Origin of the sequence: Shewanella sp. CAL98-MNA-CIBAN-0140, assembly GCF_040309905.1 — a bacterium.
GTDB classification, from domain to species: Bacteria; Pseudomonadota; Gammaproteobacteria; order Enterobacterales; family Shewanellaceae; genus Shewanella; species Shewanella psychromarinicola.
In genome coordinates this window covers 1-44917 of record NZ_JBEOPI010000037.1, presented here as the reverse complement: position 1 = coordinate 44917, position 44917 = coordinate 1, and the positions used below count along the sequence as shown (strand labels likewise).

Genomic DNA, 44917 nt, shown 5'->3' with positions numbered 1-44917 from the left:
TAAGTGATTTATTACCTTGGCATGCCGATCTAAAAGCTTGATGATATCGGGCTCCACCGCTTAATTGACCGCTTACGTTTTAATAAACCTTGACGGATCCCCTAACCTTAACGTGAATGAAGCCTTGTTAACATTTTTAAATAAAGATGCTCAATTCTGGAATATGGTTTATCACTCATCTCGCTCTATATTCAACCATATGATTGCCGTTAGCGTAATCAAATCTCAACTTAACTTTGCCAGCACCTTAGCTAAGACACTCGATACCGCGGTTTCAAACAAAGTCACAACTTGGCAAACGCCATTCGAATTAACTAATAGCGATTTTGAGAGAGTATTTTCTGGTGAATGGCAGTTTGCTCAAAATGTCAGACAACAAATGTTAATTGAAGTGCAGTCTGATAAGGTAGCTTTTTATGAAAAATGGTTAGCAGATGCTTTGTATAAGCCCACAGACAGTGACAACCTCATGGCTGAGTATATTGTTAGCTTAGTTAAGGAACCGGTTTCAACAACCTCTGAACACACGGTCATAAAACCGGATTACTGCTCTTTCGACAATTATATAAAGCAATTATGGATATCACGTTACAATCCGATTGGTAAACTATTTAACTGCACCGTTTATGAAACAGATTATAAGCAACGTTTAACTAATATAAATAAAGATTTAGAGCAATTGCGAACTAATCTACTTACCGAAAAATCATCTTAATAACATCACATCGACTGATTTTATTTAATACCGTTAGCGACAAAAGAGCACAAATATGCTTTTTTTTGGTTTATAAATCTTTATATAAAGTACTTAATCTGAAATAGAGATAAAAGATGAGAAGGTAATAAAATGAACACGCTTAGCCATATATCGATCTAAACTTGTTGTTTGTTAATAAGACGCAGCCTCTTGTTACTGGTTGCGTTAATAGTAAGTCTTTCAACTCAGTTAGGAAAGGACTGTTTGATAGTCGTTTGTTATCCAAAATTCAGGTTACTTATAGATAATACACTGCAAGCTGCACACCGATTAACGAAAACACACCCGCCAATACATCATCAATCATAATCCCAAAACCACCATGCACTTTGGCATCAAGCCAACGTATAGGCCATGGCTTTATAATGTCAAAAAAGCGAAATAATACAAAACCGAGAGCTAACCATATAAAACCTAAAGGCGCGGCAATCATGGTGATCATCAACCCAACCACTTCATCCCACACAATAGCGCCATGGTCGTGTACACCCATATCTCTAGCCGCTTTCCCACAAATATAGAATCCGGCAAGCATACTAATACAGGTGATGATGAGGTAATTCGTTAAGCTTAACTGCTGCATGAGCAACACTATGGGCACTGCGGCTAAGGTACCAAAGGTACCCGGCGCTTTTGCCGCTTTACCGCTGCCAAAGCCTAATGCCAAAAAATGAATTGGGTGGGCTAAAGACAGTTTTTTAACGAATTTATCTTGGGTTAATAGTCTCATAGTACTCAATTAAAAATGCACAAAGCCACGTGAAATAGGGGTGAATGCTTGCCCATTTTCTACTAGTTTTAATTTATCGCCGGCGCTGATCTGACCAATTTTAACAAACTTCACCCCAGCATGAATTAGCGCGGTATCAATTGCACCGCGTTGTGACTCTGGCACAGTAAATAAAAGTTCGTAGTCTTCACCGCCAGTTAATGCATAACTTAATGCATCTTCACGACTAAGATTGGCTTTAAGTGAGTTTGATAAAGGAATGAGATCCACATCAATGATGGCGCCGACTTTCGATGCCGATAACACATGTCCAATATCAGACATTAAGCCATCAGACAAATCAATAGCGCTTGTGGCTAGAGTGCGTAGTGCTTGACCTGCCAACACACGAGGCGTTGGGTAATAATGGCGGTTAATCAGATATTGTTTATCTTCAGCGTTAACGGTCTTAACACCTCTGATAATATCAAGGCCTAAGGCTGAATCACCTAGGGTTCCCGTCACATAGATCCAGTCTCCTCTTTTTGCACCTGCACGGGTTAATGCTGTACCTTTAGGGACTTGGCCATTAATCGTAATACTGATACTGCGCGGACCACGGGTGGTATCACCACCAATGAGTGCAATACCATAATATTCAGCAATATCAAAAAGGCCGGCACTGAACTGGGCTAACCAAGGTTCATCAACACAGGGTAACGTCAGTGCTAAAGTAAACCAAGCGGGCTCGGCCCCCATTGCGGCAAGATCAGAAAGGTTAACCGCTAGCGATTTATAACCTAAAGCATGAGCTGGAATGTCTGCTAAAAAATGGATATTTTCAACAAGGGTATCACAAGAAATTGCTAAAGATTTCTTGTCCGCAGGATTCACTAACGCACAGTCATCGCCGATGCTTAACTCAACATCGCGCCTTTTTTGACCTTTATTGCGGAAGTAATGTTCGATGAGTTGAAATTCTTTCACATTCAGTCTGGTACGGTAAACCGTCCACCTTAATTTTGAAACAATTAATAACAAATGAAAACGGTATCCGAAGATACCGTTCTGGTGTTACTTATGCTTCACTAACTTATCAAGCAAGCCGTTGACAAATTTGTGACTATCTTCAGCACCAAACGCTTTCGCTAACTCGATACCTTCGTTAATAGCCACTTTAAACGGCACATCTTTACGGAAGGTCAACTCGTAAGTTGCCAGACGCACAATGGCTTTTTCTACTGGTGACACTTCTTCAAAATTACGATCAAGATGTGGCTTTAACAGCTCATCAATTTGCGATATTTTTGATGCTACACCGGTTAATAGCTCACGAAAATAAGCGACATCAACACCGTCAGTGTTCTGTTCAGTTAAAAACTCATGTTCTACGTCAGCAACTTTGTTTTTACTTAACTGCCATGAATAAATGGCTTGAACGGCTAAACGGCGGGCCTTACGGCGCTCTGAAGGTTTCATACTTTTCCTACTATTACAGCTGTTGTTCTAGTTGTTGCAGTACATTAACCATTTCAAGCAAACTAAGGGCAGCTTCGCCACCTTTGTTACCTGCTTTAGTACCTGAACGCTCAATAGCTTGCTCAATGGTATCTGTAGTTAATACACCGAATGAAACAGGAAGATCGTACTCTAATGCAACTTGTGCAAGACCTTTGTTACATTCACCAGCAACAAATTCAAAATGAGGTGTACCGCCACGGATGACAGCACCTAATGCAATGATCCCGTCAAACTTTCCACTTGCAGCAACACGTTTTGCAGCAAGCGGTAATTCAACTGCACCAGGCACTCGAACAACAGTAATGTTGTCGTCACTGACCTGGCCGAAACGCTTTAATGTGTCTATTGCACCGTCAAGCAGACTTTCAACTAAAAAGCTATTGAATCGCGATATTACAATCGCCACTTTGGCATTTTTCGCTTCGATATTACCTTGAACTACGTTCATTCTATCTTACCTAAATTAGCTAAAGCACCCCGCTCGGGGCAAAAAAGAGGCGCTATGATATCACAGCCGAAAGCCCTGAGCGCTATGCAATTAATGAAATTATTAAATTTACCATAAGCCAAAATTATTCAGCTATATAATCCGTTACTTCTAAACCAAAACCTGACAAGGAATGGTAACGCTTTGGCGAACTTAATAAGCGCATTGTACTGACACCTAGACTCGACAGAATTTGCGAGCCGACGCCAACACGACGTGATGTTCCTTGCCACATGGCTCCTGCTGGTGATTGGCCATTATCTTCGGCCTCAAACGCTTTCACTTTTGCCAGAATCTGACTTGAATGCTCAACGTTACCCAGTAACACCAATACGCCACCTTCTAAAGCAATGCGTTGCATGGCTTTTTCTAATGGCCAGCTACGCGTTTGATCTCGCTCAGAATGCAGTAAATCGTTAAAGGTATTTTGCAAATGCACACGCACTAAACAATTAGGCTTCACTTCATCTTTAACCAATGCGTAGTGTAATTGATTATCAATAGTGTCTCTAAATGTCACCATAGTAAAATCACCAAAACGAGTCGGTAGTTTACATTGAGCTTCGCGTACAACCGTGGTTTCGTTGGTGTTACGGTATTCAATTAGGTCTGCAATGGTACCGATTTTAATCCCATGCTTTTGACTGAATATTTCTAAATCAGGACAGCGCGCCATGGTGCCGTCTTCATTTAAAATTTCAACAATCACAGCTGAAGGTTCACAGCCAGCTAAGCGCGCTAAATCGCAACCGGCTTCAGTATGGCCAGCACGCGTCAATACCCCGCCTTCTTGTGCCATTAACGGAAAAATATGCCCAGGTTGTACTAAATCAGAGGCTTTGGCATCTTTGGCAACAGCGACTTGAACGGTCACGGCTCGGTCATGAGCTGAGATCCCGGTTGTGACCCCGGTCGCCGCTTCAATTGATACGGTAAAGTTAGTCGAGAACTGCGCATTGTTGTTGGTGACCATTAAAGGCAAGTTAAGCTGCTGACAACGCTCTTTGGTCATGGTTTGGCAAATTAATCCGCGGCCATAGGTTGCCATGAAATTGATTGCAGCAGGCGTCACTTTATCAGCGGCCATGATCAAATCACCTTCATTCTCTCTGTCTTCATCATCCATCAAGATAACCATCTTACCTTGACGAATATCTTCAATGATTTCTTCTATGTTATGTAGCGCCATTGTCAGACCTTTCTCTATTAAGTTTTTGATTTTAAATAATTAAATCAATTTGCATTTTGTATTTGTTATTTTGAATCATGTATTGTGCATAATCTTTGAGTACAATTTTTTATGCTTGGAGCGATTAGCGCAAAAATCCAGACTTAGCTAATAATTCCATCGTCACACCCGATGACGGCTGTGCTTGGCTAGCATCAGGTTGCATTAAACGCTCTAAATAGCGGGCAATTAAATCCACTTCGATGTTCACGCTGTCACCAACTTTGAGATCCACCAGCGTGGTTTCACCCGCAGTATGAGGCACGATGGTTAATCTAAAACGAGTTCCATCAACTTCATTGACGGTCAAACTAACGCCATCAATGGTGACCGATCCTTTGTGAGCAATGTAGCGACTTAATTGAACCGGTACCGATAACCAAAACTCAAGTGCCTTGCCTCGGTAAGCACATTGCTCAATTTTTGCAATGCCATCAACGTGGCCGCTGACCATGTGTCCACCCAACCTCGTGGTCGCCGTAACGGCTTTTTCAAGATTAACCTTTTGGCCAACTTGATAACGACTAAAACCAGTTAATTCAACTGTTTCAGCCGATATATCCGCAACGTAGCTATCGCCTAAACGCTCAACAACGGTCAAGCACACGCCATTTGTGGCAATGCTATCACCTAGGTTTACATCGGTTAAATCCAACTTGCCGCTGGCAACGGTTAAGCGGATATCGTTACCTTTGCGATCAATTTTACGTAATGTACCAAGGGCTTCGATTATCCCAGTAAACATAATGACTCACTTTTTGCTTTTAAACTTTGCAGTTGTTCAGGTTTTTCTTAAACAACTGCCACATTAATAGGGTTGATTATATCTGAGGATATAACGCTTATCTTGTCCAACGTTGCGCTCATCAATTAATTGCAATGCCGGCGTTTGCTCCATGGCACTGTAATCGGGTAACTGCAACATATTACGTCCATGGCTGCCTAACAGTTTAGGCGCTTGATAAAGCACAATGTCATCGGCGAGGCCTTGAGCGACAAACGCCCCAGCTAAGGTCGCACCCGCTTCGACTAAAACAGAATTAGTATGCTGGCCTAAATACGTTAGCAAAGCTAACAATGGGATCCTGCCCGACGAGTCACATTCTAATTGTAAAAAAGAAACGTGTTGTGGAAAAGCAGCTTTAGCACTTTGGGAATATTGACAGCCAGAAACCAGTAAAATAGGACTTTGAATTGAAAATAACCTTTGTGTTGCCGTCAGTCTCGCTCTGCTGTCTAGCACAACCCTTAAAGGTTGGAAAATTTCATCTTTTGTATGGCGAGTGGTTAACTCACCTAACGCCTCATAGCGCACATTAAGGCTAGGGTCATCGATAAGGATTGTTTCAACGCCTGTGATTAATGCACAGTGGCTGGCACGGTATTTTTGCACATCGGCTCGTGCAGCACTGCCGGTAATCCACTTTGACACCCCATTAGACAGGGCGGTTTTACCGTCTAAACTGGCGGCTATTTTAACCGTGACCCAAGGAAGCCTAGTTTTCATGCGCTTCATAAAGCCTAGATTGAGATCATAAGCTTGTTGGCTGAGTAGTCCTACATCGACCTTAATTCCAGCCTCACGTAACATGGTGATACCGCGGCCTGACACTTCTGGGTTCGCATCGGTCACAGCAACAACGACTCGCGCAACCTTGGCGTTAATTAACCCTGAAGCGCAAGGTGGCGTACGACCATAATGACTGCAAGGTTCTAAGGTTACATAGGCGGTGGCGCCTTGAGCGCTATGACCATTATCAAGCACCATTTTCAGCGCATTGACTTCAGCGTGGCCTTCGCCAGCACGCTGATGGAAACCCTCACCGATAATCTTATTCTGATAGACAATGACACAACCAACACAGGGGTTGGGCCTAGTGGTATAACGGCCTTTCTCGGCAAGCGCTATAGCACGGCTCATCATTTGGGTGTCAAAAGTAGGCCCGTTGGACATGATAGATAATCTCTTATTGCTTAGATGCCATGATAACCGTTAAAAACGGTCATTACACAGCATTACTTTTGCAACTTAGCAATGGCCTCGCCAAATTGTGACACATCTTCAAACGCACGATAAACAGAGGCGAAACGAATGTAAGCCACCTTATCAAGGTTCATCAACTGTTCCATCATAAGATTACCAATCATTTCCGAATCCACTTCGCGCTCACCAGTCGCGCGCAGCATTGATTTAATTTTTGTCAACGCTTGATCAATGTCATCAATAGAAACCGGACGTTTTTCAACGGCACGCAACATGCCGCCGCGCAGTTTCTCTTCATCAAATGGTTGTCGGGTGCCATCGCGTTTTATCACTCTAGGCATGACTAATTCAGCGCCTTCAAAGGTGGTAAAACGTTCATGACATTCGGTACATTCCCGGCGACGACGGACTTGGTGACCATCAGCCACTAATCGAGAATCTATCACTTTGGTATCGGTCGCGCTACAAAAAGGGCAATGCATTAGGACTCCTGCAGAAAAAATGGCCGCTAGCAATTAGCGGCCATTAAAGTTTATCCTATTTGGTGAACAAGGTTAACCTAAACCTGTATCAACAGACATCCAAATACGATTAACCGTATACAGGGAATCGAGCACACAAGGTCAATACTTGACCTTTTACGCGCTCAATAACCGCTGTATTAGATGCATCATCAAGAATGTCACAAATCCAACCGGTCAATTCTTTCGCTTCAGCTTCTTTAAAGCCGCGACGAGTAATGGCTGGTGTACCAATACGAACACCAGAGGTCACAAACGGTGAACGAGGGTCGTTAGGCACTGAATTTTTGTTAACGGTAATGTTGGCACTGCCTAAGGCTGCGTCGGCTTCTTTACCGGTTAAATCGCGGCCAATTAAGTCAACCAACATTAAATGGTTTTCAGTACCGCCAGAAACGATTTTGTAACCGCGGGCTAAAAACACTTCAACCATGGCTTTGGCATTTTTAACAACTTGCTGTTGGTATACTTTAAATTCTGGCTCTAGTGCTTCTTTAAATGCGACCGCTTTACCTGCGATAACATGCATTAAAGGACCCCCCTGACCACCAGGGAATACTGCTGAGTTTAGTTTTTTATATAAAACTTCATCATCGGCTGCAGAAATAATAATCCCGCCGCGTGGGCCGGCCAATGTTTTATGGGTTGTTGACGTTATTACATGAGCATAAGGCACTGGCGTTGGATAAACACCTGCGGCAATTAAGCCTGCCACGTGGGCCATATCAACAAACAAATAAGCACCAATTTTGTCGGCAATCTCGCGCATTCTAGCCCAGTCAACAATACCTGAAAAAGCCGAAAAACCGCCGATCATCATTTTAGGCTTATGTTCAATGGCTAAACGCTCCATTTCGTCATAATCAATTTTGCCAGACTCATCGATACCGTAGGGAATGATGTTGTAAAGCTTGCCAGAAAAATTAACCGGTGAACCGTGGGTCAAATGACCACCATGAGCAAGGTTCATCCCTAAAACGGTATCGCCTGGCTGCAATAACGCCATAAATACAGCACTGTTTGCTTGCGAACCGGAATGAGGCTGTACGTTCGCATATGTTGCACCAAATAATTCTTTTGCGCGTTCAATCGCTAATGTTTCAATCACATCAACGTATTCGCACCCACCATAGTAACGCTTACCTGGATAACCTTCAGCATACTTGTTGGTTAACTGAGAACCTTGGGCTTCCATCACACGAGGACTGGTATAGTTTTCAGATGCAATCAATTCAATGTGTTCTTCTTGACGACAAGTTTCATCTTCAATGGCTTTAAATAATTCTGGATCATAATCCGCAATATTCATCGCTTTCTTCAACATGCTAGCTCCAACATCATTATCTGTATAGTAGGGTTGCGCGTTATTCTACCCTGCAACGATGATGATTCACAGTAGAAACAACATGAAATTCACTGTGTTCTGAATACAAAACTATTCATGTTTATGGCACCAAGTGGCCAGATCCTTCATTCTTTTTGACCTAAAAAGCGCTGTGGATTAAATCACACAATTGCCTGTTGAGTTCAGCTCATAATACAGTAGAATTATCATCATCTTTGTTGACAATTAGACAGTATAATTATGGCTCAATTTGTATACAGCATGCTTCGTGTGGGTAAAATTGTCCCACCTAAAAAGCAAATTTTGAAAGACATTTCATTAAGCTTCTTTCCTGGCGCCAAAATTGGTGTACTCGGATTAAACGGTTCAGGTAAATCGACATTGCTGCGCATCATGGCCGGTATAGATACCGAAATTGAAGGTGAAGCGCGTCCAATGCCTGGACTAAAAATTGGTTATTTACCGCAAGAGCCGCGCTTAAACGAGCAACAAACGGTTCGCGAGGCCGTCGAAGAAGCCCTGAGTGAAGCCAAAAATGCATTGATCCGTTTAGATGCTGTTTACGCCGCTTATGCTGAACCCGATGCAGATTTTGATGCCCTAGCCAAAGAACAAGGTGAGTTAGAAGCCATCATCCAATCTCAAGATGCACACAATCTTGATCATATTCTAGACCGTGCAGCAAACGCGTTACGTCTGCCCGATTGGGATGAAAAAATTGCTGTACTGTCCGGTGGTGAACGTCGACGGGTAGCCCTTTGTCGCTTGCTACTTGAAAAGCCTGAAATGCTATTACTCGACGAACCGACAAACCACTTGGATGCTGAATCCGTCGCATGGTTAGAGCACTTTTTACAAGAGTATTCTGGCACCGTAGTCGCTATTACCCATGACCGCTATTTCTTAGACAATGCAGCAGGCTGGATTTTAGAACTCGACCGTGGTGAAGGGATCCCCTGGGAAGGTAACTACTCCTCATGGCTTGAGCAGAAAGATGCCCGTTTGCAACAAGAATCTTCAACACAAAGTGCTCGTCAAAAAACTATCGCAAAAGAATTAGAATGGATACGTCAAGGTGCGAAAGGCCGCCAATCTAAGGGCAAAGCCCGTATGGCGCGTTTTGAAGAACTCAACACTAACGATTACCAAAAACGTAACGAGACCAACGAATTGTTTATTCCACCAGGGCCACGCCTCGGTGATAAAGTGATTGAAGTGACTAACTTAACAAAATCCTATGGTGATCGCGTATTGATTGACGATCTTACCTTTACCGTTCCCAAGGGCGCCATTGTGGGGATTATCGGAGCTAACGGTGCGGGTAAGTCGACGTTATTCAAAATGATCTCAGGCGAAGAACAACCAGACAGTGGCTCAATTTCTGTGGGTGACTCAGTTCAAATTGCTTCTGTTGAGCAGTTCCGTGATTCAATGAATGATAAAAATACCGTGTGGCAAGAGATTTCTGGCGGCCACGATATTATGCGGATCAATAATACTGAAATTTCGAGCCGTGCTTATGTCGGACGTTTTAACTTCCGTGGTGGCGATCAGCAAAAAATTATCGGCACCTTATCGGGTGGCGAGCGCAACCGAGTCCACTTAGCCAAATTAATACAAGCCGGTGGCAACGTATTATTACTCGACGAACCTACCAACGACTTGGACGTAGAAACATTACGCGCCCTAGAAGAAGCGTTATTAGAGTTTCCCGGTTGTGCGATGGTTATTTCACATGACCGTTGGTTCCTTGACCGTATCGCTACCCATATTCTGGATTACCGAGACGAAGGTAAAGTGAGTTTCTATGAAGGTAACTATACTGAGTATTCAACTTGGTTAAAAGATAGCTTAGGCGCCGATGTAGTAGAACCGCATCGATTAAAATATAAGCGGTTAAATAAGTAATCTCAGCTAAGGATAGTAAAAGGCTATCAAACAGGCCTTTGCCCCGCTAACGATGTTACTCAATAAAGCAGAGCCTTAGCGCTCTGCTTTATTGTATTTGAGCGTATTGAATGATTATTCTCAGATTAAACGATAAAAATATCAACCTATACCAACATTTTGCCAATTCATTGTGGGCAATACACCATAATCTGTTTATAAAGCGAAAAATCACTTCCGCATTATAAATTACCAAGCTTTTTTTACTTTTTACTGATTAAATTCAGTTTATTACCTAGCTTTAACGATTCCAGCTTGTAAGCCAGTTTAACGGTGATATCAGTGAGATACGGTTCAATTTACCGTGTTTTATTGTACCAACTCATTTTCGGCAATCGAAGTCATTACCTCGGCAGAAAAGCAGAGCCTCAATAAAATTGAACATCAATACAATATCGATATCCTGCTCATCACGGTTAACGGCAAATTTTCACCATTTAATAGAAAAGCCGATGACATTGACGTGCGGAAAAAAGCAATTATTTTAGAACGACAACGATATAACGAATTCATTGCACTATTTACCTAAGGTTATTAGGGCTAATACGGCGATAGCCGAAACCGATAAAAAAATTGAAAAGTCTGTTTCTTTAATCGATGAATTAACTCAAAAACCACAACAAGACGGCAAACATCTTGAAACTGAAAAAGTAGTCATATTAACTGAATATGAGGCGATAAATAAAAAAACGTGCCACTAAAATTCAGCCATTAGTTACACTCAAAAAAGATATTACTAATCATTTAATTACCGATTTATCGAAATCAAGTCGCACACAGCCAGTCGTTTAAATAGTTCGATTCAGTGTTCAACATCCCCCTCTATCGCAGATTGATTGAAAGAGTCCAAAAGCAGCATTTTATCCAATACCGCTAATGGTCTTTACCGCATCTGGCAGTGAAAACCGTATTGCGGTAGCAACTGTGATATTCTTCAATATGGCATTGGCGACGTTGTCACTCTATTGGTGATCCCCGCAATGTACCGACTCATCTCTTCGTCAACTCACTCACTAGGGTTAGTTGAAGCACAACTTAATGACGCCATTGCCGCTCAAAAAGCGCAACAGCCTTAACCTTCACAGGTGTAATAATGACAACCCTTGCCGTATTCGTAGATGTGCAAAATATTTATTACACCTGTAAGCAAGGTTTTGGGCGTTCATTTAATTACCGCGCCTTGTATAAACGTTTATCCGCACAAGGCAATATTAGCCATGCTATCGCCTATGCGATTGCTCCGGCAGATGACGGACAGGTTAAATTTCAAGATGCACTAAAACATATTGGCTTTACGGTTAAAACTAAGCCTTATATTCAGCGTAGTGATGGCTCAGCCAAGGGAGATTGGGATGTCGGTATTACTATCGATATGCTTGAGATAGCCCCCATGGTAGATGAAGTTATTTTACTGTCTGGTGATGGTGATTTTGATTTGTTACTCAAAAAAATCAACCAAACGACCACATGCTACACCCATGTAGTAAGTGTTGAGCGCCTTACCGCAAAGTCGCTAACCGACCAATGTCAGCAATTTACCGCCATTGATAACACATTATTGATTTAGCCATTTACGCCATTACTTTATTTCGCATACGCTTTATCGACACTCTTTTACAATAGCTAATCCTGATGAGTGTCTATTAGCGGTTAAATCAATAATCGCTCTAGATAAGCGATTTAATGGTTTGTCTTTGCAAAAATGAAACCGCGACCGCATAGGGTTAGGGTTGTTATTGATGTCGCTTGTCAGTCAACAATTTCAAATCGATAAAGCTTTTCTCTACGCTATGCTAGCCAAAGAAATCAGTAACATTATGTAAAAAAAGAGCAACGGCTCGGCTTGTAACAAAAGTGATAGCGTCACGTTTTAATATAAAGGCATTACTCAAATGCTTAATGCTTAATGCTTAATGCTTAATGCTTAATGCTTAATGCTTGTCATTGTGTGCTTATAAGACACTTCGTGATGCAATACCAACTGTCGGATTAAGTAAATTATCCTGCCCAGGACAACGATAACAGACACGATCTAAAAATATGTTTTTTTGCTGTTAAGCTAAGTCGGCATCAATGCTGACATTATATCTTTGTGCTTAAAGCCCACCGGATCGTCAGTGGGTTTACTCAATAGACCACCTCTATTCATCACGGCATTCATCTGCACATTAAACTGAAATAACTTAATCCCATCTCCTGAGCCATCATTTTGGCTATGGCTGATATATCCCCAAACCACTTCAACATACTCGTTTCAGCGCTCCCGAAGAACAAGGCCTAAAGGCTAGGACGCTGCGTGGCTAGAACCTATAAAATCTTAGCAGCCAAGCGACACTTGAGCCTAACAAACCGAAGGTCGCTCTAGCAGCCATAGGGGCTCTTTAATTTGCACGGTGACTTTCCAGCTTTCGCCCGTGATGGTATTTATTTCAATCATTTACCAGCCAAAATCGACGCCTTAACAAACTAACTTGATGACTAACACTATGGCTAGCCTATTGATCTATTAGCAAAACAATCAATTAGTTAATATTAATATTACTCTTTTCCGTTACCCTTATTATGACCATTAATCTATCACTGAGTCAGTTTGTAGGCATTAGCAGTAATCATATTCTAGCGGCTATTGATTGGCGATATTCGCAACAGAGGAAATATCACTTTAATAGTAAAGGTGCTATTATCCGCTTGGCGCAACAGGAACATTTAATAAAGGATTATATGTCGTTAATAGGTTACCCAAACGTCCTGCTTGGTTACATTCTAACTGGCAAAGTGTGGCGTATATTTGCTCAGGTTACTTTACTTGCACTTGTAAGCGCTTGCGTTATCGTCACCCCTAAAATGGCAGTGGCAGAATCACTAAGAATCACGTTAGCAGCAGAAGATAGTTGGCCCCCGTTTGCTGATGAAGTCGGCAGAGGTATTTCCCACAACATTATCAACCATGCTTTTGAGCAAGTTGATGTTGAGGTTTCCACAATTGTCGTACCTTACTCTCGGGGTCTGATTATGACCGAACGCGGCACTGTTGATGGCGTCTTTAATGTCACCCGTGAGCAGAGCACTATTGATCGCTTTGTATTTGGTAATGAACCTCTTTTTACCGTAACGGCTTCTTTTTTCTTTGCCAAAGAATACCCTAACATTGTGAATAATAAATGGCAGATCCCAACACAGAGCACGATTGGTATTGTGGATGGTTATGAATACGGAGATGAATTTATGACACTTGTAGAGAAACTGAAACTACACGTTATTACCGTTAATAGTCAGCGCCAATTGATCAATTTGCTATTAGTGGGCAGAATTGATACTGCGATTATGTATGATCTTGTCGCTGATGTTTACATCAACCAGATGGGTGTTAGCCGTGATATAAAAGCAAAATTTAACAATCATACCAGTGAAATATTTGTCGCGTTTTCTAAACATAATCCACAAGCAAAGCACCTTAGCCAATTACTCGATAAAGGACTGCTCACGTTACAAAAACAAGGCAAGTATCATCAACTGCTTCTGCCCTCAAATAATTAACCACAATACAATGAATAACATAAGGTCATAGTGTAATGAGCCATGTCTCTGTAGAGCCCAAATACAGTCCAGTTCACTCTTTTGCGGTACAAATTTATTATGAAGACACCGACTTTTCTGGTGTGGTGTACCATCCTAATTTTTTAAAGTATTTCGAACGCGCACGTGAACATGTCATTGGTGCGGATGTGCTTAGTCAACTTTGGCAGCAACAACAATTAGGTTTTGCTGTTTATCGCAGCGATATGTTATGTCACGATGGGGTTGAATTTGCAGAAATTATTGATGTTCGTACTCAATTTTATTTTGAAAGTAAGTATCGTACAGTGTGGAAACAGCAAATATGGCGTCCCAATGCCAAAAAGCCTGCGGTAACGGCAACCGTTGAAATGGTCTGCATGAACCAGAAGCGTCAACTTGCGCCTATGCCTGCAGAATTAATCGCCCATTTATCGGTGGGATCTTAGTCTTAGCATGGTCACCTAAAACGTTTCAATGTCGCCTTAAAGACCATTATGTTATGGGTGTTTAATTTGCGGATGATTAAGTTGCGAATGATTAAGTTGCGAGTAATTAAGTTGCGGATAAATGTGTTCAAACTCACTGGCAGTGAAAGGTTTCGCAAAGTAATCACCTTGAATCGTATCCACCCCAAAAAGATGTAACGTCTCTAAGACTGACTTAGATTCCACCCCTTCAACCGTCACTTCAAAACCTAAATTTTTAGCGAGATCGATACTGGTCTTAACAATTTGTTTCGCGGCTTTGGACGTTTCAAATTCATCTAAAAAGGCTTTATCAATTTTCACTTCATCTACGGGTAAATGACGTAAATAAGCCAAAGAAGAATGGCCGGTACCAAAGTCATCAATGGCCAATTTAACCCCGATATCTCGCAATTGATTTAAGGTCATAATAGTTTGTTCTAGTGATATCATTAAGGCGCTTTCGGTGATTTCAATCGTAATGGATTCGGCAGGAACCAGATACTGGGATAGTTTTGTGCCGACATCGACTGCCAAATTGGGATTATCTAAATCAGTTGATGACAAATTAAGCGCAACATTAACGTAAATCCCCATATTTCGCCATTTGGCTTGTTGAGCTAACACGTTATCCAGCACCCAAGGACTCAGAATATCAATCATTCCGGTTTGTTCCGCTAATGGAATAAATTCACTCGGTGAAATTAGTCCTAAGCTTTCATGCTGCCAACGGATCAATGCTTCTACCTGCTTACATTGGCCACTTTTTATATCTAATTTTGGTTGAAAAACCATAAATAATTGATCTTGCTTTAATCCTTTAGGCAAGCCATTAATGATTAGCAATTCTCGGTATTGCGCTTTATCATCATCCTGATCATAAAAAGCAATCGGCTGCTTTAATGCTTTGGCTTTCTTCAGGGCTAAATCTAAGCGGCGAAGCATCAAACTCACATCCGCATGATGTTCACTTAATGACAACACCCCTAATTGCATTTTGATACTGATGGGCTGCTGTTCAATTTCAAATGGTCTTTGTAAGTCATTTTTTATGGTGAGCAACTGCTCGATAGTCAAGGGTTGGTGATAAAACAACAGAAACTCATTACCGTTCATCCGCGCAATAAACTGTGCTTTGCAATTAAGGCTATCGATCCGCTTTGCAAATGCTTTAAGCAGTTTGTCACCAAATAAAAAACCAAATAAATCATTCACAAAACGAAATTGGTGAATATCCACCAGCACCAGCATGCCTTCTGAAATCGGCATTCTAGCCAGCATTTTTCGTTTAAAACCGACACGATTGGCTAATCCGGTTAACTTATCCCGTTCGGTAATAAACAGGCTTGATTGATGTAAATCATGAAGAACGTTAATGAGCGGTTTTAACGATTTAGAAGAAGAGTCTATATTAAATGAATCTTGGTTAAGCAACCTGAGTTCAAGCGAGTGAGTTAATCGCTGAATAAATCGATGTTGGCGCCAATAAATAAATGCAACAATGCACAGCATAACTGCAATAATAAATAACATTGTTATCAGTAAATAATTCATCATGTTACAGTTTCAGTCTTGTGGTTTTTAGACATTAAACAGCATTGTATTTGGATAGTGTTCATTCTGGTATTGGCTCAAAGAGTAATATCCATAAAAAATATCCATTAATAATGGCTATTCGTAGCTTTGCTTAATTGAATGATACATCTCAATAAATTCATCACTGGCTAGATCTTCTGGTGTCACAGGTAACCCGCGCTCGGCAAACACCCCTAACCTTCCCTCTAAGTCTTCACCGGCACGAAGTTCACCCGTGTAGAATGCTGCGGATCGAATAAAATCAAGGTAAGTGACCGTGTTAGGCAGGTAGTGAAGATCAGACCAACGTTCAACCACTTCCATTACCTCTGGGGCAAAGTCCCATGTTTTTAATACAGCACGGCCAATCGGCCCCTGCATTTTACGCACTAAACTGCGTAAATCGTCAATTCGACTAAACAGTTCAGGTTGAGCTTCTGCTTCGGTTAATACCGGTAATGCACCAATATTATGCACTAAGCCCGCAAGGGTTAACGTATCACGATTTAATTTTTTAGTGGGATGACGCTTATTATACATTTCGAGCATGGCACAGGATGAAGCGGTGACCTCAATCGAGGTTTTCCATACTTCATCCATGACTTCCCACACCATTTCGTTAGTGGAGATAAATAACTGCTCCATGGCAACAGAAGTGGTAATAGATTTTATTTGCACTAAGCCAATACGGCTAACCGCAGCATTGATACTTTCCGCTTTGTTACCCCGTGAATACAAGGCACTGTTAGCCACTTTAATAATTCGAGCTGAGATAGCGGCATCTTGACCAATAATATCTGCGACTTGTTTAAGACTTGAATCTTGACGAGACACGACTTCTTGAACGCGCATGGCCACTTCTGGCAATGTCGGTAGCACTAAAGCATCATCTTTAAGCTTCTTTAATAGTCCAACCAAGAGTTGATGTTCCGTCGACATGGAGTCTCCATAAATATATAGTCAATAATGTTGTGATTATATACCCAAACCGATAACGTTTGCGATTACTCAACAAGCTAGAACTTAATTAATTGTCCACTGTTGTGCCAATTAATCGCTTAAATATTGCCTTTGTCATACTAAAAAGACAACCGACATCACAAATACCAAGGCTATATTTGTCCGCGCTAATATCCTTAAGTAAGCTTCCGACCTTGAGTTATGCAATATCCCATTAGGTCGAGAAAAACCATGTTTAAACCTGAATTATTATCTCCCGCTGGTACGCTTAAAAATATGCGTTACGCCTTTGCTTATGGTGCCGATGCCGTTTACGCAGGCCAACCTCGTTATAGCTTACGAGTCAGAAATAATGATTTCAAAATGGAAACGCTCGCCACCGGTATAGAAGAGGCTCATGCCCTTGGCAAAAAATTGTATGTTGTGAGTAATATTGCACCTCACAATGCCAAGCTAAAAACCTATATTAAAGACATGCAACCTGTCATTGCGATGAAGCCTGACGCCGTTATTATGTCAGACCCAGGGCTCATCATGATGGTCCGCGAGGCCTTTCCTGAGCAAGTGATTCACTTATCGGTTCAAGCTAACGCGATTAACTGGGCGTCAGTTAAATTCTGGCAACAGCAAGGCATTAAACGGGTCATTTTGTCTCGTGAATTGTCACTGGATGAAATTGAAGAAATTCGTCAACGTTGTCCCGATATTGAATTAGAAGTATTTGTTCACGGTGCACTTTGCATGGCGTATTCTGGCCGTTGTTTACTCTCTGGTTACATGAATAAACGCGACCCAAACCAAGGAACCTGTACTAATTCCTGTCGATGGAAATACGATGTGCACCAAGCACAGCAAACTGAGACCGGTGATATCATCCCTGTCGCCCCCACGGTACAGTTTGAATCGCCAACATTAGGTTCTGGCCAACCCAGTAGCGACATTGTCCTATTGCAAGAAGCCGGTCGACCTGGCGAGTATATGCCAGCGTTTGAAGATGAGCATGGCACCTACATCATGAACTCAAAAGATTTACGCGCTATTCAACATGTGGATCGCTTAACCCGAATGGGCGTGGATTCATTAAAAATTGAAGGCCGTACCAAATCTTTTTACTATGTCGCGCGCACGGCGCAATTATACCGCCAAGCCATTGAAGATGCGGCTGCTGGCAAAGATTTTGATCGAACCTTGATGAGCAACCTTGAAGGCTTAGCGCATCGCGGTTATACCGAAGGATTTTTACGTCGCCATGTCCATGACGAATATCAAAATTACCAATATGGTCACTCTGTCAGTGATAGCCAGCAATTTGTCGGTGAGTTTACCGGGCAACGAAATGCTCAAGGATTAGCTGAAATTGACGTTAAAAATAAATTTTCCGTCGGTGACAGTGTTGAAGTAATGACAACCGAAGGTAATTTTGTTATCACTATTGAATCGTTACTTAATCGCAAAGGCGAGTCAATCGATTCCGCGTTAGGCTCGGGGCACTTCGTGTTTCTAGCGCTGCCAGTGGATATTAATGTAAACAAAGCGATGTTAATGCGTAACCTACCTGAAGGGTTAGATACGCGAAACCCTCATCAACCCGGTTAACTTAAGGTTTTTATGGCATTAATCATTGACGATAGCTGCATCAATTGTGACATGTGCGAACCCGAATGCCCTAATGAGGCGATCACTATGGGTGAAGAGGTGTATGAAATTGATCCCGCATTGTGCACTGAATGCGTCGGGCATTACGACAAGCCGACTTGTGTATCGGTTTGTCCCATTGATTGTATTGATCCCGACCCAGAACATATAGAGTCACAAGATGCGCTATTAATAAAATACGCAGCAATCACGGGCAAACTGGCAGATTAACACCGGCAAGGACTATGTTGAACCTATGCCACCGACAGTCATTACCTTTAACGAAACGACTGTACATTCAACAATAGAGAGCGCTGCGCCATAAATAAAGACCTCTCTAACAGATAATGACCAATGCTATTGGATGATCTAGGCAACCCATGTCAAAGATTAGGAAACGAGATGAGGACATTAACCGTCAAGCAGACAACGCGGGCGACAAAACGTTAATCGCACCCTTTCTTAACACCTCCATATTAATTATGGCTTATCCACGATGGCGACATCAGTAATAGTGACAGAGGGTTTTATTCGCCAATCTGAGTTAACGACAAAACGTTAATCGCACGATTTCTTAACACCTCCATATTATGGCTTATCCGCGATGGCAACATCAGCAATGGTGACAGAGGGGTTTATTCGTCAACCTAAGCTGACGACAAAACGTTAATCGCACCCTTTCTTAACCCCTCAATATTATGGCTTATTAACAATAGTGGCAGAGGAATTTATTCGCCAATCTGAGTTAACGACAAAACGTTAACCCACGATTTCTTAATACCTCCATATTATGGCTTATCAGCAATAGTGACAGAGGGGGTTATTCGTCAATCTGAGTTAACGACAAAACGTTAACCGCACGATTTCTTAACACCTCCATATTATGGCTTATCCGCGATGGCAACATCAGCAATGGTGACAGAGGGGTTTATTCGTCAACCTAAGCTGACGACAAAACATTAATCGCACCCTTTCTTAACCCCTCAATATTATGGCTTATTAACAATAGTGGCAGAGGAATTTATTCGCCAATCTGAGTTAACGACAAAACGTTAACCCACGATTTCTTAATACCTCCATATTATGGCTTATCAGCAATAGTGACAGAGGGGGTTATTCGCCAACCTAAGCTGATGACAAAACGTTAACCGCACGATCTCTTAATATCTCCATATTAATTACTGCTTATCAGCGATGGCGACCTTGAGTATGCATTAACAAATTATCGCGCCGAGAGGATATTTCTGGGAATAGTGGCGCTTGGATGTATGCCTTTGAGGCAACAAAAAATCGACGTTCGCCAGATTGTCAAAGCCCTTGGCACCACCAACATAATCCCAATACATTGGATGACTTTGCCATTGACCTCACTGATGCGATCGATGAGCTTGGCCTTAGTTAAGCTTGAAAGTCTATGGCCTTCTTACTTCACCGATTCAGCGACAACCAGGGGCTTTCAATCGAACTTATCACCCGCTCAGACAACATAATCTGCCTTCAAACGACGGTGATTAGTTATTCGATAATGTATGTAAACCCTTAAATAGTTATACGGAAAACTATCAAATATGGTAGTTCAGGTAAATATGCTAGTTAGGTATTTGGTAGTTTAGCAGTTGATATTATTCAAGCATATAAAAATAGCATTTAATATCAATGAATTAGTTTAGTTTCGGTCCGATATTCATTCTGGCATACTCGTTGCAAATACCTCAATAGAACGGACAACCAGTCCGAAAGTAGTAACAATCTTGTTACTACTTAATTTAACATTCCTTATAAGGGAAATAATGATGATCATGCTTAAAAAAAATTTGAACAAATTACTGTTGCCATTAGTTATTGGTGGTTTATTTGCTGGAAATGCAATGGCTGCTGGCCCAACTGCAGTTAATCTTAAAAGCGCAGGTTCATTCACTATTTTGAGTCAAACAGGTATTACTGATGTTTATCGTTCTGCCATTGTTGGTGATGTCGGCACTAGCCCTATCACAGGTGCGGCGCTACTACTTAACTGTAATGAAGTGACCGGCGCTATTTACACGGTTGACACTGCGGGCCCAGCTCCTTGCGCGATAAATTCAGCAAGCTACCTAGAATTGGCTGTGGGTGACATGGGATTTGCCTATGATGACGCCGCAGGACGTGTTTCAGTGGATTTCAATGAACTTGGTGCCGGCGAAATCGGCGGCCTAACTATGGTTCCTGGTCTTTACAAATGGTCTTCAGACCTTAATATCAGTAAAGATGTCACCCTTTCTGGCGGCCCAAATGATGTCTGGATTATGCAGGTGGCAGGTAATCTTAATCAGGCTAATGCAATGAACGTGACATTAGCGGGTGGCGCACTAGCCAAAAACATTTTCTGGCAGGTCGCAGGCTCGGTAACGCTAGGAACGAACTCACATTTTGAAGGTATCGTGCTGAGTAAAACGATGATTGCCGTAAATACCGGCACCTCTATCAACGGTCGATTATTAGCTCAAACGGCAGTGACTTTACAACAAAATGCCATTACTCAGCCTGCTGAATAAGTAGCAAGTAAGAGGGGGGAGATGTTAGGTAAATATTTTCCCCTACTAGTCAATTTAACAGGATTACAAGCTCAGCTCTGTAATCCTGTTTTTTTTGGTTTATTCCATTGGTTTTTATAACTTTTATAATTATTTTGAAGCAAAAAAATGGTGGTATTTTTATTTGGTAGGTTACACGTTAAATACGCTAACGCTAAAGGCTTTCCCTGACCAGTCGGTGATGTATAAACATTAAAATATAACAGAAGGTAAGATGAATAATAAATTATTTTTTTGGATTAAAAGTATTTTAGCAAAATCATTCACAATGATTTTTTTAGGCTTAACTGTGGCTATTATGTTTTCATTAATGACGACCATTTTCAAAGGTATTTCAAATGGAACTGACATCATGCAGATTTTTTTGAGTAGCATCAATACTGGGATCATCGCGCTTGCAGTATTTGAGTTGGCTTTGGTGATAAATAAAGAGTATTCAGGCCATGAGGAAAGTGAGAGTGATGCTGTTGCCATCTTAAGGAGAACGATCCCTAGATTTATCGGAACGGTTTGTATTGCGCTATCGCTTGAGGGATTAATAATGGTGATTAAGTATAGTCAACTCGATCTCGCCGGTAATTTATATTATCCAGTCGCCATTATTTGCAGTACTGCATTACTTTTGATTGCCTTAGCTATTTTTCTGCACTTTACAAAAAACACCCAAATATCGGCTGATTAACCCCAAGTCGTAATATTGTTTTTACAGACTGTTTATTCATTATTCAGTGAGAGTAAAGTATTCAGCAATATCAACAGCGCTCAGTTTTATTGTCATCTTGAATAATGTTAGCTTAATTGACTGAGCAACTCGCGTTATCAGGCATTTTTTCTATGTCTTTTTGGCTGCTGCGAATATTGCTATCTTCGGGTTGAAGTCTACGCGCTTTTTCGATTATTTCCATCGCACGCGGTTTGCAACCAGACAAAGACAAACTATAGGCGAAGTTATTTAAATAGGCGGCCTGTTGCTCAGCCTGTTGCTCAATATAAGTCAATCCCTGTTGATACCAAAAAGCGGCCTTGGCGTTATCAATGGCTAAATAATAATTGCCGAGTAAAAAGTAACTTAGCCAGTAGTCAGGCCACTGTCTGGTGGCATTTTCAAGGGCACTGATCCCTTGAGTACTTTTACCACTACTGAGCAGATCCTGAGCGGCGCTGGCATAAATGAAAGGATCAAAATGTAAACTGGTTTTATCCGCTGGCACGGCAGCCAACAACCAATACTGACCACGCAGCCAGGTTCGTTCAAATACCTTCAGTTCGGCAATACGATTTTTATTGGTGCCTGAATGCAACCGCACATACTGCTTATCCAAGTCATAACCTGTCACCACTGCGTAATGCCACATTGGATACCATGAGGTCGATACATTTTGTAAAATAATGACCGGAATATTTTCACTCACCAAAGACAGTAGCTGGGTCAGATTGCCTGATTCTGCATAGGCCAGCAGCCCCTGTTGACGTGCAGCTGCAACCATTTCAATTTGTAAACTGCCTTGCAACTCTGGAATAAACAGTGCCGGCGCTATTTGTTGCGGCGTTTTGATTACCCCATAAAAATTGAATACTTCCGCGAGCGTGGTGGGGCCACAGAAATAATCCTCTTGAGGGTAAAAAGGCACCCCAGTAATTTGATGTTTATGCGCAATAGCGGGCGGGTTGGCTAGCAATATGGCGGTCTGGGGTGGTATCGACAGACAGCCGCTGAGAAATAAACAAAAGCCAGTAATACACATGGCTTTTGTGAACATGCTGATGGCATTCATGCTTGAAAATACGATTTAATTTATCGGCCGAATAAAGGAAAATACATCGGTAACACCCACCAAATCGAGCACCACCAACACAACTAATACTGTGACGACAACCCCTACTACGCCAGCAGCTGCAGGCATATCATTCATCTGGGTATTTAATTGATTTATTTCCTGATCGGTCATACTGGCAATGCGCATCTCTGCATCCTCGAGACTGACCCCAAGTGCCACCAGTTTGTCTTGAACCTCAGCGCTGTTGAACATTTCGATAACTTGCTGTTTATTATATATATTTTGCTGTTGGACGATAACCTGCTCCGAGGAAACTATGCCGGCGTAGGCACCCGAAATACAAGTCAAATAAGTTAACATAACTGCGGCGACTGCGAGAACTTTTTTCATTGGATTTCCTTTGGTTTAGCGAATGTAAATTTCTCATAGAGAGTAGAGTTAATTTTGAGCAATAACAAGCTATATCGGGATGATACCCGCTAGACAAGAAAGGTAAATAGTTGTTGCTTATTTGGGGACTGATTTGTGAATTGATTTGGGAACTGCGGCGACTCACATTACCAGTCCTAGATGCTAGGACGCTGCGCGGCGAGATCCTATAACATCTTAGCAGCGAAGCGACACTAGTAGGACGCCGCCCGTCCCAGCAGCGAGGCAACACTAGAACCTAGCAGACCAAAGGTCGCATTAGCAGCCGTAGTCGTCCTATTCCTAGAACCTTGAACGCTGTCACTTCTTGACATGATCAATAGTGCATTCCGAGGTTATTTGGGTATATTAAGCCACAATATCGCGCTTAAAAATCTAACATGTTTGCCCCTATTTTGCTTATTAATGTTAGTGCCGCAGTTAATGTTAATGGCGCACTATGCCATATTTGCGCATTCGGGCACGCAGGGTGCTGGGGTTGAGTCCGAGGATCACTGCCGCACCTTGCTGGCCTTCAATGCGCCAATTGGTCTGCTGCAACACGTTAATAATATGCTCATGCTCCAACTCAACCAGCGTTTTAACCGAAGGTTCCTCCCTAGGTACTCGTCTGTTAACGCCATCGAAGCGATCGTTGCTAGACACTCGTTTGTCAAAGCTATCAAAGCGATCTAAGATCTGCAGTGATGTTCCTGCGCTGAGGATCACAGCTCGTTCAATGGCACTTTCCAGCTCTCGTACATTGCCGGGCCAGTGATGCTGCTGCAGGGTGTTCTGCGCCGCGTTGCTGACGATATTAATCTGCTTGCCGATTTTCTTATTAAATTTAGCCACAAAATGGTTGACCAGCAACGGAATATCTTCCTTACGTTGCCTTAGTGGCGGCAAGGTGATCGGGAATACGTTCAGCCGATAATAGAGATCTTCACGGAACTTACCATTACGCACTTCATCAATCAGATTGCGATTGGTGGCGGCGATAATGCGCACGTCGACCTTAATTGTGTGCGGACTCCCCAGGCGTTCAAATTCGCCATCCTGAATCACTCGGAGCAGTTTGGCCTGCATCTCGAGTGGCATTTCGCCAATCTCATCAAGAAACAGAGTGCCGCCATCGGCCAGCTCAAAACGACCTATCTGTTTGCTATCGGAACCGGTGAAAGCGCCCCGCTCCCGGCCAAACAGCTCGCTCTCGATCAGCGTTGCTGGCAGGGTAGTACAGTCTACCGTGATCAACGGACTTTTTTTGCGTGCGTTGCGGCTGTGGATAGCGCGGGCGACTAAGCCTTTACCTGTGCCGGTCTCACCAAGCAACAGTACGGTCGCATTCATAGGCGCAACTTGCTCAACTTGATGAAACACCTGCGAGAGCAGTTGGCTGTTACCGATAATTTCGTCGAAATTAAACTGCCGCGCCACTTCTTGCTGCAGATAAACGTTCTCTGCCTGAAGTTTGTCCTTCAACTGTTTAATTTCTGTATACGTTCCTTGCAGTGACGCTTCGGCCTTTTTACGTTCCTCTATTTCCTCGGTGCATTGCAGATTAATGCGGAGCAGCTCTGCCGTACGTTTTTGCACTGTATCTTCCAGTGTGTCGTTACTGCTCTCCAGTTGCTTATAAAGCAAGCGCACTTCCAGCATGTTATGGATGCGCGTTTTGACTTCGACCAGATCAAAAGGTTTACTGATAAAATCCTTGGCACCAGATTGTAGTGCTTGCAGTTTATGGCCTGGTTGGGCGGTGAGAACGAGCACAGGTAAATAGTCGGCCGGATCGTCAGCCTTAAGCGCTGCCATCACCTCAAATCCATCCATCCTCGGCATCTGCAGATCAAGCAGAACAAGATCATAATGGTTTTCAGCATTTAGGTCACAAACAGCTTGAGGATCCATGGTTGTCGTCACCCTTGTATAGCCGCTTTCAAGCAGTAATTGCTCGAGCAGAGTCACATTAGGCTCTTGATCATCGACAATCAGAATCTTGGCATTGAGAATGTCCGTTGCAGTGATCGTCATCAGGTCACCTCATTATTGGGGATATCTGCTGACTGATTGGTATATTCAAGCGCGATGTCTAATGTCTTCAAAAATTCATTAATCCGCAGCGGTTTAGTCAAATAACGAAAGAAGCCGGCGTCCAGACCTTTCTCAATATCGCGAGGAATGGCATTCGCACTCAGTGCCATCACCGGGATAGCGGCTGTGGTCGGATCTTCCCTGAGAATATGCAATGCGGTCAAGCCGCTGATCCCCGGCAGGTTGATGTCCATCAAGATCACATCCGGCTGATAGGTATGCGCCATCTCGATACCGCTGACGGCGTCCGTAGCACTGAGAAAACGCAGATTAGGTCGACGGGCAATGATATCCTCAACGAGCATCAAATTAGCAGGATTATCCTCAACATAGAGCAAGCTTTTCAACCGTTCAGGGTCCTCACATTGAAGTGGTAGCAGGGGCATTGATGTGGCAGCATCAAGGTTAGATAAGGAGTCGACGGTACGCTTCAGTTCAAACCAGAACACACTGCCAACGCCGACATGGCTTTGTACGCCGATAATGCCGTCCATCGATTCGACCAAACGTTTACTGACCACCAGCCCGATCCCAGTTCCTTCTTGATTATTGGCTTCTTGCCCCAGACGGTTAAACGGTTGGAAAAGTTGCCCAAGTTGCTCCTCTGACAATCCTTCACCTGTATCGCGGACACTGATCCGGATCATATCTTCCGTGCTTTGGCTGCTTTCTAATATCACGCTGCCCCCCTCACGATTGTATTTAATCGCATTGGAAAGCAGATTAAGAATCACCTGCTTTAGCCTGGTCCGATCGACGTTGACAAAGTTTATCGAGTCCGAACGGTTAAAGATCATCTTGATACCATAGGTTTTCGCTTGCGGCTCGCTCATCAAGATGCATTCCTGCATCACTTCGTCCAGCGAAATCGTTTCGATTGACATGGGCAGCTTGCCAGATTCGATCAACGCCAGATCGAGGACTTCATTGATTAACTCCAACAAATACCACCCCGCCTTGAGGATCTGAGCAATGCTTTTTTGCTGCGTATGCTGCGGGGGTGGCGTGCTCGACTCTAGTAGTTGAGCAAAACCGAGGATCGCGCCAAGTGGCGTACGCAGTTCATGGCTCATACTAGACAAAAAATCGGATTTGGCGAGGTTGGCTTTCTCTGCTGCCATAGTGGCACTTTCCAACTCAACATTTTTGTCCTGTAATTTTTGATCCAAACGATTGCGCTCAGTCACATCGCGGGCACCGTAAAACACTCCCTGCAGATTATTGTCCCGGTCATAAAAAGTGGTCGCGTTAATGGAGACTACCGTCTCCTGGCCGTTTTGGGCGCGCGCGGTGAGCTCAAGGTCGGTGACCTTCTTTTCACATAGCACCTTTGTTATTCCAGCCACGGCAAGCTCCGGATTGGTAAAGTAGTCTTTAAATGGCGTACCGAGCATTTCATCACGGCTGCAGTCCGTGAGCAGCTCCATCTCCTTGTTAACATCGGTAATAATACCGGACGGATCGGTAGTCGTCAGTGCATCGATGTTGGATTCAATCAGGTTACGGGTATAAAAATGTTGATCTTGCAGGCGCTGACTGAGTTCTTTTTGCTCTTGCTCGATGCGTTTACGCGCGGTGTTGTCGGTGCCGATCAGTAGATAACCTATGATAGCGTCTTGCTCATCCCGGAGCGCGGTTACCGACACGACCGCCGGAAAGCGGCTACCGTCCTTGCGGATGTAGGTCAGCTCGTAGATATCCTCAATGCCGCGCCGGGCTTTGAACACCAAAGCATCGAACCCGGGCGTGATCGCAGTGTCAAGTTCAAGACTCAGAACTTTGGCGCGTTCGATAACTTCTTGTGGATCGGAAATGTCGGCGGGGGTGATCTTGTTCATCACCTCATCTGCTGTGTAGCCCAGCATTCGCTCGGCGCCCACATTGAAAATCTGGATCACGCCGAGTGCATCGGTGGCAATACTGGAAAAGTTGGCACTATTGAAAATGGCATTCTGCAATGCGCCCGCTTTGATAATTTCCTCTTCCGCTGCCTTGCCGACACTGTTATCGGTGCCGATCAACAGATAACCTATGATGCTCTCCTCGTCGTCGCGTAGTGCTGTGACCGACACTACCGCCGGAAAGCGGCTACCATCCTTACGGATGTAGGTTAATTCATAGATATCTTCAATCCCGCGTGTCGCCTTAAATACTAGCGCATCGAAGCCGGGGGTGATCGGGGTGTCAAGTTCAAGACTGAGTACTTTAGCGCGCTCAATAACCTCCAGGGGATCGGAAATGTCGGCTGGGGTGATCTTGTTCATCACCTCTTCCGCTGTGTAACCCAGCATACGCTCGGCGCCCACGTTAAATATCTGGATAACGCCTTCCGCATCCGTGGCAATACTGGAAAAGTTGGCACTGTTGAAAATGGCACTCTGCAGTTCGCCCGCTTTGAGCAGCGCTTCTTCTGCCTGTTTGCCAACACTATTATCGGTGCCGATCAACAGATAACCGATGATCGCCTCCTGCTCGTCGCGCAGTGCCGTGACCGATACCACGGCAGGAAGGCGGTTGCCATCCTTACGGATGTAAGTCAATTCGTAGATATCTTCAATCCCGCGTGTCGCCTTGAATACCAGCGCATCGAAGCCAGGCTCTATCAAGGTGCCAAGTTCATCTGAGAGCGCCTCGGCACGCGCAATCACTTCCTGGGGATCGGAAATATCGGCAGGCGTGATCTTGTCCACCACATCATCGGCCAAGTAACCCAGCATCCGTTCGGCGCCGACGTTGAAAATCTGGATGACGCCTTTAGCATCGGTAGCAATGCAGGAGAAATTAGCGCTATTGAAAATAGCCCGCTGCAGCGCCCCGGCATTGAGCAGTGCTTCTTCAGCCTGCCTGTGCTCGGTGATCTCTTCAATTGCCGCGTTAAACCGCTCTGCATCAGACTTGGCTAAGCTTGACGGAATTATTTTATTGTTACTTTTCATGACGAATCTCTATCACTATCCGTTGATCCTGGCCGAAACGACCTATCTGGCTTCACACAGGCAAAACAGATATGCGGGAGGAAACAAAGGAAGCAATTTCAATGCGGCCTTTGAGGCCTTTTAGGTATTTTTTCAGTGGCGTAAATATAACATTTTATGACGTAAAACGCTTAAATTTATTCTTCTGGAAAACCGTACTATTTACTGTTTTTACAACACAAACCCCTCCATATATTACGGTTCTGTCATATGCTGAGGCCTAGAATATTCCTGCCTCGTCGGTGTAATTAATGAATATATAGTATTAAACAATTGTTACTAAACAATTATTTAATTATATTTGACAACTTTAACTTATTGGCATGACTGTTGCTTTAACTATATTAACGTTACCACTATCTCACCCGGAAAATAGGTCTAGTTTTTTCAGTAAACAGATAAGATCACACAACAGAGAATCTAACTTGATTATCAGTCATTGTCGCCATCAACAATAAGCAGGAAGAAGACGGAAAAGTAAAGGGAATGTAAACGTAATTTCACAGAATTTCTAAGGAATAATGGTATGAATATATTTAACAAAAAGGCATCGCTTCTATTTACGATGCTGCTGGGAGTTTTCCTCTTAGCGGGTTGTAATAACGACGATAATAACGACACTAATAACGATAATGGGGCCGTACTATCATCCATAGCAATTACCCCTGCCAACTCAAGCTTGCCCGCCGGCTTGAAGCAACAGTTTACTGCTATAGGCACCTATTCGGACGGCACCTCGTCTGATATCTCCAGCTCGGCAACCTGGTCATCTGATGACTCGGCTATTGCCACAATCAATGGCAGCGGTCTCGCCACAGGGGTTATCCCAGGTTCAGCTGCGATTACAGCATCTATAAGCTCATCAGATGTGCAATCGGCAACAACCACGCTAACCGTCACCGATGCGACGCTCAATTATCTGGCCATCACACCAGCTAATCCGAGCATTGCCAATGGCTTGACCAAACAGTTCATGGTTACTGGTACTTATTCGAACGGCACGTCGCCAGATGTCACCGCATCAGTCACTTGGTCATCGGCCAATACGCAAGTTGCCACAGTGAATGAGAGTGGCCTTGCCAGCGGCGTTGCCATAGGCTCTGCGCTTATTACCGCTTCTTTAGGCTCTGAGGAAACAACGACTGAGCTCACCATCACAGATACTATTTTAAGCTCAATAGCGTTAACGCCCATTGACCCAAGCATTACCAAAGGCTTGACCCAGCAGTTGACCGCGACCGCGACTTATTCAGACGGTATCTCAGTTGACATTACGGCGTCAGCCACTTGGTTATCTGCAGAGACCGACGTTGCGACAGTAAATGATAGTGGTCTGGCGAGTGCCCTTGCCACGGGTACCTCAGTTGTTACCGCAACTTTTGGTGCTAAATCAGCGACTTCAACGTTAACTGTTACGGATGCGGTGTTGAATTCAATTGCGCTAACACCTGTTGACCCCAGCATTGCCAATGGCTTGACCGAGCAGTTTACTGCTACCGGTACGTATTCCGATGGTACATCTGTTGATATCACCACCTCAGTGACTTGGTCATCAGCTGATACCAGTGTTGCGACAGTGGTCTCTAGTGGTATTGCAAGAGGTATTGCCACTGGGTCGTCGGTTATTACCGCAACCTCAGGCGCGATATCAGCCACTTCAGTGTTAACGGTTACGGATGCGACGTTATCTTCAATTACGGTAACGCCAGGCAATCCAAGTATTCCCAAAGACCAAACGCAACAATTAAAAGCTACAGGGGTTTTCTCAGACGGAACATCGACTGACATCACGGCCTCAGCTGAGTGGTCTTCTGCAAATACCAGTGTTGCTACAGTAAACACTAATGGTCTTGCAAGTGGCGTGGCCTCTGGTACGTCAGATATTAGCGCAACATCAGGTGCTACATCAGGTAGTACAACATTAACTGTCACTAATGCCATATTGAGTTCATTAGTTGTTTCGCCAGCTACTCCGAGCGTTATCAAGGGTATGAGCAAGCAGTTTGCTGCCACCGGCACTTATTCAGACGACTCTGTTCATGATGTATCGACAAAGGTGATCTGGTCATCAACAGATCTCTTAGTAGCAACGATAGATACTAACGGTCTTGCCACTGGTATTGATGCAGGTTCGTCGATTATTACGGCAACCTTAGACACGATATCCGATGATAGCAACTTGACTGTCATAAATGCGACGCTGGATTCAATTACAGTAACGCCGAGTGATCCGATAATTTCTAACGGTAATACGAAACAGTTCACTGCTACAGGAACTTATTCTGACACTAGCGAAATTAATATCACCTCATCAGTTACTTGGTCATCTGCCGATACACAGGTAGCCACTATGAATGCCAACGGTAAGTCAAACAGCGGTCTCGCTAGCGGCGTTGATGTCGGTACATCCGTCATTATTGCAACACTAGACGGCAAATCAGCGGAAACAAACCTGACGGTCGAAGAAGCGATACTCAATAACCCGCTAGCACCAGAATTGGGTGAAGTGGCGCGTTTTGCCATCCTTGCCTCACAGGCCATTACGACCACGAGTGGTTCTGCCATTGTCGGTGGTGACTTGGCTATTCTTGACCAAGCACGCTCTTATTATGCAGGCTTTACCCCTGGAGTGAAGGCAGGCGAACTTGATGAACTGACCAATGGCTTATCTTATGCGGGCGACGACAGCACACCCCCTTATGTGATCCCTGTGCCTTATGCCTCAATGGTTGCATTTATCAATCAGTCGAGAACTGATTTAGGTATTGCCTATAGCTTTCTCGCGAAAGATCCTAATCCAAACGCTGCTACTCAGGTGCTTCCGATTGAATTGGGTAATCTGACCATGACTCGTGGTGTCTATAAAACGGCATCTAACGTCACTATTCAGACCGGTACTCTTACGCTTGATGCTCAAGGAGAGCCTGATTCTGTGTTCATCTTTACCATAGGCGGTGATCTATCTACTGGTGCTCCAGGTGGCGACATTGTCCTTAGCAATGGCGCACAGGCAAAGAACGTCTATTGGAGAACCGCAGGAAAAACCGTTATCGGCACTGGCACCAGCTTCGCTGGCAATGTCTTCGCTTGGTCAAAAGTGAATGTGCTTACCGATGCTATCGTCACAGGTCGACTAATGGCGGTTACGGAAGAGGTTACTTTGGAATCCAATGATATAACCAAAAAACCTTAGTTTGACGGTCGACTGACACGAGTCGACTTAACAAAAGACCGAGGAGACAGATAGCTTGTCTCCTCAAGGATCCCTAAGCGGTGCTGATATAAGCGCAAAACATTGCGATTTTTAAGCACCGTTACCGATAAACCATTTACCTATCAATGAATGCCTTTTGGCATAACCGACCATTCACAGCAGCAAAGAAAATCTATTTATCGGCTCTATTCCCGATGAAGGACGTAAGCATTCTTGGTGTTGCGAGGTTAAATTTTTTTAAAGGATACAAAATATGCACACAAGCAAAAAACATTTTACTCAGCCGATGTGGGCTAGCGCCGCAGTGCTGCTTACCTTAGTCGCGGGTTGTAGTGACGATAACAACGATCCAGCTATTGTGTCCGTCATTGCGCCAGAAGTTGTGCCGACTATTAATATCAGCAATCCAAGTGATCTTGCGGCTAATGTGGCGATCAACCAACAGGTCACAGTAACTTTCAATGAAGCCATGGATGGGCAAACGATTAATGATGCCAGCTTTATTGTAAAAGATGCCAGCGAAACCGTCGTGGTAGGAGCCGTCTCTTATAATGAAACGAGTCATACCGCTGTGTTTACCCCAAACAGTGATTTTACGTATAACACTCAGTACCAAGTATCAATCACAACGGATGTAAAAAATGCTAAAGGCGTCGCGCTGACCAGTGGCTTTAGCTGGTCATTTACCACCTCTGCGTTGCATGATGTTATTGCACCACAGATAGTATCAAACGACCCGGTTGATCTAGCCAAGAATTTTGCTTTGAATAGAAATGTGACCGCTGATTTTAGTGAGGCGCTTGATCCTAATACGGTAAACGGATCCAGCTTTACCTTAAGTGATGGTACAAATCTTGTCGCGGGTGTGATTAGTTTTCAAGGCACCAAGGCAAGCTTCAATCCAGATGATAATTTAGCGGCCAATACGCTCTATACCGCGACCCTGACTACTGCTATCGCCGATTTGGCGATCCCAGCTAATCTATTAGCGACGAAGTTCAGCTGGAGTTTTACCACTAGTGCTGCCGCGGCTCTTGGGCCAAAACCGGTTAACTTAAGCACTGCTGGGGATTTTGCCATTTTGACTAAATCTGGTATTACCAATGTTCCAGCTTCCGCTATAACAGGCGACATAGGTGCAAGCCCTATCACGTCGGCTGCGATGGACAATGTAACGTGTTCTGAAATCAACGGTACTATTTATGGCTCAGACGTCGGATACACAGGTAGTGGTGTAGTTAACTGCTTTAAAGGCGCAGCACCTGATAATACTCTGGTTGCCCAAGCCGTGCTTGATATGGGCACAGCCTATAACGATGCTGCTGGCAGAACGTTACCCGACTATACTGAACTCGGTGCCGGTAATATTAGTGGCATGACGTTAGAGCCAGGTCTATATAAGTGGAGTTCAGGTGTGTTGATCACTACCAATGTGACCCTTTCAGGCAGTGCCAATGACGTGTGGATTTTTCAGATAGCAGGTGACCTTACTCAAGAGGGTGCCAGTCGTATTACTTTAGAAGGCGGCGCTCAGGCAAAAAATATCTTCTGGCAAGTGGCCGGAAGTGCCGGTGTGGCACTTGATACAACGGTGCATTTTGAGGGTGTGGTTTTGGCTGAAAAAGGCATAAGCTTAAATACGGACGCGACGGTTAACGGCAGATTGATGACCCAAACGGCCGTCACCTTAGATCATAATATCGTGGTCGAGCCCGCTGAGTAAATCTGTTACTAGCGATGACTAGCACTAATATTCTAGCAATAATATTCTAGCAATAAAGAGTCTAGCACTAGTCTAGCACTAGTCTAGCACTGGCAATATGTCACCATCCTTTGACGCTTTGCGTCAGAAAATCAATATCCGCTAAACTCAGTTTAGCGGATATTTTTATGGTATTAATAGCGACGATAGCGACATTCATTGTGATGCAAAACCCGAATGCCCTAAAAGGTTATCACCATAGGTGAAGCTGTTATGAACACCCCACCGACGTCGCTTAGTGTCGGTCAATGGGTTTTCGGCGATGGTGATAAAACCGACACTGAATGCATAAGACTCTGAATGCGTAGAACATTGGGTCCATGCAGCACTGGAGGCGAGGATCACTTCGACAAGCCGACTTGCGGATCGGTTTGTGCCATTGATGGTATAAATTCAGACCCACAGCAGAGTCACAAAACCCATGGCTAAATCAATTCGCCATGCTTACGGACAAGTTGTCATGTCAACATTGAGCATCTGACACCGGCAAAAACGGCGCTAAATGCGCCGTTTTTTTATATTAAACAACAAGGCAATCACTCATTAGCTGTTAATATTTGCAGCATTTTTGCAAATTTTTCAATGCCAATTTGCGCTGGTTTAGGTAAGTTCTCTAATTCAATAGACAGCAACATATTTTTGACTTCTAACCCTAATTCAGTATCCCCTTCAATGCGTAATTTACGCTGGAAAAAGAGTGTGTCTGGATCTTCTTTACCTGCCGCAACCAAAACTAACTCAGGCACATTGGCACTGAATGTCACATCGGGCTGGGTAAAAGATCGCACCTGTAATTGTGTGTCCATACTCACCTCAAAACGTAAACCAATATCGTCGACACAAATACCAACCCACTTTTGCTGTAGAAAATGGAGTTCATCTGACATCAATTGTTCAGCTAACACTAAATTCAGTAGTTTATTGATGACGATTATTTTTAACTTTTCCGGCATCACGTTCAATGAACGACGGCTAACTTGAGGCGCAAAATGTAACAACTGTTGCGATAAGTGTTGCGATAATTGTTGTGTAAACGCTTGAGCCATCGAGAGTACCTACTTGGAAATAGAACGAGTAATAGAGTCAGTTTACTGGTAATTGATCTAACGAAACCTGTTTTAAATCAAATCATGTTAACTCAATCACATTTACACTCCTCTTCTTAAAAAAAAATGAGCACACCAAAATGGAACTCTTATGCCCCGCAGGTAATTTAGCGTCACTGAAAGCCGCGTTCAATGCCGGCGCTGATGCGGTTTACCTCGGACTTAAAGATGACACCAATGCGCGTTCGTTTGCAGGCTTAAACTTTTCGGCCTCACAGCTAACGCAAGCCACCCAATTGGCCCATCGCCAAGGCCGAAAAGTCTTTTTAACTCTAAACACCTTTCCTAAACCCGGTGAAGAACATCGTTGGTATCAAGCCGTCGATTTAGCGGCACAGTTAAACATGGATGCACTCATAGTAGCGGATCTATCATTGCTCGATTATGCCCACCAGCACTACCCGCACCTTCCCTTGCATTTATCAGTACAGGCCAGTGCCACAAACCTAGGTGCATTGTCATTCTATCAACAGGCTTTTAATATTGAGCGTGCAGTGTTGCCGCGAGTGCTGTCAATTAAACAAGTTCGAGATTTAGCCAAAGTGAGCCCGGTTGAACTTGAAGTCTTTGCTTTTGGGAGTTTATGCATCATGGCTGAAGGACGCTGTCATTTATCATCTTATGTCACAGGCCAATCACCTAATACAGGCGGCTCATGTTCCCCTGCTAACCATGTGCGCTGGCAAGATGCTGGCAGCGACAAGCTGACTCGGCTCAATGATGTGTTAATCGATAAAGCCGATGCGAGCCAACAACTAGGTTATCCCGTGGTCTGTAAAGGCCGTTATGTTGCCGAATACGATCATGATGCAAAATATTTACTGGAATCACCTACCAGTTTAAACACCTTAAGCTTATTACCTGAACTTGCCCGTGCGGGGATCAAATCACTCAAAATTGAAGGTCGTCAGCGCAGCCCTGCTTATGTTAGCCAAGTCACTCACGTTTGGCGCAGTGCTATCGACGCTTATTTGGCCAGTCCCGAGTCTTTTTGCGAACAACCGCAATGGTCACAAGCGTTAGCAAAAGTATCTGAAGGTCAAATTACTACATTGGGCGCTTATGAGCGTCAATGGCAATAAGGTTGCACAATGAAAATATCACTTGCTCCAATTAGTTACTGCTGGTCAAAAACTGACGTTGAACATTTCTATGATCAAGTCGCGTTAAGTAATATTGATACCGTTTATTTGGGTGAAACCGTGTGCAGTCGCCGTCGTGAACTGAAGTTTAACGACTATCTTAACCTTGCCAATATGCTTAAATCTCATGGTAAGCATGTGGTGCTATCGACCATGGCACTAATAGAAGCACAATCTGAACTCAATGAGCTAAAACGGGCGATTGAGAATGGTGATTTCAGTATTGAAGCCAATGATATGGCTGCGGTGCATTATGCGCACCAAGCCAAAGTTCCCTTTGTGTGCGGACCAACAATTAATAATTACAATCGAACCAGTCTTGATTTATTGCATCAAAAAGGGATGTTCCGTTTTGTGATGCCTTGCGAACTATCACAACAATGGTTAAGTTCAGTTATTAATCAAGGCAATAAACCTAAGTTTGAAATTGAAGTGCTCGGCCACGGGTATTTACCATTAGCTCATTCTGCGCGTTGCTTTACCGCCAAACATTACCAACTTCCTAAAGACAAATGCCAAACAATTTGCCAACGACACAGCAAAGGTTTACTGGCTCAAACCCAGGAGTCGCAACCTTTATTACGCTTGAACGGTATTCAAACGCAGTCAGCGGCACAGGTGAATCTGATTAAGCAAATCCCACAGATGGTGGATATGGGCATTGATTATTGGCGGATATCGCCCAATAAATTAACCGATATTGCCATGGGTTCAGATCTTGCCCATGCATTAGAGCATGCAAAAAACAACTCACTGAATATTGAAACCCTGATCAAAAAACAGTTAAATGATCAAAACCATGCATCGATTATCAATCATCATTGTAATGGTTATTGGTTAGGATTACCCGGCATGGACTGTGCCTAAAATCCCAAAAACCTTCCGAATGGGTCCTGAATATACCCAAGTCACTTCAACATGCTCGTTTCAAAGATCCCTTAGGATAACTGAAAAAGGCAGTGATTGAATATAAGAGATCGTCGCTTCGCGACTGATTGGTTCTAGGAACTCGCCAGCTCGCCAGAGGGCGGTGCTTCGCTCCTTCTAGGTCCTAGGTCGCTGCGCGGCTAGATGCTATAAAATCTTAGCAGCGAAGTGTTCGCTTGTTATCGTTTCCTAGCAGGACGAAGTCCGCCCTAGAACCTAGAACCTAGAACCTAGAAGCGAAGTGTCCTCGAGTCCTAGCAGCCGCAGGCACTCTATTCCTAGACCCTAAGGACGCAGTCCGTCCTAGCTATTATGGCTTAAAGAATGTGATCAAAATTAGCGGGAATATCCGTGCTCATTAATGGCGCTAAAACAATGGATATCAACATAAAGCCTAAGATAAAACACCTTAGCAACAAATATCCAATCTAATGATTAGATTAGGGTTTTATTATATACCCTGACCTTTCCCCTAAGTAAATATCTACTCACATTTAACTAATATCTATTCGACTCAGTATTCGTTTTACATACAGCAGATAAGGGGGTAACCTTGCCTACCCAAAAAACACAACTGAATGGACATTCAATTTCTGTCCATGATAAACCGTTGGGTAGCACAGCTGGCCAACTTAAAGCACATAAGTAAGGTGTATTTAACGTGACACAAAAAAAACATAGCATTAAAACAATTCTCACCTTTATTATTCCGTCACTGATTGGCTTACTACTGTTTATGACGCCTATCAATATTGAAGGTTCGATTACCATTCCAATTGCCATTATCTCAAAAGCATTGCAAAGCCAAATGGGCAGCTCGATCCAGCTTATTGTTACCTGCATCGTTGTATTAATGGCATTAGCCTCGTTGCTCACTCAGCTCATTAATCCTAAATTCGTGCGTAAAAGCACTTTTTTACGCACCTTGCTGAAAGTGAATTTATTTTGGTTAGCCATACGAATATTAGGCGCAATCTTTATCGTGATGGTTTATTTGCAAGTGGGACCCGACGCCATTATTTCATCGGCAACCGGTGGCTTAGTACTGAATGATTTAGTGCCTGTACTGTTTTCAGTATTCATTTTTGCTGGCATGTTATTACCACTATTACTCAATTTTGGTTTATTGGAATTTTTTGGCACTTTATTAACTAAAGTGATGCGTCCCATATTCAATTTACCCGGACGCAGTGCCATTGACTGTATGGCCTCTTGGCTAGGTGACGGCAGTGTGGGTATTTTAATGACCACCAAACAATACGAAACTCGTTTTTATACCGCCCGCGAAGCGGCTGTTATTGGCACAACCTTCTCTGCGGTGTCGATTACCTTTAGCCTAGTGGTCATATCACAAGTCAAACTTGAACACCTTTTTGTCCCGTTTTATCTCACTGTGTGTTTAGCCGGTTTTGTTGCCGCAATCATAGTACCTAAATTACCTCCGCTATCATGGAAAAAAGATAATTACATCGATGATACCCCTCGCCATGAAGATGACGAAACCATCCCAGCCAGTCATGGGGTATTTTCGTGGGGATTTGAACAAGCAATGCAACGCGCCTCTAAGGCCGGTGGGATAAAGCATGTCCTAACTGAAGGGGTTAAAAACGTTGTTGATATGATATTTGGGGTGATCCCTGTTGTTATGGGGATTGGTACCGTCGCATTGGTGTTAGCTGAACATACCCCTCTTTTTAACTACTTAGGGATGCCATTTATTCCACTATTAGAGCTGCTGCAAATCCCTGAAGCCACCGCAGCGTCGAAAACGATTGTGGTGGGATTTGCCGATATGTTTATTCCCTCCATTTTAGCCAGCTCTATTGAGTCAGACTTAACCCGTTTTGTTATTGCCGCATTATCGGTCACTCAGCTTATTTATATGAGCGAGGTAGGTGCTCTTTTGATTGGTAGTAAAATCCCAGTTAACTTTTTTGAGCTATTCGTTATCTTTATTTTAAGAACCTTAGTGACGCTTCCTATAATTGCATTAATGGGCCATTTACTGGTGTAGTTGAAGCAAGAGAACTTAATAACTCAATATAAAAAAGGAGCACAACGTGCTCCTTTTTTTATGCTAAATATTCTCTGCGTAATCAACAAAAATCAAGTATGCTTGAAAGATAAACATTGACTCAGTGTCATAGCGGTACTGATAAATAAGGGTAAACCATGGACAACAGGCGTAAATTTTCTCGTATATTATTTGATGCCAGTGCTTATATCGCACAAACAGAACAAACTTGGCGAACTAAGATTTTAGATTTAAGTCTCAATGGCGCATTAGTTGAGCTACCGCTAGGATATACCGGTCAACTCAATAGCATCTTAACTCTCGAGTTTATGTTACCTGATTCTGATATCGAACTAAAAATGCAAGCCGCCATTGTGCATAAAACACCTGAGCACCTTGGCTTAAAATGTACTCATATCGATGTTGAAAGTATTACTCACCTTCGCCGAATTATTGAACTGAATATGGGTGATGCAGAATTATTAAATCGTGAAATTACGTCTTTAATCACTCCTGTACCTTAAAAATCGACCGATAATTATTGTCAGTAAATATGCCAAAAGGGTAAGTCAATGACCTACCCTGTTAATCGCAAGTTCCAGCGCTATCAATCGAGGGTTATTTAATTAGTTCAAGTAACTCATGGATAGTTTTAACGGGGATAATTTTTGCGCCAAGCCCTTCCATGGTTTTATGATAATTACGAAATGGAATAAAAATTTCCGTAAACCCATGCTGCGCAGCTTCCTTTACCCTCGGCACACCACTATCAATTGGGCGCACATCGCCGTTCAAGCTCAACTCCCCCATGATGCAAGTCGTTCTAGGCACCACAAAGTCATTTAAACTGCTCAATAATGCGGTTACAAGCGCTAAGTCGATACAGGTTTCTGACTCATCAATTTTCAAACCGCCCACTATATTAAAAAACGTATCATGGAATATCTTAGTTTTAGTATGTTTACGTAAAATACCAGTTAACATCTTAATTCGATTCATGTTTAATCCAACACACACGCGTTGTGGGAACTCTGATTCAGTTTCCGTGGTTAAACATTGTATTTCTAACAGTAAGTTACGGTTACCTTTACGTATACAAGTAATAGTCGAACCCGGTGAGTCAGTGGTCGAGCCTGATAGAAATATTTCGCTTGGGTTATCAACGCTGAGCATACCGCGCTCACTCATGCGGAATATACCCACGGTATCAACATCGCCAAAACGGTTTTTATTGGCGCGCAAAGTCCGAATTTGACCGTCATTGGTATCAATATGTAACAATGCATCCACGATATGCACTAAGGTTTGCGGGCCGGCAATTTCGTTATTTTTATTCACATGAGCAATAATAAACATGGTGACATTATTTTTTTTACAATATTGGGTAAAGGCCTGTGCCGCTGTTTTAACTTGTGAGGGTGACCCTGGGCTACCATTTGCCGCATCGGTAACCACAGCTTGAATAGAATCAATCACGGCAAACTTAATTTGCTTAGCGTCTAGCTCCTCAATAATGGCTTCTACGCTGGTTTCAGACAGCAGATACAAGTTATCTTCGTTGTAATTAAGCTTTAAACGATTAACCCGGTTTTTAAACTGAGATAATGACTCTTCAGCCGTACAGTACAATGAAGCCATTGATTGCGACATTCGCGCGACCAAATCAGATAACAGGGTTGTTTTACCCGCACCAGGATCACCTGAAATAATATTCACCGACCCTGTTGTTAAGCCACCGCTTAATACTCGGTCCAACTCCCCTATCTGAGTCAGTCTTTTTTCGGCGTCCTCTGACTCAACTTCACTGAGTTTTTTCGAGCCGCCGCCGACTCCACCCGCATACCCGAGTACCGATGACCGTGACGTTGAACTCTTTGATGCTGATAATTTCATTTCGACCAAAGAATTCCACGCACCACAACGACACTGCCCCTGCCAACGCGGATAATCTTGGCCACAATCGTCACAAACAAATGTCATTTTTGGAGCTTTAGCCATGTTAATTCCCATGTTGTAAATCAATTAAATACATTACGATTCAACTTATTCAGTCCCAGCCCTAATAAATAATCGCTATTAAGACACTATTTTTACTGCTTATACTTATCATCAACAACAAGGAAAAATGGCTGCTTAAACAACTCATACCTATAACAACAATAACAAGGATATTTAGCCAGAGCGTTGCCAACGGTTACAATCTTGTCCACACTCGATATAAATAAGCGATAAGTGAGTAGCAAGTTGCACTTGTTACTTGTTACTTGTTACTTGAACCCAGCGTGACTAAGCGTTAGATCAATGCCGCATTATCATTAATACACTAGGTTAATCTTAATGGCGGATCAATTACCCACAATATCATTTCAGCATACTTCTCGAACATCACTGAAATATATATTACTATAAAGATCAGCAATTTCTTGCCGATAAAGATATCAGCCAGACTCACCATAAGCATTTGAAACGACATAATAATGAGTTTAGACAATCACAGTGCATTAATTGAACAACTCAAACCACTGTTCATGGAACCTGATTTTCAGGACGTGTTCGAACAGTTAACTTTTGACGAATCTAATTCAACCCGTTTTCTTTTGAAAATGGAGTTAAACCGTATCTCATCTTTATGCACCCGAATTATTGATTTGCGTCATAAAACGGAACTGCCCTGTGAAGAAGTCATCGTCGCCAATCAAAAGCACTTTCTAGACGCACCCGCTAAAGAAGCCTTGTTACAAGCACTGCCGTTATACCGTAACAAATATACCCTAGGGGTATATGAGCACGTTATACAAACCCATAAATCACGGCGCATTAAGCTAAGAGAAAATGGCCCAGTCGAGATTGTTAACCAAGAAAATCCATTTCTTGTACCTGGAGTCGTACTCGGCAGCTACTTTAATCGCTGCGAAGAACGCATGAATTATAGCATTCGGATTATGGTTTCTCAGCAAGGAATAACTGAAGTTAATGGCGTTACCCTTGATTTATCCGTCGGCGGTGCCCGCATTAAGTTGCCATTAAAACATCACTTAGACCAAGACAAGCCATTACGGGTAAAGCTACTAGAACTCGGTGATGAATTTTACCTAGAAGATTTACAGCAAGGCGTTGATTATCAAATAGTCGATATTCAAAATAAAGATGATAGTGCTATCTTTAGACTGAAAAGACTTGGCGGCGCAGAGGCATTAGATAACGTGCTATCCAAGCTTATCCGCAGCTATAAATTTCGTTATAAAGTGGATGTCAACGACGTCATTGTAACGGCGACAGGATTGGGTTATGAACGTCACTACTTACCGCTATTAACGCATTTACCGCTGTTTGTTTCTATTATTAACGGCAAGCCAGAGATAACCCACCAATTGCTGGGTAGAGGTAACCAACCGATCCAACATTATTTTCAAGATGAAAATAAAATCAGTCAGTTGCCTAGTTTAATTAATAGCAAGCGCTTAAGCCAACTTATCAAATACCCAAGCAATAGCGATTATTGCTACCTCTTCAGTTTTACCCATAAGACTAACGGTAAATTATATTTTTATTCTGCTAACTTAGCAGAGCTTAAAGCGACCAAAAATATCCATTTATTTCTAGGCTTTGCCTCAGCAAAAGCCAGTTGGCGAGTGTTTAAAATTATCACCCAGCCGATTGATCACAGTAAAAACTACAAAACATCTACCTTACCGGGTGATGATGCACGATATGCAGCCCGAACAGAGCAACAATTATCTCAATTTAGCCATGCTTTGCAATTAATTGATTTAACTAATAAAGATGCTCGTAAAGACTATCAATCTTGGTCTGTTCAATCCGATGTTAATGGCCTAAAGATTTTTGCTCAAGCTAAAGTTAACCAAAACAGTATCAAAAAAGTATCCATGCCATTTAGTGAACGGCGCCATGAGGCTCGATTCGTGTTTAAAACCTTAGTGACGATCGAACAAGGTGGTAAACAGGTTACAGGCATCTCTCATGATATTTCGAGCAGAGGTTTACAGCTGACTTTAGAACAATCAACTAACTTTACTGAACCTGGTGCCGTGTCATTGTCATTTCCACGTCTTCAAGCCGCAGCTGGCAAGGCCAATTTAACCCATTTACCTTATCAATTAATTCGTAGCAGGATGAATGGATTGACCTTGCATTTAAGTGCCACCATTGGTCATTCACCGCACGAAGGCGTCGAGTTTTTAAATAAACTCATTGCCCACAATAAACAAAAACTCGAACAATTATCAGATAATGAAGGTCAACAAAAAGAATTGGCCGATGGCATGAAAAACCTTGTTATGCGTCAGTTACCTGGGGTGCCTTACTTTATCGAAAAAACAGTAAAAGCCGCAAAAATGGCTTATATCGGTATAGGCACGATAACCGACGAAATCAGCCATCTATTTGCCCAAGACAGTGACAAAGTGCTGCAGTACAATTTACTGCCACTATTGGACAACAATGTATTAAAACAACAGATTATAGATCCTCTCAAATTGATGAAACCGAATCACGAAATGGGCTTTTTTGAGGTGTTTATGCAACTCACTCGCCATCCTAGAGGTGCAGTGCAGATCCAATGTAAGCTCAAATCTGAACTGGGTAACAACGCGCAACAGATTCAATTTATTACCCAGAGTAAAAAAGTCGGTCGCTTTATGGCATTAAGAGTGTATGTAGGAGCAACAGACAAGCCCGATATGAGCTATATTAGACGCGAGCTAGAATATATCCACATTCATGCTCACCACCGAGCAAAGCAGTTGGAAGAACAATTGTGGAAAGTTATAGGTTCAGGTGAATTATTGGATATTACCACTGAAGTTGAAATCCGCTTCCCGAGTGTAATGACGCTTGCTTAACCAATCTTTAACTCACTTCAACTCGGCTTAAGATCTGGGATAAATAAACCAAAATCAGAGTATTTGACCTATTTAATATCGAACTTGAGATTTGTTTTGCTAACAAGGCGCATCGAGCGAGCCTATTGCAAGTCAATACAACGCAGTGAGCGGGACAAAGGATTGTTTGATAACCGTTTATTATCCCGAACTAAGGTTAACTAACCTGACAATGATAAATACCATTGTTTAATTTGTACAAAGTGATCTTGCTCGGCTTGTCGATCAGTCAACATCCCCGCATGATCATAGTCCAATAAATTGCCCTTTTCTTTGGCGAGCAAAGTGTACTTAACCTGGCTAAAACCGCATTCATCTATCATATCGCGCACATCGGATGGATTGCCTAAAACATGATCGTTTTTACCAGCGATAAACCATGCTGGCGGCCACACTGCTTTTGCTGCCGCTTGGGCATAATGAAAATTATCGTCATGATCAATCCAATCACCCCTGACCCAATCAATGGTTTGTAATAATGATGCACTGCTCTCATTATCCATGCCGACGCGAAATCGACTGGCGTCAAAATAGCCTTGCCTGGCAATGCAAAATGGCGCAAACCGATTCCAGAAAAAATCGACCATCAACCATTTTTTAAGTGATCTCACCTTGATAGTACGTTTACAACCAAAGGTGAGTAACGAGGCAACGCTTGACTGTAAATGAGTATACCGAGCCAAGCTGCTCGCCATTAATACCCCGCCCCATGAATGGGCACACCAATGCACTTTATTAACTAAAGGATGACGCTGTAAAATAAACTGTTGCACCAATGGCAATTGTTCACGGATCACTTCACCTTGACCCAACGTAAAGTCGCGATGAATTTTAGGCTCACTTAACCCTCGCCCCGCGGTATCCATCACATAAATATCAAAGCCAGCTTTAGCTAAAAAACAGCCTAAACCACGGCCTGAGTCACTATAAAACACCCGTCCATTAGACATAGCACCATGCAGCATCAAAATAGGCACCCCAAGAGCCGTTGGCGTAGTATGACGAATGTGTCGCAGATGCAATTGGCCATTACGGTAAGGGATAAACAGTGAGTCTTGTTGGATATCTGTTGTCAAAATAGGCAGTTATGTTAGTAATAATGAATCTCAAACTAACACTACTGCCGTGAAACACAACTAGAATAGAGTCTTCATTCTAGTGGTAACCTTAATGCTTATCCTGAGCTAAGATGATGTAATACCATTTATCAGTATGTACACTGCACCAACGACCTACCCGCTACGCCTGTAACAAAAACACTAACGCGCGTAAATCAACATGGTGTCTTGTATTAGCACATCTGCAGCGGCAATTAATGTAGGCTTGCCA

The 44917-nt window shown here is 43.1% G+C and carries 35 protein-coding genes and 1 pseudogene; 18 read left to right on the top strand and 18 right to left on the bottom strand.

All coding sequences use genetic code 11. From position 1 onward, the window contains the following. Positions 1-112 precede the first annotated feature (112 nt). Entirely contained in the window at positions 113-715 is a 603-nt protein-coding gene (locus AAEY93_RS16730; RefSeq protein WP_351078480.1) for a hypothetical protein, read from the top strand. A 280-nt stretch (positions 716-995) separates the two neighbouring features. Here AAEY93_RS16730 and AAEY93_RS16725 read toward each other — a convergent pair whose 3' ends face one another. The 9 genes from AAEY93_RS16725 to glyA form a co-directional block, all read right to left on the bottom strand. After that, a complete protein-coding gene (locus AAEY93_RS16725; protein WP_124012044.1) occupies positions 996-1487 on the bottom strand; it encodes a phosphatidylglycerophosphatase A family protein in 492 nt (163 codons plus the stop codon). A gap of 9 nt (positions 1488-1496) precedes the next feature. Beyond that, positions 1497-2453 carry a thiamine-phosphate kinase gene (gene thiL, locus AAEY93_RS16720; protein WP_124012045.1) on the bottom strand — a complete coding sequence of 319 codons (957 nt, stop codon included), beginning with the start codon at positions 2451-2453 and terminating at the stop codon, positions 1497-1499. A gap of 87 nt (positions 2454-2540) precedes the next feature. Next, a complete protein-coding gene (gene nusB, locus AAEY93_RS16715) occupies positions 2541-2945 on the bottom strand; it encodes a transcription antitermination factor NusB (RefSeq protein ID WP_101032472.1) in 405 nt (134 codons plus the stop codon). Between the two features lie 13 nt (positions 2946-2958). Continuing rightward, the gene (gene ribH / locus AAEY93_RS16710) at positions 2959-3435 is read right to left on the bottom strand and encodes a 6,7-dimethyl-8-ribityllumazine synthase (RefSeq protein ID WP_011636512.1); all 477 of its coding nucleotides are present in this window, start codon (positions 3433-3435) and stop codon (positions 2959-2961) included. A 124-nt stretch (positions 3436-3559) separates the two neighbouring features. Beyond that, positions 3560-4663, bottom strand: a complete 1104-nt coding sequence (gene ribBA / locus AAEY93_RS16705) for a bifunctional 3,4-dihydroxy-2-butanone-4-phosphate synthase/GTP cyclohydrolase II (protein ID WP_101032473.1) — start codon at positions 4661-4663, stop codon at positions 3560-3562. 124 nt (positions 4664-4787) lie between these two features. After that, a complete protein-coding gene (locus AAEY93_RS16700) occupies positions 4788-5447 on the bottom strand; it encodes a riboflavin synthase (RefSeq protein ID WP_124012046.1) in 660 nt (219 codons plus the stop codon). Between the two features lie 63 nt (positions 5448-5510). Then, complete coding sequence (gene ribD, locus AAEY93_RS16695; protein WP_124012047.1) at positions 5511-6656, bottom strand: bifunctional diaminohydroxyphosphoribosylaminopyrimidine deaminase/5-amino-6-(5-phosphoribosylamino)uracil reductase RibD; 1146 nt, start codon at positions 6654-6656, stop codon at positions 5511-5513. A 62-nt stretch (positions 6657-6718) separates the two neighbouring features. Then, positions 6719-7168, bottom strand: a complete 450-nt coding sequence (gene nrdR, locus AAEY93_RS16690; RefSeq protein ID WP_101032476.1) for a transcriptional regulator NrdR — start codon at positions 7166-7168, stop codon at positions 6719-6721. A 109-nt stretch (positions 7169-7277) separates the two neighbouring features. After that, positions 7278-8531 carry a serine hydroxymethyltransferase gene (gene glyA, locus AAEY93_RS16685; RefSeq protein WP_101032477.1) on the bottom strand — a complete coding sequence of 418 codons (1254 nt, stop codon included), beginning with the start codon at positions 8529-8531 and terminating at the stop codon, positions 7278-7280. Between the two features lie 261 nt (positions 8532-8792). On the opposite strand from glyA, the gene ettA reads away from it, so the two are divergent. The 6 genes and pseudogenes from ettA (at position 8793) to AAEY93_RS16655 (ending at position 14503) form a co-directional block, all read left to right on the top strand. Continuing rightward, the gene (gene ettA, locus AAEY93_RS16680) at positions 8793-10460 is read left to right on the top strand and encodes an energy-dependent translational throttle protein EttA (protein ID WP_351078473.1); all 1668 of its coding nucleotides are present in this window, start codon (positions 8793-8795) and stop codon (positions 10458-10460) included. A 343-nt stretch (positions 10461-10803) separates the two neighbouring features. Then, complete coding sequence (locus AAEY93_RS16675) at positions 10804-11028, top strand: hypothetical protein (RefSeq protein ID WP_351078470.1); 225 nt, start codon at positions 10804-10806, stop codon at positions 11026-11028. Positions 11029-11366: 338 nt separating this feature from the next. Continuing rightward, positions 11367-11575: pseudogene (locus tag AAEY93_RS16670) on the top strand (hypothetical protein); the annotation flags it as partial. A gap of 17 nt (positions 11576-11592) precedes the next feature. Further along, complete coding sequence (locus AAEY93_RS16665; RefSeq protein ID WP_101032479.1) at positions 11593-12066, top strand: LabA-like NYN domain-containing protein; 474 nt, start codon at positions 11593-11595, stop codon at positions 12064-12066. Positions 12067-13220: 1154 nt separating this feature from the next. Continuing rightward, the gene (locus AAEY93_RS16660) at positions 13221-14036 is read left to right on the top strand and encodes a substrate-binding periplasmic protein (RefSeq protein ID WP_351078467.1); all 816 of its coding nucleotides are present in this window, start codon (positions 13221-13223) and stop codon (positions 14034-14036) included. A gap of 35 nt (positions 14037-14071) precedes the next feature. Further along, entirely contained in the window at positions 14072-14503 is a 432-nt protein-coding gene (locus tag AAEY93_RS16655) for an acyl-CoA thioesterase (RefSeq protein WP_101032480.1), read from the top strand. 51 nt (positions 14504-14554) lie between these two features. Here AAEY93_RS16655 and AAEY93_RS16650 read toward each other — a convergent pair whose 3' ends face one another. Then, the gene (locus AAEY93_RS16650) at positions 14555-16054 is read right to left on the bottom strand and encodes a putative bifunctional diguanylate cyclase/phosphodiesterase (protein WP_351078464.1); all 1500 of its coding nucleotides are present in this window, start codon (positions 16052-16054) and stop codon (positions 14555-14557) included. A 138-nt stretch (positions 16055-16192) separates the two neighbouring features. Next, positions 16193-17035, bottom strand: a complete 843-nt coding sequence (locus AAEY93_RS16645; RefSeq protein WP_101032481.1) for an HDOD domain-containing protein — start codon at positions 17033-17035, stop codon at positions 16193-16195. Between the two features lie 252 nt (positions 17036-17287). Here AAEY93_RS16645 and trhP point away from each other — a divergent pair, with 252 nt between their 5' ends. The 4 genes from trhP (at position 17288) to AAEY93_RS16625 (ending at position 21946) form a co-directional block, all read left to right on the top strand. Beyond that, on the top strand, positions 17288-18652 hold the full coding sequence (gene trhP, locus AAEY93_RS16640; protein ID WP_101032482.1) for a prephenate-dependent tRNA uridine(34) hydroxylase TrhP: 1365 nt from the start codon (positions 17288-17290) through the stop codon (positions 18650-18652). Positions 18653-18664: 12 nt separating this feature from the next. Further along, positions 18665-18922: a YfhL family 4Fe-4S dicluster ferredoxin gene (locus AAEY93_RS16635; protein ID WP_124012052.1), complete on the top strand. Its 258-nt coding sequence runs from the start codon at positions 18665-18667 to the stop codon at positions 18920-18922. Between the two features lie 1568 nt (positions 18923-20490). Continuing rightward, positions 20491-21225 (top strand): ice-binding family protein, encoded by a 735-nt coding sequence (locus AAEY93_RS16630; protein ID WP_233768562.1) that lies wholly within the window; start codon positions 20491-20493, stop codon positions 21223-21225. A 253-nt stretch (positions 21226-21478) separates the two neighbouring features. Further along, on the top strand, positions 21479-21946 hold the full coding sequence (locus AAEY93_RS16625; RefSeq protein WP_351078458.1) for a hypothetical protein: 468 nt from the start codon (positions 21479-21481) through the stop codon (positions 21944-21946). 112 nt (positions 21947-22058) lie between these two features. On the opposite strand, the gene AAEY93_RS16620 is transcribed toward AAEY93_RS16625, so the two are convergent. The 4 genes from AAEY93_RS16620 to AAEY93_RS16605 all read right to left on the bottom strand — a co-directional run bounded on the left by AAEY93_RS16620 (position 22059) and on the right by AAEY93_RS16605 (position 28483). Continuing rightward, positions 22059-23024: a PA2778 family cysteine peptidase gene (locus tag AAEY93_RS16620; RefSeq protein WP_351078456.1), complete on the bottom strand. Its 966-nt coding sequence runs from the start codon at positions 23022-23024 to the stop codon at positions 22059-22061. A 30-nt stretch (positions 23025-23054) separates the two neighbouring features. Then, positions 23055-23432, bottom strand: coding sequence for a PA2779 family protein (locus tag AAEY93_RS16615; RefSeq protein WP_351078453.1), 378 nt, complete (start codon positions 23430-23432; stop codon positions 23055-23057). 465 nt (positions 23433-23897) lie between these two features. Further along, positions 23898-25487 carry a sigma-54-dependent transcriptional regulator gene (locus tag AAEY93_RS16610; protein ID WP_124012057.1) on the bottom strand — a complete coding sequence of 530 codons (1590 nt, stop codon included), beginning with the start codon at positions 25485-25487 and terminating at the stop codon, positions 23898-23900. Beyond that, complete coding sequence (locus tag AAEY93_RS16605) at positions 25487-28483, bottom strand: PAS domain-containing hybrid sensor histidine kinase/response regulator (protein WP_351078450.1); 2997 nt, start codon at positions 28481-28483, stop codon at positions 25487-25489. Before AAEY93_RS16605 ends, AAEY93_RS16610 begins: the two co-directional genes overlap by 1 nt. Positions 28484-29048: 565 nt before the next feature. On the opposite strand from AAEY93_RS16605, the gene AAEY93_RS16600 reads away from it, so the two are divergent. Together AAEY93_RS16600 and AAEY93_RS16595 are read left to right on the top strand one after the other, a co-directional pair. Further along, complete coding sequence (locus AAEY93_RS16600) at positions 29049-31715, top strand: Ig-like domain-containing protein (protein WP_351078447.1); 2667 nt, start codon at positions 29049-29051, stop codon at positions 31713-31715. 274 nt (positions 31716-31989) lie between these two features. Continuing rightward, the gene (locus tag AAEY93_RS16595; RefSeq protein ID WP_124012060.1) at positions 31990-33459 is read left to right on the top strand and encodes an ice-binding family protein; all 1470 of its coding nucleotides are present in this window, start codon (positions 31990-31992) and stop codon (positions 33457-33459) included. 575 nt (positions 33460-34034) lie between these two features. On the opposite strand, the gene ubiT is transcribed toward AAEY93_RS16595, so the two are convergent. After that, a complete protein-coding gene (gene ubiT / locus AAEY93_RS16590; RefSeq protein ID WP_124012061.1) occupies positions 34035-34544 on the bottom strand; it encodes a ubiquinone anaerobic biosynthesis accessory factor UbiT in 510 nt (169 codons plus the stop codon). 140 nt (positions 34545-34684) lie between these two features. Between ubiT and ubiU the strand changes: the two genes are divergently transcribed. The 4 genes from ubiU to AAEY93_RS16570 all read left to right on the top strand — a co-directional run bounded on the left by ubiU (position 34685) and on the right by AAEY93_RS16570 (position 39211). Further along, positions 34685-35686, top strand: coding sequence for a ubiquinone anaerobic biosynthesis protein UbiU (ubiU, locus tag AAEY93_RS16585; protein ID WP_351078442.1), 1002 nt, complete (start codon positions 34685-34687; stop codon positions 35684-35686). A gap of 9 nt (positions 35687-35695) precedes the next feature. Continuing rightward, positions 35696-36613: a U32 family peptidase gene (locus tag AAEY93_RS16580; protein WP_101032495.1), complete on the top strand. Its 918-nt coding sequence runs from the start codon at positions 35696-35698 to the stop codon at positions 36611-36613. 742 nt (positions 36614-37355) lie between these two features. After that, positions 37356-38687, top strand: a complete 1332-nt coding sequence (locus AAEY93_RS16575) for a YjiH family protein (protein ID WP_372491460.1) — start codon at positions 37356-37358, stop codon at positions 38685-38687. A 158-nt stretch (positions 38688-38845) separates the two neighbouring features. Next, positions 38846-39211 carry a PilZ domain-containing protein gene (locus AAEY93_RS16570; RefSeq protein ID WP_101032497.1) on the top strand — a complete coding sequence of 122 codons (366 nt, stop codon included), beginning with the start codon at positions 38846-38848 and terminating at the stop codon, positions 39209-39211. Between the two features lie 94 nt (positions 39212-39305). Here the strand turns inward: AAEY93_RS16570 and radA are convergent, their stop codons facing one another. Next, positions 39306-40685, bottom strand: a complete 1380-nt coding sequence (radA, locus tag AAEY93_RS16565; RefSeq protein WP_101032498.1) for a DNA repair protein RadA — start codon at positions 40683-40685, stop codon at positions 39306-39308. Positions 40686-41164: 479 nt separating this feature from the next. Here radA and AAEY93_RS16560 point away from each other — a divergent pair, with 479 nt between their 5' ends. Beyond that, positions 41165-43549: a PilZ domain-containing protein gene (locus AAEY93_RS16560; protein WP_351078437.1), complete on the top strand. Its 2385-nt coding sequence runs from the start codon at positions 41165-41167 to the stop codon at positions 43547-43549. A 200-nt stretch (positions 43550-43749) separates the two neighbouring features. Here AAEY93_RS16560 and AAEY93_RS16555 read toward each other — a convergent pair whose 3' ends face one another. Beyond that, the gene (locus tag AAEY93_RS16555; protein WP_101032500.1) at positions 43750-44664 is read right to left on the bottom strand and encodes an alpha/beta fold hydrolase; all 915 of its coding nucleotides are present in this window, start codon (positions 44662-44664) and stop codon (positions 43750-43752) included. Positions 44665-44917 lie beyond the last annotated feature (253 nt).

Coding starts and splice junctions, on each gene's coding strand:
- AAEY93_RS16725 (WP_124012044.1), bottom strand. CDS start 1,487: ATGAGACTATTAACCCAAGATAAATTCGTTAAAAAACTGTCTTTAGCC.
- nusB (WP_101032472.1), bottom strand. CDS start 2,945: ATGAAACCTTCAGAGCGCCGTAAGGCCCGCCGTTTAGCCGTTCAAGCC.
- ribH (WP_011636512.1), bottom strand. CDS start 3,435: ATGAACGTAGTTCAAGGTAATATCGAAGCGAAAAATGCCAAAGTGGCG.
- ribBA (WP_101032473.1), bottom strand. CDS start 4,663: ATGGCGCTACATAACATAGAAGAAATCATTGAAGATATTCGTCAAGGT.
- AAEY93_RS16700 (WP_124012046.1), bottom strand. CDS start 5,447: ATGTTTACTGGGATAATCGAAGCCCTTGGTACATTACGTAAAATTGAT.
- ribD (WP_124012047.1), bottom strand. CDS start 6,656: ATGTCCAACGGGCCTACTTTTGACACCCAAATGATGAGCCGTGCTATA.
- nrdR (WP_101032476.1), bottom strand. CDS start 7,168: ATGCATTGCCCTTTTTGTAGCGCGACCGATACCAAAGTGATAGATTCT.
- glyA (WP_101032477.1), bottom strand. CDS start 8,531: ATGTTGAAGAAAGCGATGAATATTGCGGATTATGATCCAGAATTATTT.
- ettA (WP_351078473.1), top strand. CDS start 8,793: ATGGCTCAATTTGTATACAGCATGCTTCGTGTGGGTAAAATTGTCCCA.
- AAEY93_RS16665 (WP_101032479.1), top strand. CDS start 11,593: ATGACAACCCTTGCCGTATTCGTAGATGTGCAAAATATTTATTACACC.
- AAEY93_RS16660 (WP_351078467.1), top strand. CDS start 13,221: ATGTCGTTAATAGGTTACCCAAACGTCCTGCTTGGTTACATTCTAACT.
- AAEY93_RS16655 (WP_101032480.1), top strand. CDS start 14,072: ATGAGCCATGTCTCTGTAGAGCCCAAATACAGTCCAGTTCACTCTTTT.
- AAEY93_RS16650 (WP_351078464.1), bottom strand. CDS start 16,054: ATGTTATTTATTATTGCAGTTATGCTGTGCATTGTTGCATTTATTTAT.
- AAEY93_RS16645 (WP_101032481.1), bottom strand. CDS start 17,035: ATGTCGACGGAACATCAACTCTTGGTTGGACTATTAAAGAAGCTTAAA.
- trhP (WP_101032482.1), top strand. CDS start 17,288: ATGTTTAAACCTGAATTATTATCTCCCGCTGGTACGCTTAAAAATATG.
- AAEY93_RS16635 (WP_124012052.1), top strand. CDS start 18,665: ATGGCATTAATCATTGACGATAGCTGCATCAATTGTGACATGTGCGAA.
- AAEY93_RS16630 (WP_233768562.1), top strand. CDS start 20,491: ATGCTTAAAAAAAATTTGAACAAATTACTGTTGCCATTAGTTATTGGT.
- AAEY93_RS16625 (WP_351078458.1), top strand. CDS start 21,479: ATGAATAATAAATTATTTTTTTGGATTAAAAGTATTTTAGCAAAATCA.
- AAEY93_RS16620 (WP_351078456.1), bottom strand. CDS start 23,024: ATGTTCACAAAAGCCATGTGTATTACTGGCTTTTGTTTATTTCTCAGC.
- AAEY93_RS16615 (WP_351078453.1), bottom strand. CDS start 23,432: ATGAAAAAAGTTCTCGCAGTCGCCGCAGTTATGTTAACTTATTTGACT.
- AAEY93_RS16610 (WP_124012057.1), bottom strand. CDS start 25,487: ATGACGATCACTGCAACGGACATTCTCAATGCCAAGATTCTGATTGTC.
- AAEY93_RS16605 (WP_351078450.1), bottom strand. CDS start 28,483: ATGAAAAGTAACAATAAAATAATTCCGTCAAGCTTAGCCAAGTCTGAT.
- AAEY93_RS16600 (WP_351078447.1), top strand. CDS start 29,049: ATGAATATATTTAACAAAAAGGCATCGCTTCTATTTACGATGCTGCTG.
- AAEY93_RS16595 (WP_124012060.1), top strand. CDS start 31,990: ATGCACACAAGCAAAAAACATTTTACTCAGCCGATGTGGGCTAGCGCC.
- ubiT (WP_124012061.1), bottom strand. CDS start 34,544: ATGGCTCAAGCGTTTACACAACAATTATCGCAACACTTATCGCAACAG.
- ubiU (WP_351078442.1), top strand. CDS start 34,685: ATGGAACTCTTATGCCCCGCAGGTAATTTAGCGTCACTGAAAGCCGCG.
- AAEY93_RS16580 (WP_101032495.1), top strand. CDS start 35,696: ATGAAAATATCACTTGCTCCAATTAGTTACTGCTGGTCAAAAACTGAC.
- AAEY93_RS16570 (WP_101032497.1), top strand. CDS start 38,846: ATGGACAACAGGCGTAAATTTTCTCGTATATTATTTGATGCCAGTGCT.
- radA (WP_101032498.1), bottom strand. CDS start 40,685: ATGGCTAAAGCTCCAAAAATGACATTTGTTTGTGACGATTGTGGCCAA.
- AAEY93_RS16560 (WP_351078437.1), top strand. CDS start 41,165: ATGAGTTTAGACAATCACAGTGCATTAATTGAACAACTCAAACCACTG.